At 68.2% G+C, this 43,921-nt stretch carries 35 protein-coding genes; 19 read left to right on the top strand and 16 right to left on the bottom strand.

All coding sequences use genetic code 11. The features are described 5' to 3' along the window. Positions 1 to 266: 266 nt before the first annotated feature. A complete protein-coding gene (locus N1F91_RS26540) occupies positions 267 to 1,160 on the bottom strand; it encodes an alpha/beta hydrolase (RefSeq protein WP_289996632.1) in 894 nt (297 codons plus the stop codon). Positions 1,161 to 1,314: 154 nt separating this feature from the next. On the opposite strand from N1F91_RS26540, the gene N1F91_RS26535 reads away from it, so the two are divergent. Next, entirely contained in the window at positions 1,315 to 2,253 is a 939-nt protein-coding gene (locus N1F91_RS26535; protein ID WP_289996631.1) for a helix-turn-helix domain-containing protein, read from the top strand. On the opposite strand, the gene N1F91_RS26530 is transcribed toward N1F91_RS26535, so the two are convergent. Further along, a complete protein-coding gene (locus tag N1F91_RS26530) occupies positions 2,250 to 3,167 on the bottom strand; it encodes a choline/ethanolamine kinase family protein (RefSeq protein ID WP_289996628.1) in 918 nt (305 codons plus the stop codon). The two genes, N1F91_RS26535 and N1F91_RS26530, sit on opposite strands and share 4 nt — an antisense overlap. A gap of 105 nt (positions 3,168 to 3,272) precedes the next feature. On the opposite strand from N1F91_RS26530, the gene N1F91_RS26525 reads away from it, so the two are divergent. After that, on the top strand, positions 3,273 to 3,902 hold the full coding sequence (locus N1F91_RS26525; RefSeq protein ID WP_289996626.1) for a class I SAM-dependent methyltransferase: 630 nt from the start codon (positions 3,273 to 3,275) through the stop codon (positions 3,900 to 3,902). Positions 3,903 to 3,996: 94 nt separating this feature from the next. On the opposite strand, the gene N1F91_RS26520 is transcribed toward N1F91_RS26525, so the two are convergent. The 5 genes from N1F91_RS26520 to N1F91_RS26500 all read right to left on the bottom strand — a co-directional run bounded on the left by N1F91_RS26520 (position 3,997) and on the right by N1F91_RS26500 (position 11,478). Further along, a complete protein-coding gene (locus N1F91_RS26520) occupies positions 3,997 to 6,438 on the bottom strand; it encodes an FAD-dependent oxidoreductase (protein WP_289996624.1) in 2,442 nt (813 codons plus the stop codon). Between the two features lies 1 nt (position 6,439). After that, on the bottom strand, positions 6,440 to 7,330 hold the full coding sequence (locus N1F91_RS26515; protein ID WP_289996641.1) for a phosphotransferase: 891 nt from the start codon (positions 7,328 to 7,330) through the stop codon (positions 6,440 to 6,442). Next, positions 7,327 to 9,357 carry an ABC transporter permease subunit gene (locus N1F91_RS26510; protein WP_289996622.1) on the bottom strand — a complete coding sequence of 677 codons (2,031 nt, stop codon included), beginning with the start codon at positions 9,355 to 9,357 and terminating at the stop codon, positions 7,327 to 7,329. Before N1F91_RS26510 ends, N1F91_RS26515 begins: the two co-directional genes overlap by 4 nt. Before the next feature lie 3 nt (positions 9,358 to 9,360). Next, positions 9,361 to 10,407 (bottom strand): betaine/proline/choline family ABC transporter ATP-binding protein, encoded by a 1,047-nt coding sequence (locus N1F91_RS26505; protein ID WP_289996619.1) that lies wholly within the window; start codon positions 10,405 to 10,407, stop codon positions 9,361 to 9,363. 102 nt (positions 10,408 to 10,509) lie between these two features. Next, on the bottom strand, positions 10,510 to 11,478 hold the full coding sequence (locus tag N1F91_RS26500) for an ABC transporter substrate-binding protein (RefSeq protein ID WP_289996617.1): 969 nt from the start codon (positions 11,476 to 11,478) through the stop codon (positions 10,510 to 10,512). A 200-nt stretch (positions 11,479 to 11,678) separates the two neighbouring features. On the opposite strand from N1F91_RS26500, the gene N1F91_RS26495 reads away from it, so the two are divergent. Both N1F91_RS26495 and N1F91_RS26490 read left to right on the top strand, forming a co-directional pair. Continuing rightward, positions 11,679 to 12,452, top strand: a complete 774-nt coding sequence (locus N1F91_RS26495) for a DeoR/GlpR family DNA-binding transcription regulator (protein ID WP_289996615.1) — start codon at positions 11,679 to 11,681, stop codon at positions 12,450 to 12,452. 158 nt (positions 12,453 to 12,610) lie between these two features. Next, positions 12,611 to 12,916: a DUF982 domain-containing protein gene (locus tag N1F91_RS26490; protein ID WP_289996613.1), complete on the top strand. Its 306-nt coding sequence runs from the start codon at positions 12,611 to 12,613 to the stop codon at positions 12,914 to 12,916. A 22-nt stretch (positions 12,917 to 12,938) separates the two neighbouring features. Here the strand turns inward: N1F91_RS26490 and N1F91_RS26485 are convergent, their stop codons facing one another. Genes N1F91_RS26485 through N1F91_RS26475 form a run of 3 tightly spaced genes read right to left on the bottom strand, consistent with a single transcriptional unit; the run spans position 12,939 to position 16,022 of the window. Next, positions 12,939 to 14,537 (bottom strand): 5-guanidino-2-oxopentanoate decarboxylase, encoded by a 1,599-nt coding sequence (locus N1F91_RS26485; RefSeq protein WP_289996612.1) that lies wholly within the window; start codon positions 14,535 to 14,537, stop codon positions 12,939 to 12,941. Then, positions 14,534 to 15,172 carry a TetR family transcriptional regulator C-terminal domain-containing protein gene (locus N1F91_RS26480; RefSeq protein WP_289996611.1) on the bottom strand — a complete coding sequence of 213 codons (639 nt, stop codon included), beginning with the start codon at positions 15,170 to 15,172 and terminating at the stop codon, positions 14,534 to 14,536. The genes N1F91_RS26485 and N1F91_RS26480 overlap by 4 nt, the downstream gene beginning before the upstream one ends. A gap of 1 nt (position 15,173) precedes the next feature. After that, positions 15,174 to 16,022, bottom strand: a complete 849-nt coding sequence (locus N1F91_RS26475; protein ID WP_289996640.1) for an arginine deiminase family protein — start codon at positions 16,020 to 16,022, stop codon at positions 15,174 to 15,176. A 240-nt stretch (positions 16,023 to 16,262) separates the two neighbouring features. Here N1F91_RS26475 and N1F91_RS26470 point away from each other — a divergent pair, with 240 nt between their 5' ends. From N1F91_RS26470 to N1F91_RS26420, 11 genes are all read left to right on the top strand, one after another. Continuing rightward, entirely contained in the window at positions 16,263 to 17,075 is an 813-nt protein-coding gene (locus tag N1F91_RS26470) for an ATP-binding cassette domain-containing protein (protein WP_289996609.1), read from the top strand. Between the two features lie 47 nt (positions 17,076 to 17,122). Next, positions 17,123 to 17,902, top strand: coding sequence for a transporter substrate-binding domain-containing protein (locus N1F91_RS26465; RefSeq protein ID WP_289996606.1), 780 nt, complete (start codon positions 17,123 to 17,125; stop codon positions 17,900 to 17,902). 113 nt (positions 17,903 to 18,015) lie between these two features. Next, a complete protein-coding gene (locus N1F91_RS26460) occupies positions 18,016 to 18,729 on the top strand; it encodes an ABC transporter permease (RefSeq protein ID WP_289996638.1) in 714 nt (237 codons plus the stop codon). Beyond that, complete coding sequence (locus N1F91_RS26455; RefSeq protein WP_289996605.1) at positions 18,729 to 19,541, top strand: ABC transporter permease; 813 nt, start codon at positions 18,729 to 18,731, stop codon at positions 19,539 to 19,541. Before N1F91_RS26460 ends, N1F91_RS26455 begins: the two co-directional genes overlap by 1 nt. 138 nt (positions 19,542 to 19,679) lie before the next feature. Then, positions 19,680 to 20,717, top strand: coding sequence for a BMP family protein (locus N1F91_RS26450; protein ID WP_289996604.1), 1,038 nt, complete (start codon positions 19,680 to 19,682; stop codon positions 20,715 to 20,717). A 191-nt stretch (positions 20,718 to 20,908) separates the two neighbouring features. Then, on the top strand, positions 20,909 to 22,426 hold the full coding sequence (locus tag N1F91_RS26445; RefSeq protein ID WP_289996603.1) for an ABC transporter ATP-binding protein: 1,518 nt from the start codon (positions 20,909 to 20,911) through the stop codon (positions 22,424 to 22,426). Next, complete coding sequence (locus N1F91_RS26440) at positions 22,426 to 23,475, top strand: ABC transporter permease (protein ID WP_289996601.1); 1,050 nt, start codon at positions 22,426 to 22,428, stop codon at positions 23,473 to 23,475. The genes N1F91_RS26445 and N1F91_RS26440 overlap by 1 nt, the downstream gene beginning before the upstream one ends. 2 nt (positions 23,476 to 23,477) lie before the next feature. Then, positions 23,478 to 24,419 (top strand): ABC transporter permease, encoded by a 942-nt coding sequence (locus tag N1F91_RS26435; protein ID WP_289996636.1) that lies wholly within the window; start codon positions 23,478 to 23,480, stop codon positions 24,417 to 24,419. A 169-nt stretch (positions 24,420 to 24,588) separates the two neighbouring features. Continuing rightward, a complete protein-coding gene (locus N1F91_RS26430; protein ID WP_289996598.1) occupies positions 24,589 to 25,872 on the top strand; it encodes an amidohydrolase family protein in 1,284 nt (427 codons plus the stop codon). Positions 25,873 to 26,101: 229 nt separating this feature from the next. Further along, a complete protein-coding gene (locus N1F91_RS26425) occupies positions 26,102 to 29,713 on the top strand; it encodes a peptidoglycan-binding protein (RefSeq protein ID WP_289996597.1) in 3,612 nt (1,203 codons plus the stop codon). An 82-nt stretch (positions 29,714 to 29,795) separates the two neighbouring features. Then, entirely contained in the window at positions 29,796 to 30,827 is a 1,032-nt protein-coding gene (locus N1F91_RS26420) for a hypothetical protein (protein ID WP_289996595.1), read from the top strand. A 13-nt stretch (positions 30,828 to 30,840) separates the two neighbouring features. Here N1F91_RS26420 and N1F91_RS26415 read toward each other — a convergent pair whose 3' ends face one another. Further along, positions 30,841 to 31,566: a hypothetical protein gene (locus N1F91_RS26415; RefSeq protein WP_289996594.1), complete on the bottom strand. Its 726-nt coding sequence runs from the start codon at positions 31,564 to 31,566 to the stop codon at positions 30,841 to 30,843. Between the two features lie 108 nt (positions 31,567 to 31,674). Further along, positions 31,675 to 32,784: an endonuclease/exonuclease/phosphatase family protein gene (locus N1F91_RS26410; RefSeq protein WP_289996592.1), complete on the bottom strand. Its 1,110-nt coding sequence runs from the start codon at positions 32,782 to 32,784 to the stop codon at positions 31,675 to 31,677. A gap of 165 nt (positions 32,785 to 32,949) precedes the next feature. Here N1F91_RS26410 and N1F91_RS26405 point away from each other — a divergent pair, with 165 nt between their 5' ends. Continuing rightward, positions 32,950 to 33,378, top strand: coding sequence for a BA14K family protein (locus N1F91_RS26405; protein ID WP_289996589.1), 429 nt, complete (start codon positions 32,950 to 32,952; stop codon positions 33,376 to 33,378). Between the two features lie 67 nt (positions 33,379 to 33,445). On the opposite strand, the gene N1F91_RS26400 is transcribed toward N1F91_RS26405, so the two are convergent. Continuing rightward, the gene (locus tag N1F91_RS26400) at positions 33,446 to 35,428 is read right to left on the bottom strand and encodes a bifunctional 2',3'-cyclic-nucleotide 2'-phosphodiesterase/3'-nucleotidase (protein ID WP_289996588.1); all 1,983 of its coding nucleotides are present in this window, start codon (positions 35,426 to 35,428) and stop codon (positions 33,446 to 33,448) included. A gap of 197 nt (positions 35,429 to 35,625) precedes the next feature. Here N1F91_RS26400 and N1F91_RS26395 point away from each other — a divergent pair, with 197 nt between their 5' ends. Both N1F91_RS26395 and amt read left to right on the top strand, forming a co-directional pair. Beyond that, on the top strand, positions 35,626 to 36,966 hold the full coding sequence (locus tag N1F91_RS26395) for a mechanosensitive ion channel domain-containing protein (protein ID WP_289996587.1): 1,341 nt from the start codon (positions 35,626 to 35,628) through the stop codon (positions 36,964 to 36,966). 168 nt (positions 36,967 to 37,134) lie between these two features. Beyond that, a complete protein-coding gene (amt, locus tag N1F91_RS26390; protein WP_289996585.1) occupies positions 37,135 to 40,404 on the top strand; it encodes an ammonium transporter in 3,270 nt (1,089 codons plus the stop codon). A gap of 36 nt (positions 40,405 to 40,440) precedes the next feature. On the opposite strand, the gene N1F91_RS26385 is transcribed toward amt, so the two are convergent. After that, entirely contained in the window at positions 40,441 to 40,914 is a 474-nt protein-coding gene (locus N1F91_RS26385) for an Lrp/AsnC family transcriptional regulator (protein ID WP_289996584.1), read from the bottom strand. Between the two features lie 153 nt (positions 40,915 to 41,067). On the opposite strand from N1F91_RS26385, the gene ald reads away from it, so the two are divergent. After that, positions 41,068 to 42,186: an alanine dehydrogenase gene (ald, locus tag N1F91_RS26380; RefSeq protein WP_289996583.1), complete on the top strand. Its 1,119-nt coding sequence runs from the start codon at positions 41,068 to 41,070 to the stop codon at positions 42,184 to 42,186. Between the two features lie 100 nt (positions 42,187 to 42,286). On the opposite strand, the gene N1F91_RS26375 is transcribed toward ald, so the two are convergent. Both N1F91_RS26375 and sseA read right to left on the bottom strand, forming a co-directional pair. Further along, positions 42,287 to 42,814 carry a GNAT family N-acetyltransferase gene (locus N1F91_RS26375; RefSeq protein ID WP_289996582.1) on the bottom strand — a complete coding sequence of 176 codons (528 nt, stop codon included), beginning with the start codon at positions 42,812 to 42,814 and terminating at the stop codon, positions 42,287 to 42,289. 2 nt (positions 42,815 to 42,816) lie between these two features. After that, the gene (gene sseA / locus N1F91_RS26370) at positions 42,817 to 43,659 is read right to left on the bottom strand and encodes a 3-mercaptopyruvate sulfurtransferase (RefSeq protein WP_289996580.1); all 843 of its coding nucleotides are present in this window, start codon (positions 43,657 to 43,659) and stop codon (positions 42,817 to 42,819) included. Positions 43,660 to 43,921 lie beyond the last annotated feature (262 nt).

The following is a 43,921-nucleotide window of genomic DNA, read 5'->3' as shown; positions in this document are numbered from 1 at the left end:
GGCGTGCCCGCTGCCCCGCCGCCGGCCCTGCCGCACCGCGTCCCCCGCCTGTCGCCGCTGCGCCGCGGCCGCCCGCCCGGCGGCCGCCGCAAGCCTCGGCACGCGGTCCACTCCATCCTCGCCGAGGCCAACGAACTCGCCCACATGGCGCTCAGGGCGCACGACACGTCGTGAGCGCCGGGCGGACTGCCTCATTCCCGTCCCGTTGTCCCGCGGAGGCCCGAAACGATCTCCGCCGGGGATGCTTCCGCGCGGCCGGCGCGCGCCTAGAGATGCGCCTTGAACCAGTCGCGCTGCGCTGCAGACGAGATCGCGAAGGGTTTTCCGGTATAGGCCTCGAAATGGCCGCCCGGCAGCACCACGAGCTTCTTCGGCTCCAGCGCCTGCTCGAACGCGCGCGCGGTCATGTCGAAGGGCGTCAGGTGGTCGCCAGCGGCCACGACGATCATCAAGGGCGTCGGCGCGATGCGGGAGACGTAGGTCGCCGGCTCGTATTCGGTGAACATCTCGATCGAATGCAGCGTCACCTCGTTTTTCCACGCCGTCTCGTGCTCGGCGGCGAAGCGGGTGAAGAAGTCGTAGGTGTCGGCCGTCGGCAGCGCGCAGGGCTGGCCCTCGGGCGCGGTCACCGGCATCAGCGCGCCGGGCTCGCCGCGGGCGCGAGCGGCGCGGTCGCCGTCGAAGGCGGCGCGCAGGCCGGCCCAGTGGTCGCCGCGGATCAGCCGGCGCGCCGATTCGAAGCCCCAGGTCAGCGGCACCTGCGAGACGACGCATTTCACCCGCCGATCGATCGCCGCGACCACCAGCACGTGACCGCCCGCATAGCTCGAGCCCCAGACGCCGATGCGCCCGGCATCGACCTCGGGCAGGGTCTGCGCATAGGTGATGGCGTCGCGGTAGCCGTTGATCTGCGCCCACGGATCGACATGCTGGCGCGGCGTGCCGTCGGAGGCGCCGAAATTCCGGTGATCGTAGACGATGACGTTCATGCCCGCCGCCGAAAACACCTCGGCGAAGTCGCCGAGGAAGATCTCGCGCGTGGCGGTGAATCCGTGCGCCATGATCACCGTCGGCGCGGGGCCTTCCGCGCCCCTGGCGCGGTAAAACCAGCCGCGCAGGATCACGCCGTCCTCGGTGTTGAACTCGATGTCGTGTCGCATGCCCTTTTCCTCCCGGATGCATTGTCCACACCCGCATCTTCCGCCGCCTGCGCGGCCGATGCTTGTCGTGCAGGGAAGCGGCTTGTTCGACAGGGAAGCGCGGCTGCGATAATGTCGGGCGCGGGCGGCGCGACGTGCCGCCGCGGGAGGAACGATGCAGGCTGGCAACCACTGGACATCCGGCGTCCTGCCGGCGTCGCTGCGCGCGGAAGCGACGCGGGCGATGCTGAGTTCGGTCCACCTGCCCTGGTCGCTCGACCTGCCCGACCAGGCCGCGCACGACTGCCAGCTCGCCTGGCACGACCTCGGCGGATGCTCGCTGGTGGAGTGCCGCAGCGCGCCGCTGTCCGGCCATCGCGGCCCGGCAGACATCCGCCGCACCGAGGGCGACCATGTCGGCATGCTGCTCGTCCTGTCCGGGGAGGAATATGTCCGCCAGGGCGAGACGGCGGCGCGGCTGGGAGCAGGCGACATGCTGCTGTGGGACGGCGCGCGGCCGATCCGCTTCGAGGTCGCGCGGCCGCTGCACAAGGTGACGCTCATCATCCCGCGCGACCGGCTCGGCCGCCGGGCGACTGGGCTGCGGGGCGCGCTGCCGCTGGAGAGCCGCAGCGGGCTCGGCGCGCTTGCCGCAGGCCATCTCGCCGCCCTGACGAGGATCGCTTCCGACATTCCGCCCGGACACGCGCCGCTGGCCGCCGACATCGTGGTGGACCTGCTCGGCCGGCTGGTCGAGCCCGGCCCGGCGACCGCGCAGTCCGGCGACCTCCTGCCGCGCATGCTTTCGCATGTCGAGGCCCATCTCGAGGATCACGGGCTGACGCCGTCGCACACCGCCGCGCGCTTCGGCGTGTCGGTGCGCTATCTGCACATGCTGTTTTCGGCCACGGGCACCACCTTTTCGGCGCATGTCCGCTCCCGGCGGCTCGCCGCGATGCGCCGCGATCTCGCCGATCCGCGGCTCGCCGGCCGGTCGGTCACCGAGATCGCCTTCGCCTGGGGCTTTGCCGACGCGGCCCATGCCAGCCGCGCCTTTTCGGCCGCCTACGGCGTATCGCCCAGCCGCTGGCGGGCGCTGCGGCTGCCCTCCTAGCCGCGTGCCACCGCCGCCACGTGGCGGGCGAAATCGGCCGTGCCCATCAGCGCCTTGCAGCGTTCGAAGCGGTTGACCGAATAGGCCCAGAAATCGTCGGCCGGATTGCCGTTGGCGTGCTGGATCAGGCCCCACAGCGTCCACAGCAGGTCGCACATCGCCTTGTAGATGACGATGCGGCCGCGCTCGGCCGCCGTCGGCTCAGCCCCGACATAGGCCGCGATCATCTCTTCCTCCTGCGCGGCGTCGAAGCCCGCCTCGACGGAGAGGTCGCCCAGGTCCCACATCGGGTCGTTCATGCCGGAATATTCCCAGTCGACGATCCACATGCGGTCGCCCGCGTCGAGAAAATTCTCGCACAGCGGGTCGCAGTGGCAGGGCGCGAGCGGCAGCGGGTGGGCGGCGAGCGCCGCGCGCACCGCCTCGGCCTCCCGCACCACGTCGTGGTAGCCCTCCGGGAGCGTCACGTCCCTGGTGGCCAGGATCGTCAGATAGCCGTCGATCATCGAAAACAGTTCGAAGCGGAACGGGAACGCGGCGCCCGAATCATGCAGCCGGCGGAAGGCCCCGCCCGCCCGCGCCGGCGCGCCCGCGCGGGCGCGGAAAGCCTCCGGCGACATGGTCGCCGCGCCGTCGAGGAAGCGCGTCACCATCACGCCCGTCGCGTCGTCGAAATGGAGCACGTCCGGGCTGACGCCGGCCTTCGCCGCCTCGCCGGCGGCCACCTTCTCGTTCTTCCGGTCGATGTATTCCTCGGTCCCCTTGCCGGGAATGCGCAGGCACAGATCGCCGGCGCGGTAGACCCGGTTGGTCAGCCCGCCGAGCCGCTGCAGGGGCGCGTCGAGGCCCGCGAAGGCGGGGATTGCCCGCAGGATGTTCCGCGCCTCGACAAGCTCCGCCGTCTGGTCCGCCACGCCCGTTCTCCCCTTTTCATGTCCGGTATCGTGCACCCACGGTTCCACAGAATGGCCCGTTCGGCTAGGGTATCCGGACGCGGAAAACGAAGCAGGGGACGAGGCATGGCAGGCAACGAACACGGCGGCGCGCTCGGCGCGGTCTATTCGGCGAAGCGGCCGGAGGAGGTCGCGGCCCTCTATGACGGCTGGGCCGATCGCTACGACCGGGAAATGGCGCAGGCGGGCTACCGCCACCCGGCGATCTGCCTGGCGCTGCTTGCGCGCCACCTGCCGCGCGGCGCCGCGCCCCTGCTCGACGCGGGTGCCGGCACCGGGCTCGTCGGCGAATGGCTGGGCATCGTCGGCTACGCGCATGTCGAGGCGCTCGACCTCTCGGAAGGCATGCTGAAGGTCGCCGCGTCCAAGAACGTCTACGCGGCGCTGCACCGGCTGGCGCTGGGCGGCCCCCTGCCCTTCGCCGACGGCCAGTTCGCCGGCATCGTCTCGGCGGGCGTCTTCACCACCGGCCATGTCGGCCCGGAAGGCGTCGACGAGCTCGTCCGCATCTGCCGCCCGGGCGGCGTCATCGTCCTGACGGTGAAGGACACGCTCTGGGACGGCTTCGCCACCCACGTCGCCGGCTTCGTGGCGGCGGGACGGATCGAGATCGCCGAAGAAACGGCATCCTACGTCTCGATGCCCGGCGAACAAGGCACGATCCCCAGCCGCGGGCTGGTGCTGAAGGTGAGATGAGGGAAATGCGGGGACAGTTTACTTAATTCGGGAAATTATCGCTTTCGTTTCAAACGGTAACTCTGTCCGAATTAAGTAAACTGTCCCCGCATTTCTACGCCTTCGCCCGCGCCGCCTGCGGATCATACAGCGGGCCCATGTGCAGCGATGCCGTCACGCGCTCCTTGGCCACCACCAGTTCGTAGCGCCCCGCGGCCAGCCAATCGTCGCTCACCCCCTGCGATCGGCGGACGTAGCCCATCCCGATCGGCTTGCCGATGGTGTAGCCGTAGCCGCCGCTCGAGAGGTAGCCGGCGAATTCGCCGTCGCGCAGGATGGTCTCGCGGCCGAGCAGCACCACCGAAGGATCGTCGACGGTGAAAATCATCAGCCGCTTCTTCAGCGGGGCGGCCGCCACCTTCGCCACCGCCTCGCGGCCGACGAAATCGGCATTGGACTTCAGCTTCACCGCCCAGCCCAGCCCCGCCTCGAAGGGCGTGTCGTTGGGCGTGATGTCGGAGCCCCAGGCGCGGTAGCCCTTCTCGAGCCTCAGCGATTCCAGCGCGCGGTAGCCGACGGGCGCGATGCCGAGGGGCGCGCCCGCGTCCATCAGCGCGTCGAAGACGGCGCCGAGGCCGTCGAGCGGCGCGTGCAGTTCCCAGCCGAGCTCGCCGACATAGGTGACGCGCAGCGCCCGCACCGGCTGGCCGGCGATGTCGATCACCCGCACGTGGCCGAAGGGGAAGGCGGCGTTGGAGACGTCGGCGTCGGTCACTCTCTCCAGCACGTCGCGGGCGCGCGGGCCCATCAGGGAGAGCGTGCCGAAGTCCTCCGTCACGTCCATCAGCGTCGCGTCGCCGCCTGCCGGCAGATGATCCCTGATCCAGCCGCCGTCATGGGTGCGGAAGCCCGTTCCGGTGACGATGTAGAACAGGTCGTCGGCAAGCCTCGCCACCGTCAGGTCGCACTCGATGCCGCCGCGCGAGTTGAGCATCTGCGTGTAGGTCAGCCGGCCCGGCTCGCGGGCGACGCGGTTGGAGCAGATCATCTCCAGCGCGGCGGCCGCGTCACGACCGGAGAGTTCGAACTTGGCGAAGGAGGACTGGTCGAAGACGCCGACCTTCTCGCGCACCAGCCGGTGCTCCTCGCCCACGGGGGCGAACCAGTTCTGCCGGCCCATGGAATAGACGTCCTTCGCCTCCGTTCCCCCCGGGGCGAACCAGTTCGGCCGCTCCCAGCCGAGCTTGGAGCCGAAGACGGCGCCGCGGGCCTTCAGCCGGTCGTAGAGCGGCGAGACGAGGCGGGGTCGGCCGCTGTCGTACTCCTCGTGGGGGAAGGCCACCGTATAATGCTTGCCATAGGCCTCCAGCGTGCGGTCGCAGACCCATTGCCGGTCGCGGTGCAGGTCGGAGAAGCGGTTGATGTCGACGACCCACAGGTCGAGCGGCGCCTCGTTGCGGGCCACCCAGGCCGCCAGCGCCCAGCCCGCCCCGCCGCCCGACGCGATGCCGAAGGCGTTGAAGCCGGCGCCGACATACATGTTGGAGCATCCGGGTGCGCGGCCGAGGATGAAGTTGCCGTCGGGGGTAAAACTCTCCGGCCCGTTGATCATCTGCTTGACGCCGGCCTCGGCCAGCGCCGGGATGCGGGCGACGGCCTGTTCCATGTGCTGCTCGAAATGGTCCCAGTCGTCGGGGAAGAGCTGGAACTGGAAGTCGTCCGGCACGTCGCCCATGGTCCAGGCCTGCGGGTTGGGCTCGTAGCCGCCCATGACGAGGCCGCCGACCTCCTCCTTGAAATAGGTCCGCCGGTCGGGATCGCGGATCGTCGGCGCGTCGGACGACAGGCCCTCGATCCTCTCGGTGATGACGTACTGGTGCTTGACCGGCTGCAGCGGCACCTCGATCCCCGCCATGGCGCCGATCTGGCGGGCCCACTGGCCGCCGCAGTTGACCACCTTGTCGCATTCGACGACGCCCTGCGTGGTGTGGACGGCGGTGATGCGGCCGTCGTCGATGTCGAAGCCGGTGACGCGCACGCCCTCGACGATCCTCGCCCCGTGCATGCGCGCGCCCTTGGCCAGCGACTGGGCGATGTCGGAGGGGCTCGCCTGGCCGTCGGTCGGCAGCCAGCTCGCGCCGACGAGGTCGGACACGTCCATCAGCGGCCACATGCGCTTGACCTCCTCCGGAGAGACGAGGTGCATCTCCATGCCGAAGCTCTGCGCGGTGGTGGCGAGCCGCCTGAATTCGGTCCAGCGGTCGGCACTGGTGGCAAGGCGCAGGCAGCCGGTCATCTTCCAGCCGGTCTCGAGCCCCGTCTCCGTGCTGAGCTGCTTGTAGAGGTCGACCGAGTACTTCAGGAGCTGCGTGATCGAGGCCGAGGAACGCAGCTGCCCGACGAGACCGGCCGCGTGCCATGTCGAGCCGGAGGTAAGCCTGCCCTGTTCGAGGAGCAGCACGTCGGCCTTGTGGTCGCGCGCGAGGTGATAGGCGGTCGAGCATCCGATGATGCCGCCACCGATGACGACGATTTCCGCGTGGCTGGGAAGCGCCATGTCAGGTCTCTTTTCCGTAGCGGGTTCTGTAGGCGTCGAGGGCTGCTGCCAGCCGCTCCAGGTTCATCCGGGCATAGGCGGCGTAGTCGATGCCGGGATTGTCGAGATGAAGGGCCGAGACCATGCCCCACATCGCCTCGCGCAGGAGGGAGGCGGACTGCATGGCCGCATGGGCGCGGCGGATGGAGGGCGACGGCCGGCGGTCGAAATAATGGCCGAGCAGCGCATCGGACTCGTCTGCGGAGAATTCGGCGTTGGAGGCGATGCCGGCAAGGTCGAACATGGCCGTGCCGAAACCCGCATATTCGAAGTCGATCATCCACAGCCGGTCGCCGTCGTCTATGATGTTGCCCGGGAGGAAGTCGTGATGACCGAAGACGATCGGCAAGGCCACCTGCGCCGCCTCCAGTTCCTCCGCCAGCGCCAGCCAGCCCGGCAGTTCTCCGGCAAAGGCGCTGCCGCCGGCCGAAAGCGTCAGCGCGTAGTCGCGGATGACGTGGAAGGGCCAGAAGATGAAGCCCGGCCCCGAGACGTGGCGCGGCATCTCGTCGTGGAAGCGCCGGACGATGGCCGCCACGTCCGGGATCTTCGCCCGCATGTCGGCCTCGGAAAAGGGCTTGCCCGCGATGAAGCGCGATACCGTCAGGCCCGGTTCCGCATGCACCACCTCCGGCGCGAAGCCGCCGGCATGGGCGGCGCGTGCCGTCATCAGCTCGCGCTCGCGGATGACGTGGTGGAAGACGTAGTCGCGCCCCAGCCGCACGACGTATTTCTGCCCCGCATCCTCGACCGTGTAGCTCTGGTTCGACAGCCCGCCATGCAGCGGCTGCGGTTCCGCCGGGGCGCTCCAGATCGGCAGCGCGCGGATGCGGGCGAGATCGTCGGCCATCAGGAACCTCCCTGCCCCGACAGTCCGAGCCTGGCGCGGGCGCGGGCGGCACCCGCCGCGATCAGCCGGTCGGCGATGATGGCGATGAAGGCGACCGCGAGGCCGGCGACGATGCCGCGGCCGGTGTCGGCCTTGGTCAGGGCGATGTACACTTCCTGGCCGAGGTCGCGCGTGCCGACCAGCGCGGTGATGACCAGCATCGACAGCGCCAGCATGATGGTCTGGTTGACCCCGAGCATGATCTCCGGCAGCGCGAGCTTGAGCCTGATCTTGACGAGCAGCTGGAACGGCGTGCAGCCCGCCGCGCGGCCGGCCTCGATCAGCTTCGGGTCGACCTGATGCAGCCCGTGCGCGGTGTAGCGGATGGCGGGCGCCAGCGCATAGGCGACGATGGCGATCATCGCGGTGAAATCGCCGACGCGAAACAGCATCACCACCGGCATCAGATAGACGAAGGACGGCAGCGTCTGCAGCGTGTCGATGACGGCCTGCACGACGCGCCAGACCCTCGGACGATCTGCCGACCAGACGCCGATCGGAACCCCGATCATCAGGGCGAAGACGACCGAGAGGCCGCAGAGATAGACCGTCGTCATCGCCTCCTCCCAGAGGCCGGAGACGGCGATCAGCGTCGAGAGCGCAACGGAGAGCGCCGCCAGCCGGAAGCCGGAGAGCGTCCATCCGGCCACACCGGCAAGCAGCGCGACGCCGAGCCAGGGCAGGCCGAGCAGGAAACGCTTGAACGGGATCAGCACGTTGAGCAGCAGCGCGTTCTTCACCGCTTCCAGTTCGTCGAAGAAGTTGACGTTGATCCAGCGCACCAGTTCCGACCAGAAGGTGCCGGTCGACAGTTCCCAGGCCTCAGGCCAGCGCGCGAGCGGCGGCAGGACGAGCCCGGCGAGGAAGCTTGCCACCACCACAGCAAGGGCCGCGAGGAGATACGGATGGCGCGTGGCAAAGCCCGCGCCGTCGGCATGGGCGCGCTGGACGGTCGTTTTCGCGAAGGCCTGCGAGGTGCGGTCGAGCAGGACGGCCAGCGCCACGATCGCCACGCCCGCCTCCAGCCCGGCGCCGAAATCGAGCCGGCGCAGCGCCGAGAGCACGTCGAAGCCGAGGCCGCCGGCGCCGATCATCGAGGCGATGATGACCATGTTGAGCGACAGCATGATCACCTGGTTGACGCCAACCATCAGCCCCGGCATCGCCGCCGGCACCATGACGCGCCAGGTCATCTGGCGCGGCGTGCAGCCGGTCATGCGGCCGAGGTCGCGGATCTCCGGGGCGACGCCGCGCAACGCGACGACGGCGATGCGGGTCATCGGCGGCATGGCGTAGATGATGGTGGCGAGGATCGCCGCCACCGGGCCGAACCCAAACAGGAACAGGATCGGCACCAGATAGGCGAAGATCGGAATGGTCTGCATCAGGTCGAGAACGGGAGAGATCGCCCGTTCGAAAGCGCGCCAGCGATAGGCGGCGAGCCCGAGCAGCAGCCCGCCGACGGCGCCGGCCGGCACCGCCACGACGATCGAGGCCAGCGTCACCATGGCGCTGTCCCACTGGCCGAAGACGAGGATGAAGCCGAGGCAGGCGATGGCGAGCAGCGCCAGCCGGCGCCCGTCCGCCGCATGGGCGGCGATGACGAAGACGCCGATGATTCCGGCCCAGGAGACCGGCGGGGCGATCTGAACGGCCTGCGAGCCCTGTCCCGACAACAGGCCTGTCGACAGGATCGCGAGCACGAAGCGGTACGGTGCCTCGACCAGCGCCGAGAGGAAGCGCGTGAACTCGGTGAAGGTGAAGAGGCCGGAAGTCGCCTCGTCGACCAGCCAGCGCATGAAGGCGCTGATCGAGAAGGCGATGCGCGGGGTCCAGGCGCGCGGCCATTCCTGCGCCCAGGGCGCCAGCGTGGCGGCATTGGCCCAGAGCAGCGCGAAGGCGCCAAGCGCGACGATCCACACCACGAGTCCGCGCGACGGCGCGGCCGGCCATCCCGCGCGAGCCGTCTCGGCTGGTCCGACCGCGGCCATGGCTCAGCCCCGCATCATCATGGCGGCGACCCGATCGCGCTCGAGCACGCCCGCGATCGCGCCGTCCCGGCCGCGCACGAGGAGGCGCACGCCGCTTTCGCCGAACAGCGGCGCGGCCTCGGCGATGGTGGCGCGGTCGGAAACCTCGCCGGCCACGTCCGCGGGGCTCACGTCGCCGGCGGGCGACAGGAGCGCGGACACCTTCACGACCTTGGCGCGGGTGACGTTGCGGGTGAATTCCGAGACGTAGCCGGTCGCCGGCGCCAGCACGATCTCGTCGGGGGTGCCCACCTGCACCACCGCCCCGTCCTTCATGACGGCGATGCGGTCGCCGAGCCGGATCGCCTCGTCGAAATCATGAGTGATGAAGACGATGGTCTTCTTCAGCACCGATTGCAGCCGCATGAATTCGTCCTGCATCTCGCGGCGGATCAGCGGGTCGAGGGCCGAAAACGGCTCGTCGAGGAACCAGAGGTCCGGCTCCACGGCGAGCGATCGCGCGATGCCGACGCGCTGCTGCTGGCCGCCGGAGAGTTCGCGCGGGAAGAAGTGCTCGCGGCCGGACAGACCGACCAGCGCGATCATCTCCATCGCCCGCGCCTCGCGTTTAGATCGGCCGACGCCCTGCACTTCCAGCGGAAAGGCGACGTTGCCGAGCACGGTGAGGTGCGGCAGCAGCGCGAAATTCTGGAACACCATGCCCATGTGGCGGCGGCGGATCTCGATCATCCGCTTCTCGCTCGCCGAAAGCAGGTTCTCGCCGTCGAACACGATCTCGCCGGCACTCGGCTCGACGAGGCGCGACATGCAACGCACGAGCGTCGACTTTCCGGAACCCGACAGGCCCATGATGACGAAGCACTCGCCCTCGCGGATCGACAGCGAGACGTCGCGCACGGCCGCGACCGCGGTGGCTCCGTCGAGTTCGTCCGGACGCAGGGTGCCTTCGTCGGCTGCCCTGCCCAGCCGGTCGGCATCCGGACCGAAGAACTTCCAGACCGACCGGCAGACCAGTTTGGCCGCGGCTTCGGGCGCGTCGGTGTCAGGCATGGTGTCCGCGATGAGGAATGGCGCGGGCGCAGGCGCCCGCTTCTCGTCCACGCAGCCGCCCCGAAGGCAGCGGCTGCCGTTGATGCGGCGGCTGAGGCGCCGCTACTTGATCCAGGCCGACCAGACGGCCTCGTTCCTGCCCATCCAGTCCGCCACGACCGCATCGACGGTCTTGCCGTCGAGATCGACCTCGGTGATCATCGCGCCCATCTGGTCGTTGTCGATGGTGAAGGCCTTGATCGCATCGTAGGCGCCCGGCCACTTGTCCTTCACGCCGGCCCAGCCGACCTTCCAGATCTCGCCGAACGGCTTGCCGCAGTCATAGGCCATGTCGGGGTTGGAGCCCCATTTCGGGTCGGTGTAGCACTCGGCCGTATATTCCGGGAACTCGACCCACTCGCCCTCGTACTTCGCCGGCGCCCAGTGCGGCGCGTAGACCCAGAGCAGGATCGGCGCCTGGCGCTGGTAGGCGCTTTCCAGTTCGGCGAAGAGCGCGGCATCCGTGCCGGCATGGATGACCTCGAAGGGCAGGTCGAGCGCTTCGACCCGCTCGTCGTCGAAGCCGCCCCAGGTGACGGGGCCGCCGAGATAGCGGCCCTTCGGCGCCGTCTCGGCCGTCGAGAAGGCTTCGGCGCAGGCGTCGGATTTCAGCGCTTCCCAGTCGGGCAGACCGGGGCACTTGTCCTTCATGTAGGACGGATACCACCACTCTTCCTTGGCCTTCATGCCGGTCGGGCCGATGTTCTCGACCTTGCCGGTGGCGGTCGCGGCATCCATCGCCTCGCGGCCGGTGGTCTCCCACATCTCCATGGCGACGTGCAGGTCGCCGGTCTCCAGCCCCGCGAACTGGGCGAGATAGTCGGCCTGCACCAGCTCGACATTGTAGCCGGCCTTCTTCAGCACTTCGGCCATCAGATTGGTGGTGATCAGCTGGCCCGTCCAGTCGTGCAGCGTCAGCTTGATCGGATCGTTGGATTCGGGCTCGGCCTGCGCCAGCCCGAGGCCGAGCGACAGCGCCGCTGCGGTCAGGGCGGTGAAACGTCCCAGTCTGGAAAATGTCCGGATGTGCATCGGTCGCGTCCCTCTGTTTTCGCCAGGCAGGTCCCGCTTCTGGTCGTCGGGAACACGCCACAGAGGGGAAGTGTGGATTGCCGCTGCGTCAGATGTCAACCGGGATTTGTGGCCTTTCCCGCCCCGCATGTGGCATTGCGTGGCTTTGGGATTGATTTGCCTGAAAATGCGGCACAGATTGCCTCACAGATGAGACATTCATGACCCAGATCACCCTCTCCCCCCGGCAATCCGAGATCCTTGCGGCGGCGCGGCGCGACGGCGCGGCCAGCATCTCGGCGCTGGCGGCGTCGCTCGGCGTCTCGCTGGAGACGGTGCGCCGCGACATCCGCCCGCTGGTCGAGGACGGCCACCTGGTCAAGACGCACGGGACGGTGCACCTGCCCGAGCACGGCCGCGAGGCGCCATTCGACCGGCGCATGCGCGAGAATGCAGCCGAGAAGCGCCGCATCGCCCGCCACGTCGCCGCGCGCATCGCCGACGGCGATTCGATCATGATGGACACCGGCACCACCACCAGCATCCTCGCTCGCGAATTGTCGGCGCGGCGCGAACTGACCATCGTCACCAACTCCTCCGACGTCGCGCGAACGCTGGCCACCGTCAATGGCAACAAGGTGTTCATGGCGGGCGGCGAACTGCACGGCGACAACGGCGCCGCCTTCGGCCGCACCGCGATCGATTTCGTCGCGCGGTTCCGGGTGCGCCACGCCATCATCTCGATCGGCGCGATCGACGCGCGGATGGGTCCGATGGACTATCTGCTCGAGGAGGCGGAATTCGCCCGCACGGTGCTGTCCTGCGGCGCGAGCCGGATCGTTGCGACCGACCACACGAAGTTCGAGCGGACGGCGCTGGTCAAGGTCTGCGACTTCGACGGATTCGACCTGCTCGTGACCGACCGGCCGCCGCCTGTCGAGATCGCCGAGGCGATCGCCGCGGCCGGTGCGCGCTGGGAGGTGGCGGAGGGCTGACGGCCAAGGGCAGCGGGCGCCGCGACGGGCGGAAACGGCCCGTGCGTCAGCCCGATCGGCGGCGAGGCGAACGGAACCTTCGGCGGGCCCGCGGCTTTCCCCGTGCGCCCTTCGTCGGGCGCCAGGAACAGCCCCCGCCTCGACCAAGGATCCGTCCCATGCTCGCCACCCGGTCCCACCGGCCCGTCACCGTCCTCGTCGGTCTCGGCTATCCCCTGCGCATCCGCGACGCGCGGGGCGCGCTGGAATGGCTGGAGAGCGAGCCGGCCGCCGTCCGCAACGAGGCCTACGCAGCGACCTGCGCCGCCTGCCGCGACGCGATCGGCGGAACGGACGGTGTGGAGATCGAGACCGGCGAGGCGCTCGACGTCGTCACCGCCTATGCGAGACGCCGCGGCATCCTGCTGGAGGACGACGCACCTGGCAGGCACAGCCCCGAGCACCTCGCGCGGCTCTGCGCCTGACGGGCGCCGCGACCGCGCGCCGTCACAGGGCCGGATCGCCGACGATCTCGACCAGCGCCGGGCCGCCGCACGCCAGCGCTTGCGACACTGCCGCACCGAGCGCGCCAAGGCTGGCGATGCGCTGCGCCTCCATGCCGTAGCTCTGGGCGACCTGGCAGAAGTCCGGCGCCGAGGGCCTGACGCCCACGGGGGCGATGCCCGCCTCCACCATGGAAGTCTCGATCTCCTGGAAGCCCCCGTTGTTCCAGACGACGAAGACGACGGCGGCCTTCTCGTCCATCGCGGTTCCGAGTTCCGCCAGCACGAACTGCATGCCGCCGTCACCCACAACGCAGACGACCGGCACGTCCGGCCGCCCGAGTTTCGCGCCGATGGCGGCCGGCGGGCCGAAGCCCAGCGCGCCGTAGCCGGTGGCGGCGTTGAACCAGCCGCCCGGCCGATCATGGTCGAAGAAGAGATTGCCGGCGTAGACCGCCTGGGTGGAATCGCCGACGATCATCGCGCCGGGTGCGGCTTTGCGGATCGCATCGAGCGCGTCGACGTGAGAGCGGTAGCGCTGGCCGATCTCGTCCCAGGCGGCGTCGCGCGCCTCCCGGGCGCGCGCGGTGCCTGCGCCCGGCGCGGCATCGGCCGGCCGGTCCTCCAGTGCCGACATCAGCACCTCGACCGCGTCGCGCGCGTCCGCGACGATGGCGATGTCGCAGGCGTGGCGGGCGATCTGCGCGGCGTCGACGTCGATGCGCACGAGCCCCTTCAGCGGCGGAAAGCCGCCGACGACATACATGTCGTAGTCGGTCGGGCCGAACTCGGTGCCGATCGCCAGCACGGCGTCGCTGTCGGCCAGCAGCGCGCGGACGGACTTCAGGCTCGGACTGGCCGGGACACCCAGCGGATGCGCGTGCAGGAGGCCGCGGCCATTGGCCGTCATCACCACCGGCGCGTCGAGCCGTTCGGCGATCCTGCAGACGAGGTCAGCCGCACCCTTCGCGCCGCCGCCGACCAGGATCGCCGGGCTTCTGGCCCGCGACAGCAGCGCTGCGGCGCCTGCGATGGCGGTGGCATCCGGCTGCGGCGGTCCGGCCGACGCGGCTTCATCGGTGGACGTGTCGTCGCAGGGCAGCGCCATCACGTCGGTCGGGATCTCGATATGCACCGGCCCCGGCCGACCCGAGGCGAACAGCGCGAAGGCGCGGTCGAGCGCGGGGCCGAGGTCGCGCGGGTCCTCGATCCTCTCGGACGACAGGCAGACGCTCGCCATCGTCGCGCACTGGTCGGGCAGTTCGTGCAGGCAGCCGAGGCCGCGGCCGAGCGTCGCGCGGGCATTGACGCCGGAGATCGCCAGCACCGGCACGGAATCGGCCCGTGCCTGCGCCAGCGCGGTAATGACGTTGGTGAGGCCGGGGCCGGTGATCAGGAAGGCGACGCCGGGCTTGCCGGTCGCGCGGGCATAGCCGTCGGCCAGGAAGCCCGCCGCCTGCTCGTGACGGGGCGTGACGTGGCGGATCGAAGAGCCCGCCAGCCCGCGATAGAGCTCGATGGTGTGGACGCCGGGGATGCCGAACACCATTTCGACGCCGCGTGCCTCAAGCATCTCGACCAGCCGTTCGCCCACCGTCGTCATGCGTTTTCTCCCCCCATGTCGATGCCGAGGACCCGCTCGACCGACGCGATGCCGATGGCGGCCAGTTCGCCCGTCTCGAACAGGTCGCCGGCCATGCAGCCCTCGATCCACAGCCCGTCGATGATGGCGTTGACGGCGATGGCGTGGCGGCGCAACCGTCCCGCATCGGCCGTTCGTCCCGCTGACGCGAAGGTCTCGGCGATCAGATGCTCCAGCCGGTCGCGGAAGCCGATGTAGCCGTCCCGATGCACCGCCGAGAGCGCCGGATCGGCATGCGCCCGGCCGATGAAGCCGGCCCAGAGCGAGAACACGCGGGCATCGACGATGGGCGCGGTGAGGTTGGCGGCGACGAAGGCTCCGAGGCGCGCGGCCGGGGTCTTGCCGGTCCCGTCCAGCGAAGCCAGCGCCTGCGCGGTCATGCGTTCGACGATCGTGGCGTAGGCGGCCTGCAGCAGGTCCTCCTTGGCCGGGAAATAGTGCCGGATCAGGCCCGCCGTCACGCCGGCCCTGAGCGCGATCGCCCGGACGGTCGCGCCCTCGATGCCGTTCTCCGCGACACAGTCGAGCGTCGCCTCGATCAGGTCCTGCCGCCGCCGCTCCTCGCCTTCACGGCGGAACTTTCGGCGCTCGGCCATCTCAGCGCCGCAGGATCGGCCGGGTCAGGCAGGTCGGTCCGCCCTCGCAGGCGATGCAGAGGGCATCCGCCTCGAAGGTCCGGACGGTGCAGCCGGCCGCCTCCATCGCGGCCTTCGTCTTCGGGAAGCCCGCCACCATGATGACGTCGCGCGGCGCCGTCGGCAGCACGTTGAGCGACAGGCCGTTGCTTGCCGCGAACTCGTCCCGGTCACCCTCCACGAGCGTGATCCCGCGCGCGCGCAGCATCTGCCAGAACGGCGCCGGAAGGAGTGGCGAATGGACCAGCGCCAGATCGTCGGCAAGCGGGCTGATCACCGACATCAGATGCAGGCAGGCCGCCTCGCCCTGCCAGAGCGGCAGGTCGAAGCCGTAGACGGTGACGCCGATCGGTCCGAGGATGTTGGCGAGTTGCTGGATGCCGTCCTGGTTGGTGCGCACGCCGCGGCCGACGACGAGCGTGTTGCGGTCGAGCCAGACGCAGTCGCCGCCCTCGACCTGCCCCTCGCCCTCGACACGGCCGAGGATCGGGATGCCGAGCCGCGCGTAGGCGGCTTCGTGCAACGCAGGTTCGGACCGGCGCAAGGCCTTGCCCATCGACAGGATCACCGCGCCCCGATCGGTCATCAGCGAAGGATCGTGGGTGAAGACGGAATCGGCCAGGCCGTCCTCCGCATCGGTCAGCCATTCGATCGCAGCGCCGGACCCTGCGACCAGTCGGGCGAAGGCCGCATGCTGGTCGGCCGCCTTCGCGGCGTCGAAGCTCGGGCCATAGTGCCACCGGGCCGGATCCGCGCCCTGCATGGCGCCGCGCGCCTGGCGCATCAGCACCCGCTTCAGCGGTGCCGCCATCGATTGCGATCCGAATGCTGCGTCCACGCGCGACCTCCCGGCAGGATTTCCGCCGTTCCGTCGGCGCGCCGTATTTATACGCTTGCATAACAAGCCCGCAAGTGCGGTACTGTGCGCATCGCGCATCGGTTGACGAACCTGACCGGGTCAGTTCACCATGGGCGCGACAAGGGGAACGACGAGCGTGAACACACGCCGGCCAATGATCGAGACCAGGGCTTCAGGCAGGGAGCCGTCGCGATGACGGCGGCGCCGGCCGTCGATCATTCGTCCGCCGCCGCGAGCGCGCCCGCCGAGGCCATCCACATCGAGAACCTGCACAAGCGGTTCGGCCAGCTGCACGTGCTGAAGGGCGTCTCGCTGTCGGCCCGCGACGGCGCGGTCGTGGCCATCATCGGCGGCAGCGGCTCCGGCAAGTCGACGCTCTTGCGCTGCATCAACTGTCTCGAGAACCCGACCAGCGGCACGATCCGGGTCAATGGCGAGGAGATCCGCCTCAAGGGCGACGGCAATGGCGGGATGATGCCCGCCGACCGGCGCCAGATCGAGCGCATTCGCTCGCGGCTCGGCATGGTGTTCCAGAGCTTCAACCTGTGGAGCCACAGGACGCTGATCGAGAACGTCATCGAGGTTCCGGTGCACGTTCTCGGCGTCGCGCGCGCCGAGGCGATCGCCACCGCCGAGCGCCTGCTCGAGCGCGTGGGGCTCGCCGAGAAGCGCGACGTCTATCCGGCCTTCCTGTCCGGCGGCCAGCAGCAACGCGCCGCCATCGCCCGCGCGCTCGCCATCCAGCCCCGCGTCATGCTGTTCGACGAGCCCACCTCGGCGCTCGACCCGGAACTCGTCGGCGAGGTGCTGAAGGTGATCGGCGACCTCGCGGCCGAGGGCCGGACCATGGTGCTGGTCACCCACGAGATGAAGTTCGCCCGCGAGGTGGCAAGCCACGTGATCTATCTGTGGAACGGCCTCGTGGAGGAGGAAGGGCCGCCCGAGCAGATTTTCGGCGCTCCACGATCGGAGCGCCTGCAGCAGTTCCTCCGCTCGGTTTCCTGACCGGCGGAGCGAGGGGAAAGTCCAACGACAAGAACGGGAGTACGACGATGAAGACGATCCTGAAGCTCGCCGCCGGAGCGCTCATGCTCTCGGCCGCATCCATGGCCGCGCAGGCGCAGACCGTGAAGGTCGGCATCGCCGCCGAGCCCTATCCGCCCTTCGCCTCGCCCTCCGCGTCGGGCGCATGGGAAGGCTGGGAAGTGGAGATCGCCAAGGCCATCTGCGCCGAAGCAAAGCTCGACTGCGAGATCACGCCGGTCTCCTGGGACGGCATCATTCCGGCGCTGACGACCAAGAAGATCGACTTCATCGCCGCCTCCATGTCGATCACCGAGGAACGCAAGCAAACGATCGACTTTTCCGACAAGTACTACAACACGCCGACCGTCGTCGTCGGCGCCAAGGGCATGGCGATGGACGCGACGCCTGAGGGCCTGAAGGGAAAGATCCTCGGCGTGCAGGTCTCCACCGTGCACGAGAACTACGCCAAGAAGCACTTCGGCGGCACGGCGGCGGAGATCAAGGAATACCAGACCCAGGACGAGGCCAACCAGGACCTCGCCGCCGGCCGCATCGATGCCACGCAGGCCGATTCCATCGCGCTCGACGCCTTCCTGGAAACCGACCAGGGCAAGGCATGCTGCGAGGTGAAGGGAACGGTCGCCGACGATCCGGACGTGCTCGGCCTCGGCGTCGGCTTCGGCGTGCGCAAGGAAGACACCGAGCTCAAGGAGAAGCTCAACGCCGCCATCAAAGCGATCCGTGCCAACGGCACGTACGAGGCAATCTCCAAGCCGTGGTTCGACTTCGACATCTACGGCGGCTGAGCCACAAGACCCGCTGAAATTGCCGGCGGCGCGTCCGCGCGCCACCGGCACGCCCGTCCTTGCCGGAGCCTGCGCCGATCGAAACGCTCCTCTCCGCCTTCGCCCAGGCGAGCCTGTTCGAACTGCTTGCCCCCTCCCCGCCGGGCTGGGGCGGCAATCTCCTGCGCGGGCTCGCCAATTCCGTCCAGATCGCGCTCGGAGCCTTCGGCATCGGGCTCGTGATCGGTACGGCCGGGGCCTATGGCAAGCTTTATGGCGGGCCGGTGATCCGCGACCTGATGGAGGTCTACACCACCGTGGTGCGAGCGGTGCCGGAGCTGGTGCTGATCCTGCTGCTCTATTACGCGGGCACCGACCTGATCAACCGCATGCTCGAGGCAATGGGCTACCCGCCGGTCGACATATCGGGGCTCGTCGCGGGCATCGCGGTGCTCGGCTTCGTCCAGGGCGCCTATGCGACGGAGGTGATCCGCGGCGCGATCCTGTCGATCCCGCAGGGGCAGATCGAGGCCGCGCGCGCCTACGGCATGAGCCCGCTCTTGCTGCTTCGCCGCATCACGCTTCCGGCCATGCTGCCCTTCGCCATTCCAGGCCTTGCCAATCTCTGGCTGATCGCCACCAAGGATACCGCACTTCTCGCCGTCGTCGGCTTCAACGAGCTGACGCTGGCGACGCGCCAGGCGGCCGGCACGACGAAGGCCTACTTCACCTTCTTCCTTGCCGCCGGCGCGCTCTACCTGCTGCTCACTCTGTTCTCGAACGTCATCATCGGCTGGATCGAGAAGCGGGCGCGACGCGGCATGCCCTCCGTGGGCGGAGCGAACTGATGGCCGAGGTTCTCGACATCAAGCCATCGACCGTCCCGCCGCTGCGCGCCTGGCTCAGACCGCACCGGGTCGTGATGATCGCGGTCGCCCTCGGCCTCGTCGCGCTGGCCGCCACGACGATGCGCTGGGACTGGATCGAGCGCTACTGGCCGCTGGCGCTGCAGGGCCTGTGGCGCACGATCTGGATCCTTGCGGTTACCTGCACGTTGGGTTTCCTGCTCGCCATTCCGCTCGGCCTCGCCCAGGCGGCCGGACCGCGCTGGCTTGCCGTCCCCGCGCGCGCCTTCTGCACGGTGATCCGCGGCACGCCGCTGCTCCTGCAATTGTGGCTGCTCTATTTCGGGCTTGGCTCGCTGTTCCCGCAATTTCCCTGGATCCGCGAATCGGAGCTGTGGCCCTATCTGCGCCAGGCATGGCCCTATGCCGTGCTCGGGCTGACGCTGTCCTTTGCCGGCTACGAGGGCGAGGTGATGCGCGGCGCCTTTGCCGGCGTGCCGCGCGGCCAGCTCGAAGCGGCCCGCGCCTTCGGCATGCGCCGGCGGACGGTGTTCCGCCGCATCTGGCTGCCGCAGGCGATCCAGCGCGCGCTGCCGACGCTGGCCGGAGAGACCGTGCTGCAGCTCAAGGCGACGCCGCTGGTCGCCACCATCACCGTGATCGACATCTACGCCGTCGCCGGGCGGGTGCGGCAGGACACGTTCATCGTCTACGAGCCGCTGTTGCTGCTCGCGCTCGTCTACCTGATGATCACCGGGATCATCGTCTTCGCCTTCCGGAGGCTCGAATCGCGCATCCCGTCGAGGCTCGGCTGAAACAAAGCTGCGGAGAACCCTGCAACACGCTTGTGCAGGACGATTGTCGTGCCCAAAAATATCGCCTACCGTTGACCAAATGATAAAAAATACCGATGCGACCGAAGCGGTCGCACGCATCTACAGAGAGGTGGAACCATGACTGTCGACTTCCGCAATCCGATGCTTGCCGGCGTGTCGCGCCGGACCCTCATCAAGGCGGCCGGTGCGGGCGCGGCACTCGCCGCGGCCGGCACGCTGCCCACGCGCCTGTTCGCGCAGGAGAAGCTCAAGGTCGCGGCGATCTACACCGTGCCCTTCGAGCAGCAGTGGGTGTCGCGCATCCATCAGGCGGCGCTGAAGGCGCAGGAGCGCGGCGACATCGAATACACCGCGACCGAAAATGTCTCCAACACCGACTACGAGCGCGTGATGCGCGAATATGCCGAGGCCGGCAACAAGCTGATCCTGGGCGAGGTGTTCGGCGTCGAGGAAGCCGCCCGCACGGTGGCGGCCGACTATCCCGACACCGCCTTCCTGATGGGCTCGAGCTTCAAGCCCGACGACGCGCTTCCGAACTTCTCGGTTTTCGACAACTACATCCAGGACGCCTCCTATCTCACGGGCATCATTGCCGGCGCGATGAGCAAGTCGAAGAACATCGGCATGGTCGGCGGCTTCCCGATCCCCGAGGTCAACCGGCTGATGCACGCCTTCATGGCGGGCGTGAAGGAGACCGCGCCCGACGCCAAGTTCCAGGTCGCCTTCATCGGCTCGTGGTTCGATCCGCCCAAGGCCAAGGAGACCGCCTTCGCCCAGATCGACGGCGGCGCCGACGTGCTCTACGCCGAGCGCTTCGGCGTCTCGGACGCGGCCAAGGAGAAAGGCATCCTGGCGATCGGCAACGTCATCGACACGCAGGCCGACTATCCGGACACCGTCGTCGCCTCCGCGCTGTGGCACTTCGAGCCGACGCTCGACAAGGCGATCGCCGAGGTCAAGGCCGGCACCTTCAAGGCAGCCGACTACGGCCTCTACTCCTTCATGAAGGAAGGCGGCTCGTCGATCGCGCCGCTCGGCACCTTCGAGGGCAAGGTTCCCGCCGAGGCGATGGCGCTGGTCGCCGAGAAGGAAAAGGCCATCAAGGACGGCTCCTTCACGGTGACGATCAACGACGAGGAGCCGAAGTCGAGCTGACGAACGGCCTGGCCAAAGCACCCCCTCACCGTCACGCTTCGCGTGCCACCTCTCCCCCCTGCCCGGGGGAGAGGAAACGCGGCTTCGGCGATTGGCGTTTCCTCTCCCCTCACGAAGTGGGGGAGAGGTGGCTCGGGCGAAGCCCGAGACGGTGAGGGGGTCCTTCCTGCTCCTCACACCAAACGCTCCCGATGACCTCCTCCGTCCTGCGCCTCTCCTCCATCACCAAGCGCTTCGGCCCGCTGACGGCGAACGATGCGATCTCGTTCGAGCTGGCGCCGGGCGAGGTGGTGGCGCTGCTGGGCGAGAACGGCGCCGGCAAGACGACGCTGATGAACATCCTGTTCGGCCACTATGTCGCCGACGAGGGCACGGTGGAGGTGTTCGGCGAGGCGCTGCCGCCCGGCGACCCGCGCGCGGCGCTCGAGGCGGGCGTCGGCATGGTGCACCAGCACTTCACGCTGGCCGACAACATGACCGTGCTGGAGAACATCGCGCTCGGCACGGAGAGCCCTTGGCGGCTGTCCCTCGACCGTCGCCGGGCCGCGGCACGCATCCGGGCGCTCGCCACCGATTTCGGGCTGGAGGTCGACCCCGCCGCCACCATTTCCGCATTGACGGTGGGCGAGCGGCAGCGCGTGGAAATCCTGAAGGCGCTCTACCGCGACGCGCGCATCCTGATCCTCGACGAGCCGACGGCGGTGCTGACGCCCATCGAGACCGAGGCGCTGTTTTCGACCTTGCGCAAGCTCGTCGCCAAGGGCCTGTCGATCATCTTCATCTCGCACAAGCTGAACGAGGTGCTGGCGATCTCCGACCGCGTGGTGGTGCTGCGGGCAGGCAAGCTGTCGGGCGAACGCCGCACGGCCGGCGCGACGCGCCAGGAACTGGCCGCGCTGATGGTGGGACAGGAGGTGGCGCCGCCCGCCGTGCCCGAGGTCGCGCGCGGTCCCGTGCTCCTCAAGCTCTACGGCGTCTCGACCACCGGGCGCGGGACCCGGCAGCGGCTCGACGACGTGTCGCTGGCCCTGATCGGCGGCGAGATCACCGGCCTCGCCGGCGTGTCCGGCAACGGACAGGCGGCGCTGGCCGATCTGATCGCGGGGCTCGAGAAGCCGGCATCGGGCCGCATCGAGATCGCCAGCGCGGCGATCGCCGACTGGTCGCCGCGGGCAGCGCTTGCCGCCGGCATCGCCCGCATCCCGGAAGACCGCCATGCCGTCGGCACGATCGGCGACATGAGCGTGACGGAAAACGTCATGGCCGAACAATACCGCGCGCCACGCTTCTCGAAACGCGGCTTTCTCGACTGGAAGGCGGCGCGGGCGTTCGCCGAGGAGATCATCCGCGACTACGACGTGAAATGCCCCTCGCCCGAGGCGCGCATCCGGCTGCTGTCGGGCGGCAACATGCAGAAGCTGATCCTCGGCCGGGCGCTCGATCCGGACCCGGCGGTGATCCTCGCCAACCAGCCGACGCGCGGGCTGGACGTCGGCGCGATCGCCTATGTCCATGGCCGGCTTCTCGCCGCGCGGGCCCGCGGCGCGGCGATCCTGCTCATCTCGGAGGATCTGGAAGAGATCATGGCGCTGTCCGACCGCATTCTCGTGATGTCCAATGGCCGGCTCTCGACGCCCTCGGCGCGCGGCGAGCGCTCCGTGCGCGATCTCGCCGAACTGATGGCCGGCCACGGGCTGGAGGCGGCTTGATGCGGCTCGAACCGCGCCCCGCGCCCGGCATGGCGACGCTCGTTCTGCTGCCGCTCGGTGCCATCCTCGTCACCGTTCTCGCGGCCTCGCTTCTGGTGCTCGCCGCCGGCGCCTCCCCGCTCTCGGTGTTCGGGCTGGTGCTGAAGGGTGCGGCGGGCACGCAGTTCGCTCTGCTGGAGACGCTGACGCGCGCCACGCCGCTGATCTTCACCGGACTGGCGATCGCTGTCGCCTTCCGCGCCAAGCTGTGGAACATCGGCGCGGAAGCGCAGCTCTATGCCGGCGCGGTGGCGACCGTGGTGCTCGGCACCGGCGCCCTGCCGCTGCCCGCGCCGATCCTCGTTCCGCTGCTGATGATCGCCGCGGTGAGCGCCGGCGCGCTGCTCCTGCTCGGTCCGGCGATCCTGAAGACGCGTTTCGGCGTCGACGAGGTGGTGACGACACTGCTGCTGAACTTCATCATGCTGCTCTTCGTCTCGATGCTGCTCGAAGGCGTGCTCAAGGACCCGATGGGGCTCGGCTGGCCGCAGTCGCAGAAGCTGATCGCCGAGGCGCGGCTGCCGCGCATCATCACCGGCAAGCGCCTGCATTACGGCTTCGTCGTCGCCGTCTTCTCGGCAATCGTGGTCTGGATCATCATGAAGAAGACGGCGCTCGGCTACGAGATGCGCGCCGTCGGCCACAACCCGACTGCTGCCCGCTTCGCCGGCATTCCGGTCAACGGCGTGCTGCTGAAGACCGCGATTCTGTCGGGTGGACTGGCCGCGCTCGCGGGCTTCTCGGAAGTGGCTGGACTGAAGGGCAACCTGACGCTCGACCTGTCGCCGGGCTTCGGCTACTCGGGCATCGTGGTGGCGATGCTGGCCATGCTGAACCCGCTCGGCGTGGTGGCGGCGGCGATCTTCGTGGCCGGCATCTTCGTCGGCGCCGACGCGATGAGCCGCACGGCTGGCGTGCCCTCCTACATCGCGAACGTGATGGTCGCGACCGCGCTGCTGACGATGGTCACCGCGATCATGCTGACGCGGTTCAAGGTGCGGTGGCGGTGATGATGGAAGCCTTCGAGATCCTCTTCACCGCCTCATTCTGGGTCGCAGCGATCCGCATCGCCTCGCCGCTGATCTTCGCCACCATGGGCGAGCTGATCTGCGAGCGGGCCGGCGTGCTGAACCTCGGGATCGAGGGCATCATGGCGGCGGGCGCCTTTGCCGGCTGGTTCACGGTCTATTCGGGCGGCGACCTGTGGACCGGGGTGGCGGTCGCGGCGGCGACGGGTGCGGCATTCGGCCTGCTGCACGCGACGCTGACCGTGCCGCTCGGCCTGTCGCAGCACGTGGTGGGCATAGGGGTGACGCTGCTCGCAACATCGATCACCTACTTCACCTACCGGCTGGCCCTGCCCACCGTCACCTCGCCGCCGAAGATCGAGCCGTTCCAGCCGCTGCCGATCCCTGTCCTGTCCGACATCCCGATCCTCGGCGAAGCTCTGTTTTCGCAGACGCCGCTGACTTACCTCGCCTTCGTCACCGTGGCCGTTGTCGGCTGGGGGCTCTACCGGACGCCGCTCGGGCTCGCCGTGCGCGCGGCGGGCGAGAACCCGGCGGCGGTGGAGGCGCAAGGCCTCTCGGTCACCGCCATCCGCATCGGCGCCGTCATGGCCGGCAGCGCGCTGATGGCGATCGGCGGCGCCTTCCTGACCATGTCGGCCTTCAACTCCTTCTTTTTCGAGATGATCAACGGCCGCGGCTGGATCTGCATCGCGCTCGTCGTCTTCGGCTCCTGGCGGCCGGGCAAGGCGCTGCTCGGCGCCATCCTGTTCGCCGCCTTCGACGCCTATCAGATCCGCCTGCAGCAGGTGACCGGCGGCGTCGTGCCCTACCAGCTGTTCCTGATGCTGCCCTACGTGCTGTCGATCCTGGCGCTGGTGCTGGTCGCCCGCCGCGCGACCTACCCCAAGGCGCTGATGGTGCCGTATCAGAAGGGGGAGCGGTAGTGTCACAGACTTTTCCGCCGTCGTTCTACCCTTCACCGCCGTCATCCTCGGGCTTGTCCCGAGGATCTACTGCTCTCGCCAGGTTCGCGGCGCCATCGGCGCACCATCAAACGCCGGCAGATCCTCGGGACAAGCCCGAGGATGACGGCCCGCGTATAGGGACCTCTCCATGACCTTCGACCTCCTCATCAAGGGCGGTACCCTGCCCGACGGAACCGTAGCTGACATCGGCATTGCCGGCGAGACCATTGCGGCGATTGCGCCGTCGCTCGGTTCCGACGCCGGGCGCGTCGTCGATGCGACGGGGAATCTCGTGGCGCCGCCCTTCGTCGACCCGCATTTCCACATGGATGCGACGCTGTCCTACGGCATTCCGCGGATCAACGCGTCGGGCACGCTGCTTGAGGGCATCGCGTTGTGGGGCGAACTGAAGCCGCTGCTGACGCACGAAGCGGTGAAGAGCCGGGCGCTCGCCTATTGCGACTGGGCGGTGTCGATGGGCCTGCTCGCCATCCGCACCCATGTCGACGTCTGCGACGACCGGCTGCTTGCGGTCGAGGCGCTGCTGGAGGTGAAGGCGGACATCGCGCCGTACATCGACCTGCAGCTCGTCGCCTTCCCGCAGGACGGGCTCTACCGCTCGCCTTCGGCGCGCCGCAACACCATCCGGGCACTCGACATGGGCGTCGACGTGGTGGGCGGCATCCCGCATTTCGAGCGGACGATGGCAGACGGCCGCCGCTCCGTGACGGAGCTCTGCGAGATCGCGGCGGAGCGGGGGCTGATGGTCGACATGCATTGCGACGAGACCGACGACCCGCAGTCGCGACACATCGAACAACTCGCCTACGAGACGCAGCGGCTCGGGCTGCAAGGCCGCGTCGCCGGCTCGCATCTCACCTCCATGCATTCCATGGACAATTACTACGTCTCGAAGCTGCTGCCGCTGATCGCGGAGGCAGAGGTGTCGGCGATCCCCAACCCGCTGATCAACATCATGCTGCAGGGGCGCCACGACACGTTTCCCAAGCGACGCGGCATGACGCGGGTGAAGGAAATGCTGGCGATGGGGATCCGCGTCGGCTTCGGACAGGACTGCGTGCTCGACCCCTGGTATTCGCTCGGCACCGCCGACATGCTGGACGTCGCCTTCATGGGCCTGCACGTGGCGCAGATGTCGCATCCGGCCGAGATGCGCAAATGCTTCGACATGGTCACGGTCGACAGCGCCGCGATCATGGGCCTCGACCACTACGGGCTGGCGGTGGGCAAGCGCGCGAGCCTGGTGGTGCTGGATGCCGGCAATCCGACGGAGGCCGTGCGCCTGCGCGCCGAGCGGCTGTGCGTGGTGGCGCGCGGCAAGGTGGTGGCCGAACGCACGCAGCAGAAGACGCGGCTCACGCTGGCCGGTCGGCCATCAGACGTCGACAGGCGCCATCGACCCGCGGGCTGACGCTCGCGCCTCTTCCCCGCCATCGATTTTTCACCGTTCAGCCACCGTTCAGGTGGCGCAGCCGATTGTGTGCCTGCAAACCGCTGCCGCGCGACCGTAACAATCCCCGGATAGTGTCGCGCCTCACGGAGATGTGAAAAGCTTCATGGAACCGGTTGACGGCGCGTGACACCAATCGCCGCCATCCAAGGTGGCGCCCGCGATGCGGCGTCCAGAGGAGGAAACAGGCATGGCCAGTACCGACACCACAGTCTCGTCACGGCGCTACCGCCGGCGGACCGCACTCATCTCGGCTCTACTTCTCGCATCCTCGGCGCTCGTGGCACCTGCCCTCGCCCAGGAGGCGCCGGCCGCGGGCGAGGCCTTCGCCACCCGCTTCTCCGGAACCACCGAGATCACGCTCGGCGACGGCTCGCGCCTGACGCTGATCGACGAGGACGGCGTCGTGGCCAGCGCCATCGACATCCGCAATCCCGGCTTCACGGCCGACGGCCGCCACTGGGCGAACGAGCCGCAGCATCTCGCGGTCACCGCGGCCGAAATCGGGCAGGTGTTCGGCATCGCCATCTCGGACGATGCCGAACCCTCCATCTACCTGACCGCCACGGCGGCATTCGGCCTCCACCGCTTCGAGGACGGCAGCGACTGGCTGCCGGGCCAGTTCGGCGAAGGCGGCTCCGGCGCGGTCTACGTCCTCAGCCCCGACAATGGCTACGCGCCCCAGCTGTTCACCATCGTCGACCTCGACGGCCGCGAGAACAGCGGCGCGGCGCTGGGCAACATCGCCTTCGACGGCGCCTTCGGCCAACTCTTCGTCTCCGATCTCGAGACCGGCATGATCCATCGGGTGGCGCTCGACGGCACGCACATCGATCGCTTCGACCACGGCACGCAGGGCCGGACCTCGTTCCTCGACGTGGCGAGCGGCGCCAACCAGGCGCTCGGCGCGGTCGCCTTCGACCCCGCAAGCACGGCCGCGCTGTTCGACTGTGCCGACGGCGCGGGCGCGCCGGCCGACTTCTCGCTGACGCCCTCGTGCTGGAACGTCGCCGATTTCCGCCGCCGGGTCTGGGGCCTTGCCGTGCACACCGACCCCGTGAACGGCGAAACCCGCCTGTTCTACGCCATCTCGGGCGGCGACGGGCTTGGCGCCGCCGCGTGGGCTGCAGCCGGCGACGATGCCAGGAATTCGGTCTGGTCCGTCGGTCTCGACGACAATGGCGGGTTCGATGCGTCGGACGTCCGGCGCGAGTTCATCCTGCCGGATTTCGGGACCGCTTCGGAAGGACCGCGCGTGGTGCCCGACCTTGCGATATCGCCGCAGGGCGAGATGCTGGTGGCCGAACGCGGCGGGCTGCGCAATCTCGGCCTCGACAAGCCGCAGCCCTTCGCCGAGCCGAATGCGGCCCTCGTGCTGCGCTATGTCCACGCCCAGAACGGCACCTGGGCGCCGCAGGGCCGCCATGACGTCGGCTTCGACGATCGGCGCAGTGTCGGCACGCCCTGGCTGCGGGCAGGTGCTGCGGGCGGCGTCGACTTCGGCCATGGCTATGATGCCACCGGTGCGATCGACCCGGACCGTCCCTACGACACCGCGTGGATGAGCGGCGACTTCCTCTGCTCGCCCTCGGGCGCCTGCGTCGACCCGGCGACGGGCCAGCGGACCAACAAGGACGAGGTGCACGGCCTGCAGGGTACGCGCCTTGCCGAGACGAGCGAGGTCCTGCCGGCGGGCGCGACCGGGCCCTATCCGGCGAGCGGCGACCCCTATCCCGCCAACGGGCCGCTGGCTTCGTATCTCATCGATCTCGACACCAACGTGACGCAGGCGGGCGCGCCGATCCGGCTGCAGGCGCTGAAGCACGATTCCACCAAGATCGGCGACGTCGAAGTGGTGCGCGGCGGCGGCGGCCAGGGGACGGGCGTGCCTCAGCCGCAGGGCTACGACCTCGACATCGACAAGTCCGGTCCGCTGCAGTGCCTCGGCGGCACGCGCTGCGACTTCACCATCACGCTCACCAATCGCGGTCCGGGCGCGTTCTCGGGTCCGGTCTATCTCTGGGACTTCATGCAGCCGAACCAGGCGCCTCTGTCCGGCGTCAGCGGCGGCGACTGGTCGTGCTACGATCTCGGCACCGGCATCCAGTGCCTCAACCCCGCGCTGTCGCTCGGGGTCGGCCAGTCGACCTCGTTTACGCTGAGCATCGACATCCCGTCGCGCTATCCCTCGGACGTGATGAGCAACTGCATCGCCGTCCAGTGGCTCTACGACGAGACCGGCGGGATCGACATGCTGGCGATCCAGTCGGCGCTGACGCTGCTCGGCTATGATCTCGGCACGGTGGACGGTGTCTTCGGACCGCGTTCGCGCGATGCGCTGGCGCAGTTCCAGGACGACAACGGCCTGCCGGCCACGGGCGAGATCGACGAGACGACGATCGCCCTGCTCTATCCGGGCCTCGTCGGCATCGCCGGCGATCTCGACGCGTCGAACGACGAGGATTGCCACGATGTGACGACCGACCGGCCGCAGCCGGTCCATTCCAAGTGGAATTCCCACCTGAAGATCGGTTCGCCGCACAACAAGGTGCAGTCGCACCTCAAGATCGGCTCGCCGCACAACAAGGTCCAGTCGCACCTCAAGGTGGGCTCGCCGCACAACAAGATGCAGTCGCACCTCAAGGTCGGCTCGCCGCACAACAAGGTGCAGTCGCACCTCAAGGTCGGTTCGCCGCACAACAAGGTGCAGTCGCACCTGAAGATAGGATCACCGCACAACAAGGTGCAGTCACATCAGAAATACGATTCGCCGCACAACAAGATCCAGTCGCACCAGAAATTCGGCTCGACCATCCACGAAAAGAACGTCTCGCATCTGAAGAACGGATCGCCCCACAACAAGATCCAGTCCCACCAGAAACTCGGCTCGACCATTCACGAAAAGAACGTCTCGCATCTGAAGAACGGGTCGCCGCACAACAAGATCCAGTCGCACCAGAAGGCCGGATCGATCATTCACGAGAAGAACGTCTCGCATCTGAAGAACGGGTCGCCGCACAACAAGATCCAGTCGCACCAGAAGGCCGGATCGATCATTCACGAGAAGAACGTCTCGCACCTCAAGACCGGGTCGCCGCACAACAAGATCCAGTCGCACCAGAAGCAGGGGTCGACCATTCACGAGAAGAACGTCTCGCATCTGAAGACCGGGTCGCCGCACAACAAGATCCAGTCGCATCAGAAGCAGGGATCGACCATCCACGAGAAGAACGTCTCGCATCTGAAGAACGGGTCGCCGCACAACAAGATCCAGTCGCATCAGAAGCAGGGATCGACCATCCACGAGAAAAACGTCTCGCATCTGAAGACCGGCTCGCCGCACAACAAGATCCAGTCGCACCAGAAGCAGGGGTCGACCATCCACACCAAGAACGAGTCCCACCTCAAGACGGGGTCGCCGCATAACAAGGTGCAGTCGCACCTGAAGCAGGGCTCGGACATCCACACCAAGAACGAGTCCCACCTCAAGACCGGATCGCCGCACAACAAGGTGCAGTCGCACCTGAAGCAGGGATCGGTCGTTCACGACAAGCGGGAGTCGCACAAGAAGGCCGGCTCCGGAAACGATCACAGCAAGTCGCAATCGCACAAGAAGCAGGGGTCGGACGGGCACAGCAAGCGTGAATCCCACCAGAAGGACGGCTCCGGAAACGCCCACAACAAGGAGCAGACGCACCAGAAGGAGGGTTCGCGCGGCCGTCACGGCAAGGAAGAATCGCACCAGAAGGAAGGATCGATCCAGATCCAGCCGGTCTTGCCGATCGTCCCGCAGATCCGCTGATTTCAACGGGATCGAAGGGCGGGGCCGCGCGTCCCGCCTGCCTTCCTCGACCGCCGACTTCACCCATTTCGGGAGACAGCCAATGGGCTTTCGCTGCCATCACCGCCTGTCGCTTGCGCCCCTGGCGCTCCTGGCAGGCAGTCTTCTCGCCGGGTCTGCCTCAGCCGTCGTGGCTGCGCAGAACACCATCAAGACCAACGAGGCCTATGTCGAGGAGGTGATGCGTGCACCCGAATACGACATCCGCTCGATCGACGACGTCTTCGACTACGTCTTCTCCAGCCTCGACGACGAGGTCACCGTCTATCCGACGGAGAACTACTATTACTTCAAGTTCGTGCATGGCGGCGTGCCCTATGCCGGCAATTTCCGGCTCGACATCGCCGACCGCGACCAGGGCATCGTGCACTTCGCCTATTTCTCGGAGAACAACCCCTTCGTCGAGCAGGAGATTTCCGAGCATCGCGCCTATTCCGAACAGTTCGGCGTCAAGGTGGAGAAGAAGGGCGAACTCGACTATGCGATCACCGCGAAGGACCGCACGGTGCTCTTCCGCCTCAACGACCTGCGCGATGTGAAGCCCTCCGAAGCCATGGTGGCGGACGGAGAGCAGTATATCGGTCCCGTCTTCGACGAATCGGGCGTGCAGATGTTCCTGATGTGGAACCCGACGACGGAGACCTTCCACTACGTCCTCGACGAGAGCGTCGTCACCGAGAGCTTCTTCCAGTCGAGCGCGTCCACCCAGGTCAAGATCGGACGGCGCAGCCATTTCGCCTGGTACAAGGACCGCTACCGCGAGCGCTGGATCCTGGTCGGCGTGCGCGCGGCCGAGACATCGCTCAATACTTTCTTCGACGGGCCCTTCGACCAGCTGCCGGACAATTTCATCGAGGGCGATCTGCTGCGCGATGCGCTCCTGACGCTCAGCCCGGAAGTGGAGGGGCAGATCGACCGGCTGGGCAACTCGCTCGACCTGAAGGGCCGGATGCTGGTGGACCCCTACATCCTCTACGACGACGAAGCCGAACTGGCCGCCTTCGACCAGTGCGCCGCCGCAGCCGTCGACGCGGCGAGCTACTATCCGTGCCTGGCGGTGGGACAGTCGAAATAGCAGGCGCGGCGGCTCAGCCGCCGGCCGGCGTCGCGAAATGCCAGTCGACGATCCGGCCGACCCAGGGAAGCAGACCCGGAACGCGCGGCTGCGTGCGCGTGAGGAGCACCGGCTCGACGATCTCCGGGCGCGCCTCGCCCGCCACGAAGGCGCGGATGCGCGCCTCGATCTCGCGCGCGGTCTGCTGCAGCGCGTAACGGCGGATCACCACCACGCCGCTGTCCGTGCGCAGGACGCGATAGCCGGCATCGCGCGGCGCGCCGTCGAGCGCGAGCCCCGTTTCCTCCAGCACTTCGCGCTGCATGTTGGCATCGATGTCGGCCACGCCGCCGACGAAGTCCGCCGGCTCCAGCGAGCCGCCGGCGAAATAGACCTGGCCGGCATTGGCCGTCCACGGCGCCATGCGAACCGTCAGCACCGCGCCGTCGGCCGTGACGGGCAGCGCCATCGCGAAGAGGTGGGCAGCCAGGTCGGTGTGGCGGGTCAGGCGCCAGTGCAGCAGGGACGCGTAGCGCACCTCGTGGCAGTCTCCGACGAGGCAGCCGCCGCGAAGCGCGAGCTGAGAGAACAGCACGGTCCTTCCGTCGAACAGGTCTGGGTTGCGCTCAACCTCCGCAAGCCAGTTCGCCTCGATCCCGGCGGCGTGCAGCAGCTCATATGGATGCGGCGCGCCGACGAGCCGGAGCGTGACCGCCGGGGTGGGCAGCATGCGGTCCGCGGCAAAGCCGATGACGCTCATCGGTCGCTCAGAGTGTATGAATCAATCGAGGATGCGAAAGAATGCCCGCTGAAATCCTTGAGATTTTTAACTTATGCTGCGTGGAAACAGACATCCTTTCACATCCTCTCAGGCCATGTCCAGCGTCACCGCGACGGGGCAGTGATCGGACGCCTTGGGCCGGTCCCACCCGGTGCGCGGGAAACGTTCCACCGCCTGGCCGGGCGGGAAGACGGTCCGGTGCGGCTGGCCATTGCGGATGATATCGGGGACGGCACCCGGGTTCTTTCGCGCAAGGGCCGGCGACAGCAGGATGTAGTCGAGCTGGCACAGATGCCGCTCCTGCGGTCCGCGCGTGTGGTAGAGCGTCCAGCGGTCCATCTCCGGCCGGCGCTCGACGACGTTTTCGCAGAAGCCGTCGCCGGTCAGCACGTCGATCGAGCTTCCTTCCTCCCGCGACACGCGAAAGCGCGGCTCGTCCTCGTCGCCCTCGATGACCACGCGCTCGGCATAGTCGTTGAGGTCGCCGCAGATCACCCAGCGCTTCTCGGCGGTGCGGTCCTTGCCGAAACGGTTCTCGATGATGCGGCGGACCGCCAGGGCTTCGGCGATGCGCACCGGCATCGTCGCCTCGCGGCCTGTCATGCCGTTGCGCGGGCTGCCCATCGACTTGAAGTGGGCCGTGTAGATGGTCAGCGGCCTGCCGCCCACCGTCACGTCGATCTCCAGGCAGTCACGGCGGAAGATGCGTTCATTCGGTTCGTTGCCGAGTTCGCCGAGCAGCGGCGTGTGGAGGCCGAGATCGTCGAAGGTGAGATGGGCGTGGCTGGTCATGCGGACGAACTCGATCGGCTGGCCGTGCCGCGTCTCCTCGCGCATCATGACGGCAAGGTCGATGCCGCGGCTGTCGTTGCCGGGCGTCATGTATTTGTGGCGATAGCCCTGCCCCACCATCTTGAACAGGTAGCCATATTCGAAGGCCTTCAGCGCCTCGATCGTGTCGACCTCCTGCAGGCACAGGATGTCGGCCTTCGCCCTTGCGATCGCCAGCGCCGAGAGCTGGCGGGCGTCGTCGGTGTGGGCGATGGCGCGGGCGCGTTCCAGTTCGCGGTACTCGGCTTCGTTCTTGACCTCGAACAAGGCGACCGCCCGATCCCGCCAGAGCTCGTTGCGGAAACCGGTGAAATCGAACCTGGCCATCAGGTTCTCGATGTTGAAGGTGGCGATGCGAAGCGACATGGCAGAGCTTTGCCTGCCCGGGCCGTGAATGACAAGCGCCGCCGCGCGCGCCGCTGGAACCGCCGCCCGCGCGGCACGTTCATGTCGGGTTCAGGTTCCGGCCGCTATTCCACGCCCCATCGATGGTTTCTGGTCGACCGGACCAGAGGAACGAGGAGAAAGCACATGTTCAAGACGCCCAAGGCGATCGGCTGGATCTGCGCCGCGGTCGGCGTGGTCATGCTGGCGGGGACAGCAGGCGCTTCCGCCCAGGATGGCGCAGGTATCCCCCGGTACCAGAACGAGAATATCTTCGGTAGCCCCGGCTATCGCGGCCAGGGCGGTCACAGCTACCGTCACCACGACTACCGCCGCGACGACCACCGCCGTGGCCACAAGCGCTACAAGTACCGCCGCAGCGGCCCCAATGTGGGCATCTATCTCGGCGTGCCGAGCTATCGCTACGTCGAGCCGCGGCGCCATGCTCCGCGTGTCAGCCTGACGCGCGCGCACGTCAACTGGTGCGAGAACCGCTACAGGTCCTACCGCGCCTGGGACAACACGTTCCAGCCCTACAACGGCCCGCGCCGGCAGTGCTGGTCGCCCTACAGCTGATCCGCGATCCGGATGAAACGACGAACGGCGCCCACGGGCGCCGTTCGCGTTTCAAAAGTGCGGCGTATCAGAGCGTGATGCGGAACCGCGCGAAGCCGTCGGCGCCCTCGCCGGCCGCCTCGATCTTCACGCCCTTGACGTCGGCGATCAGATCCCTCGCCTTGGGACCGGTATCGAAGACCACCGTCGCGCCCTCGACCGGGGCGAAGGACCAGTTGCCGTCGGCCGACGGGTTGATGGTGCCCTGCTCGACGATGTAGCGCACGATGACGTCGCGGTTGGTGTCCGGCGCTTCGAAGACGACCTTCGAGGCGTTGATCTCCGGGAAGTTGCCGCCGCCGCCGGCGCGGTAGTTGTTCGACGCGACGACGAACTTCTGCGCAGGGTCGATCGGCTTGCCGTCGAAGGACAGGTCGACGATGCGGCTGGCCGACGCGTCGAGCACAGCGCCCTTGGCGTCGTACTTGGCGGGCTGGGACAGGTCGATGCGGTAGGTCACGCCGTCGATGACGTCGAAATTGTAGGAGGGGAAGTCCGGGTTGATCAGCGGCTGGTCGGCCTTGCCCGGCTCGACCCGGTTGAACATGCCCGCCGACATCTCCAGCCATTCCTTGACCTGCGCGCCGGTGATCACCAGCGCCCGGACCGTGTTGGGATAGAGATAGAGGTCGGCGACGTTCTTGATCGCCACGGCGCCGGCCGGAACGTCGGTGTAGTATTCCGGACCGCCGCGCCCGCCGGCCTTGAAGGGAGCCGCCGCCGAGAGCACCGGCAGATCCTTGTGCTCGGAGTTCTTCAGCATGTCCTTGATGTACCAGGTCTGCGCCTGGCTGACGATCTGCACCGACGGATCGTCGGCGACGAGCGCGAAGTAGGAATAGAGCGGCGCCGCGGTCTCGCCCACCGGCGTGCGGACATAGGCGAGCGTCGCTTCGTGCTCGGCCTTGGTGGCGGCCAGCACCTCGGCCTTGCTCTCGACCGTGGGGACGATCTTGCGATCCTCGGTGCGGTTGTAGATCGGCCGCGCCTCGACGGTGAAGTCGACGATCTTCCAGCTCGACCCGTCCTTTTCGATCAGGAGATCGACGAGGCCCATGTGCGAGCCCCAGAAGCCGCCCATCACGGTGGGCTTGCCATGGATCGTGCCCTTCACCGGATCGACGCCTTCGAGACCGTCCCAGGTCTTCGGACCCGGGAAGACGAGGTGCTGGTGGCCGGTCATGATGGCGTCGATGCCCTCGACCATGGCGAGGTGGTAGGATGCGTTCTCCATGCGCTCGCTGGCGGGGTTGGCGTCGATACCGGAATGCGACAGCGCCACGATGATGTCGGCGCCCTCCTCCTTCATCACCGGAACCCAGGCCTTCGCCGCCTCGACGATGTCGCGGGTCTGGACCTTGCCTTCCAGGTGGCGCACGTCCCAGACCATGATCTGCGGCGGCACGAAGCCGATGAAGCCGACCTTGACCGGGCTCTCGTTGCCCGCGCCATCCTTCACCATCTTCTCGAGGATCACGTAGGGCTTGGCGAACAGCTCGTCATCCTTCGGATCGGTCGCGAGCTGGCCCTTGGTCAGGTTGGCGCAGACGAAGGGAAAAGACGCGCCGGCCAGCACGTTGACCATGAAGTCTAGGCCGTAGTTGAACTCGTGATTGCCGAGCGTGCCGACATCGTAGCCGAGCACGTTCATCGCCTGCACGACCGGATGCTTGTCGCCGGCCTTCATGCCGCGCTCGTAGGCGATGTAGTCGCCCATCGGGTTGCCCTGCAGGAAGTCGCCATTGTCGACCAGCATCGAATTGCCGGCCTCGGCGCGGATGGCGTCGACCAGCGAGGCGGTGCGGGCGAGGCCCATCGTGTCGTTGGGCTTGTCGGCATAGTAGTCGTAGGGGTGGACGTGGACGTGGATGTCCGTCGTTTCCATGATGCGCAGATGCGCCTGGTTGGCCTGCGCGCGTGCCGCGAAGGGGTGCAGGACGACGAGGCCGCCGAACGCTGCCGCGCCCGACAGGAACGAACGCCGCGATAGGCGGTTGACGAGAATGGACATGGTGCCTCCTGAAGGGTCTCGCTTGTCGTTAGCCGGCTGAAAGCGAGCGAGTGTCGCGCCGGTCTCGGACGGAGTCCAGCAGATTCAGGAGACGGATTGATGACAGGGTGCGGCTGGCGGCACTGACGCTGCGGCGCCCTGGCTCCGGCCTGTGAAGAAACGCGTCGGCCGGTTCCGGCCCGCATGAGGAGGGCGCGATGGAGATGCAGTTGCGGGAGGCAGGCGATCTTGTCGCGGACTGGATCGAACGGTCCATGGTCTTCGTGACCGATCCCTGGTTCTTCTTCCAGATCGTTGCGGCGGTGCTGCTCCTCGTGGCGTCCAAGCTGGTCGGCCGGCGTCTGGAGGGCGGGCTGGAGGACCAGGCGCGGGCGATCCGGGGCCATCCGGGACTGTTGCGCGTCATCGTCGCCACGCTCCGGCGGGTCGACTGGATCGTCTTCGTGGTCCTGATGTTCCTGCTCGTCACGGTGCTGCGGGCAACGACATGGCCGAGCCGCAGCTGGCTCCTGTCGCTGGTCCTGTGGCTGGCGCTCGCCTGGGTCGTCGTGTCGATCGCCTCGCGGGTCATCCGCAATCGTCTTGCCGCGCGCCTGGTCGGCTGGGCGGTGTGGATCTATGCGGCGCTGGTGATCCTGGGCTTCGACACCCGAGCCGCCGCCCTGCTCGACAGGCTCGCGCTTCCCATCGGCGAGGCGCGGCTGTCGGCGCTGACCCTGCTCAAGGCGGCCGTCCTGCTGACGCTCGCGCTCTGGATCGCAGGCGCCATCGGCAGCTATCTCGACGAGCGCGTCCAGCAGTCGAAGGACCTCACGCCCTCCATCCGCGTCCTGGTCGGCAAGGTGCTGAAATTCGGCCTCGTCGTGACCGGCGGCGCCATCGCGCTGACATCGGTGGGCGTCGACCTCACCGCCTTCACGGTCTTCTCCGGAGCGGTCGGCGTCGGCCTCGGCTTCGGCCTGCAGAAGGTGGTCTCCAACTTCGTCTCGGGCATCATCATGCTGACCGACAAGTCGATCAAGCCGGGAGACACGATCTCGGTGGGCGAGACCTTCGGCTGGATCCGCGAGCTGCGGGCGCGCTTCGTCTCCGTCGTCACCCGCGACGGCCGCGAATACCTGATCCCGAACGAGGACTTCGTCACCCAGAGGGTGATCAACTGGTCTTTCAGCGACGAGCTGGTGCGCCTCGACGTCACGTTCGGCGTCTCCTACGACTGCGACCCGCACCAGGTCAGCGCGCTCGCGATCGAGGCCGCGATGGGAGTCGGGCGGGTCGACGTCGACCGCCGTCCGGTCTGCTGGCTGACCGGCTTCGGCGAATCCTCGCTCGACTTCGTGCTGCGCTTCTGGATCCACGATCCGCAGCAGGGGCTGACCAACGTGCGCGGCAAGGTGTTCCTGGCGCTGTGGGACGCGTTCAAGGAGAACGGCATCAAGATCCCCTACCCGCATCGCGAGGTGCTGATCCGGCGCGGCACACGGGAGGCCGCGCCATCGGCCCGCAGCAGCCGGGCGGACGACCCGACCTTGGACTGACGCATGTTCACGAAGCCTGCAACCTGAAATGTTTGTCCAAGACTTGGGCAGATGCTATTTTGATGATCATTATCTCATGTTTTCAGCTGCTTAGGCTCTTCTTTCCTACACCCTTGCTTAACTGCCGATTGCTACCCTGACGACCGGGAGGCATCGGAGGGTTGGGGTATGACGCATGGGGTGCGCAGCTGCGCGACGGCTTTCGGCGCGGCTTGCGGAGTGATTGCTGCAACGGCGCTGCCGGCCCTGGCCCAGGGAGCGGCGGAGCCGACGCTCGCTGGCCTGCAGAAGAGCCTCGACATGGCCTGGATGCTCCTGGCCGCCGCCCTCGTCCTGATGATGCAGTTCGGCTTCCTGCTGCTCGAGGCCGGCATGGTACGTTCAAAGAACACCATCAACGTGGCGCAGAAGAACGTGCTCGACCTCGCGGTCTCGATCACCGCCTTCCTCGGCCTGGGCTTCATGCTCGCCTTTGCGCCCGGCAACGGCCTGCCCTGGGGCAGCGATGCGTCCTTCCTGTTCCTGTCGGGCCTGGATTCCTGGCAGGTCGCCTTCTTCGCCTTTCACGTCATGTTCTGTGGAACGGCCGCCACCATCGTCTCGGGTGCGGTCGCCGAGCGCATGCGGCTGTCGTCCTACCTGATCAGCTCGGCCGTGCTGGCGGGCCTCGTCTATCCCGTGTTCGTCCACTGGGCCTGGGGCGCAGCGCTGGCGCCGAGTTCTTCCGCCTTCCTGGCCAATGCCGGGTTCGTCGACTTCGCCGGTTCGACGGTCGTGCATGCCACCGGCGGCTGGGTGGCGCTCGCCGCCTGCCTCGTGCTCGGCGCCCGTATCGGCCGCTTCGACGCGGAAGGACGGCCCGTGCGGATTGCCGGCCACAACCCCGTCATGGCTGCGTCGGGCACGCTCGTCCTGTTCGTCGGCTGGATCGGCTTCAACGGCGGCTCGACGCTTTCGGCAACACCCGCGATCGCCGGCGTCATCGCCAACACGATCGTGGCGGGCGGGGCCGGCGGGGTCGCCGGCTACCTGCTCGGCTGGCGCCAGGACGGCGTCGTCCTGCCGGAAAAGACCATGTCAGGGACGCTCGGCGGTCTCGTCGCCGTCACCGCCGGCTGCATGGTGCTGGAGCCGCTCGGCGCGCTGGCCGTCGGCCTGACCGGCGGCATCGCTGCCATCCTCGGCAACCAGTTCCTCGAGCGGCGCTGCGGCGTGGACGACGCGGTCGGCGCCATCGGCGTCCACGCCTTCGCCGGTGTCGCTGGGACCCTGGCGCTGGCGCTGCTGGCGCCGGAGGCGAACCTGCCTCTCGGCAACCGTTTCGCCCAGTTCCAGGTGCAGGCGATCGGTGTCGCCGTCAACTTCGCCTGGACCTTCGGCACTGCTCTCGCCTTCTTCTGGATGCTCGACCGTCTCCAGGGCATCCGCGTCTCGCGCCATGCCGAGATCGTCGGGCTCAACGAGGCCGAACACGCCACGCGCATGGGCATCGGTCATGTCGAGAAGGCGCTGGGGCGGCTGGTCAGCGGGAATGCCGACCTCAACATGCGGCTGGCGCCCAATCCCGGCGACGACGCCGAGACCCTGACGCGGCTCTTCAACGAATTGATGGACCGGATCCAGGCGGAGGAGGAGAACCGTGCGACCGCCAAATGGGCCGCGCGTGACCTCGAGGAGGCCGAGCGTCTCTCCGCGCTCGCGGAAGCCACCTTCGAGGCGATCTGGATCGTCCGGGACGGGCTGATCGTCGACGGCAACGTCCGGCTGCGCGACCTGTTCGGCGAGCCGGTGGAGACGCTGCGCGGGCGGCCGGCACTGAAGCTCTTCCCCGTCGAGCAGCGCGAGGCGGCGCGCGTGGCGCTGGCCGGCGAAAGCGGCGAGCCTTTCGAGACCGAGATCGTCGGCGCTGGCGGCGTGCGCGTACCGGTCGAGATTCGCGGCCGCACCATCACCTATCGCGGCGCGGCATCGCAGATCGTCTGCCTGGTCGACCTGCGCGAACGCAAGGACGCGGAGGAACGCATCCGCCACCTCGCGCTGCACGACCCGCTGACCGGCCTGCCCAACCGCGCGCTGTTCAACGAGCGGCTGGCAGCCATGGTGGCGGCCGCCGACGCGATCCGCAGCCAGAGCGCCCTCCTCCTCGTCGACCTCGACCGCTTCAAAGACATCAACGACGTGTACGGCCACCCCGCCGGGGACCTCGTCATCCGCACTGCAGCCGAACGCATCCGGGCGCTGGGTGAGCCCGGCGTCACGGTGGCACGCCTGGGCGGCGACGAATTTGCCGTGCTGCTGCCGGCGATCGACTTCGCCAACCAGGCGGCGGACTTCGCCTACCGCCTGGTGGCGCAGCTGATCCGCCCGATCGCACTGCAGGACGGGCGCGTCGTGCGGGTCGGGGCCAGCGTCGGGGTGGTGATCTGCCCGCGAGACGGCCACGAGCCCGCGCTGCTCATCTCGCGCGCCGACATCGCGCTGTACCAGGCCAAGAAGTCCGGCCGGAACACCTATTGCGTCTTCGAGCCGGGCATGGACGACTTCCTGACCCGCCGTCGCCTGCTCGAGGCAGACCTCGCGCTCGCCATCAGTCGCGCCGAATTCGAGCTGCATTTCCAGCCGCGCGTCAACATCACGGAGGACCGCATCGTCTCCTACGAGGCGCTGCTGCGCTGGCGCCATCCGCGGCGCGGGTCGGTGGAGCCCTCGGACTTCATCCCCATAGCCGAGCAGTCGGGCAAGATCGTCGAGATCGGGGAATGGGTGCTGCGCGCGGCGTGCGTCGCCGCCCGCGACGATCTCGCAGGCGCGCGCGTCAGCGTCAACGTCAGCCCGGTGCAGTTCCGCCAGAAGACCTTCGTGGAGATGGTCGAGACGGTGCTGCGCGAGACCCGCGTCGACCCGGCGCTGATCGAGATCGAGATCACCGAGGGCGTGCTGATCGACGACGACCGGCGCGCCCACGCAATCCTCAAGGCGCTGAAGGCGCTCGGTCTCGCCATCGCGATGGACGATTTCGGCACCGGCTATTCCTCGCTCTCCTATCTCGGCCGCTTCCCCTTCGATACGATCAAAATCGACCGCTCCTTCGTGCGCGAACTGGGCACCTCCGAGAACGCGCGCGCCATCGTCCAATCCATCATCGGGCTCGGCCACGGGCTGAAGATGAATCTCATCGCGGAGGGCGTCGAGACTCTGGAAGAGGCCGGCATGCTGGCCGCCATGGGTTGCCAGGAGCTGCAAGGCTTCCTGCTCGGCCGGCCTGCGCCGCTGGGCGACGCCGGCCATCCCTCGCAAAGCGAGATCGCCGACATCCTTCGCCGGGCCCGCGCGCTCAACCCGCAGACCACGGGACCGGACGCCGCCGGTCAGCTCCACCTGGCCGCCCGCACGCTGCGGGAAGCGGCGGTGGCGGCGGGGCAGCGGCGCGCCGGCTGAGGCGCGCGCCCGCTCGCGGGCGGGGCGCGGACAGCGTCACGCCATTTCCGGCCTGATCCCCATCCAGGTGCGATCGACGACCTCGCGCAGCGCGAAGGAGGAGTTGATCTTGATGACGTGCGGCATGGCGGTCAGCCATTCCTTGTGGATGCGCTCGTAGTCTTCAAGATCGCGGGCGGCGATCCTGAGCACGTAATCGTACTCGCCCGACATCAGGTGACAGGACAGGACGTTGGGGCAGCGCCTGATGGCGGCCTCGAACTCGGCCAGCGACTTTTCGAACTGGCCCGACAGCGAGATGTGGACGATGGCCGTCATCTTGTGGCCGAGCGCGCCGTTCGACAGCCGCGCGTGATAGCCCTCGATGACGCCGCTCTTCTCCAGATGGTCGAGCCGGCGCGAGCAGGCCGACTGCGACAGGCCGACCTTTTCGGCGAGCGACGCGTTGGGGATTCGACCGTCCTTCTGGAGCGTGTCGAGGATGGCGAAATCGATCCTGTCCAGCGCCATGCGCGGCGATTCCTTCGAAGATGATGCGGACTGACGCAAGCAATAGCGGCGCAGACCCAATCCCGCAACCGACTTCGCAAACACATTCGGCGCCGGATGTGGTTGAATCGGAGGATCAAGGAACAGGCACCCCAATCGAACGAGGAGGCTCAAATGCGCGTCGGCTGCCCCAAGGAAATCAAGAACCACGAGTACCGCGTCGGCCTGACGCCGGGCGCGGTCCGCGAATACGCCGCCCATGGGCACGAGGTGCTGGTGGAGACCGGCGCGGGTGCCGGCATCGGTGCCGACGACAACGCCTATCGCGCGGCCGGCGCCTCGATCGCCAAGACCGCCGCCGAGGTGTTCGAGCGCTCCGACATGATCGTCAAGGTCAAGGAGCCGCAGCCGGGCGAGTGGGTGCAGCTGCGCGAGGGCCAGATCCTCTATACCTACCTGCATCTCGCGCCGGATCCGGAGCAGACCAAGGGCCTCCTCGCCTCGGGCGTCACCGCGGTGGCCTACGAGACCGTCACCGACGAGCGCGGCGGGTTGCCGTTGCTGGCGCCGATGTCGGAAGTGGCCGGCCGCCTGTCGATCCAGGCCGGCGCGACAGCGCTGCAGAAGGCCAATGGCGGCCGCGGCGTGCTGCTCGGCGGCGTGCCGGGCGTGCTGCCGGGCAAGGTCGCCGTGATCGGCGGCGGCGTGGTCGGCCTGCATGCGGCCAAGATGGCCGTCGGCCTCGGCGCCGACGTCACCATCATCGACCGGTCGATCCCGCGCCTGCGCCAGCTCGACGACATCTTCAACGGCCGCATCCACACCCGCTACTCGACCGTCGAGGCGCTGGAGGAGGAGTGCTTCTCGGCCGACATCGTGGTCGGCGCCGTTCTGATCCCGGGGGCCGCCGCGCCGAAGCTCGTCAGCCGCGAGATGCTGTCGGGGATGAAGGCGGGCGCCGTGCTCGTCGACGTCGCCATCGACCAGGGCGGCTGCTTCGAGACCTCGCACGCCACCACCCATGCCGAGCCGACCTACGAGGTCGACGGCATCATCCATTACTGCGTGGCCAACATGCCGGGCGCGGTGCCGGTGACCTCCGCGCATGCGCTGAACAACGCCACGCTGTTCTACGGGCTTCAGCTTGCCGACAAGGGCATCAAGGCGCTGGTCGACGACCACCATCTGCGCAACGGCCTCAACGTCCACAAGGGCCGGATCACCAACCGCGCCGTCGCCGAGGCGCTGGGCTACGAGATGGCCGAGCCGCAGGCGGCGCTGAAGGCCGCCTGACACCTTCGACACCTTCGCGCACCCTCCAGCGCGAAGCGTGCGGCCCGCCGGTCTGCACCACCGGCGGGCCTTTTCGTGCGCCGGTCGAGGGACGCGATGTTCAATACCAGGCCTCCACCTCCGCCTGCGAGGTCCCGACGGGGACGAAGCCCATCGTCTGGTAGAGCTGCAGCGCGCGCGGGCTGTCGAGCGAGTTGGTCTGGATGATCAGCTTCCTCGGATCGTGCTGCCAGGCGGCGTGGATGGCGCAGGACAGGAAGAACTTCGACAGGCCCCTGCCCTGGAATTCCGCCATCAGGCCGAAATATTCGACCTCGGCGTGCTCCGGGGCGCGCGACAGGTCGATCTCGACGAAACCGGCCGGCGCGCCGTCGACATAGAGCACGTCGATCAGCGTGGTCGTGGCGTGGATGATCGCCGACAGTGCGTCGTCGTCCATGCGGCGGCGCAGCTCCCAGTGATGCGGCCGGCCGACCTGCTCGTAGAGATAGCGGTAGAAGTGCAGCGGCATCTTCGGCGCGCGCATCACGGCGAGCTGCGCCCCCAGCGGCGCCGGCACCCGGTGCAGCGGCCGCGCGGTCATTTCGAGATGGGTGATGCGGGCGGTGAGCGTGCGGGGGGCTGTCATGATCATGCCTTGCCCGTGACGACGGGCGTGTCGGTCCGGCCGCCCCATTCGGTCCAGGACCCGTCGTAGAGCTTCGTGTCGGCGTGGCCGAGCGTCTCCAGCGCCAGCGTCAGGACGGCGGCGGTGACGCCGGAGCCGCAGGAGGTGACGACCGGCTTCGTCAGGTCGATGCCGGCGCCCTCGAAGGCGGCGCGGAGTTCGTCGGGCGGCAGGAGAGCGCCGTCACGGCCGAGCGACAGCGCCGGCACGTTCTTCGCACCCGGCATGTGGCCGCCGCGCACGCCCTGGCGCGGCTCGGGGTCGATGCCCTCGAAACGCCCGGCCGGGCGCGCGTCGGCCACCTGGGCGCTGCCGGTTTCGACCACCGCGCGCATCTCGTCGAGGGAGGCGACGCGGGCGGCATGGAATTCGGTCTCGAACAGGCAGGGCGCGACCTTCGTCGGCTTGCCCGTCACGAAGCGGCCTTCCCGCTTCCAGCCGTCGATCCCGCCTTCGAGGATGCGCACGTCCCTGGCGCCCATGAGCCGGAACATCCACCAGACGCGCGGCGCCGAAAACAGGCCCGGTCCGTCATAGACGATGATGGTGTCGTCGCGGCCGATGCCCATCGAGCCGGCGAAGGTGGCGAAGGTTTCCGGCGAGGGCAGCGTGTGGGGCAGCTTCGACCCCGGTTCGACAACCACGTCCTGATCGAAGAAGACGGCGCGCGGGATGTGCCCCGCCTCGTATTCCGCCTTCGCATCGCGCCCCTGCGCGGGCAGGTACCAGGACCCGTCGACCACCGACAGGCCGGGATCGTCGAGATGCTTTGCCAGCCATTCGGTCGAGACGAAGAATTCGGTCATGATCATCGGCCTCCGGGTTCGCCGCGGACTTTCATCCGCCCGAGAAGGTCTCGCATTTTCGCCGCCGGTTCGAAAGCCGGAAAGCGGTGGCGCGGTTCCGCGCGGCGGGGAATGGCGGGTGGGAAACGCGACCGCGCGTGAGGAAATGCGGGGACAGTTTTACCCCGTCTACCCGATAACCCGAAATTCGTCGGGTCGGACGATGTGAAAGTTGTCGTTGACGGTGTCCCGGAAGGATTTCCACTTCTCGGGGAGCGTCGAC

The sequence above is a fragment of the Aquibium sp. ELW1220 genome, from assembly GCF_030398385.1.
In the GTDB taxonomy this organism is placed as follows: Bacteria; Pseudomonadota; Alphaproteobacteria; order Rhizobiales; family Rhizobiaceae; genus Aquibium.
The sequence above is the reverse complement of the archived record's forward strand: the minus strand, read 5'-3'. Positions and strand labels throughout refer to the sequence as shown.

Excerpts from the sequence above, each read along its gene's own strand:
- N1F91_RS26540 (WP_289996632.1), bottom strand. The coding sequence starts at position 1,160 with ATGCGACACGACATCGAGTTCAACACCGAGGACGGCGTGATCCTGCGC.
- N1F91_RS26535 (WP_289996631.1), top strand. The coding sequence starts at position 1,315 with ATGCAGGCTGGCAACCACTGGACATCCGGCGTCCTGCCGGCGTCGCTG.
- N1F91_RS26525 (WP_289996626.1), top strand. The coding sequence starts at position 3,273 with ATGGCAGGCAACGAACACGGCGGCGCGCTCGGCGCGGTCTATTCGGCG.
- N1F91_RS26520 (WP_289996624.1), bottom strand. The coding sequence starts at position 6,438 with ATGGCGCTTCCCAGCCACGCGGAAATCGTCGTCATCGGTGGCGGCATC.
- N1F91_RS26510 (WP_289996622.1), bottom strand. The coding sequence starts at position 9,357 with ATGGCCGCGGTCGGACCAGCCGAGACGGCTCGCGCGGGATGGCCGGCC.
- N1F91_RS26505 (WP_289996619.1), bottom strand. The coding sequence starts at position 10,407 with ATGCCTGACACCGACGCGCCCGAAGCCGCGGCCAAACTGGTCTGCCGG.
- N1F91_RS26500 (WP_289996617.1), bottom strand. The coding sequence starts at position 11,478 with ATGCACATCCGGACATTTTCCAGACTGGGACGTTTCACCGCCCTGACC.
- N1F91_RS26495 (WP_289996615.1), top strand. The coding sequence starts at position 11,679 with ATGACCCAGATCACCCTCTCCCCCCGGCAATCCGAGATCCTTGCGGCG.
- N1F91_RS26490 (WP_289996613.1), top strand. The coding sequence starts at position 12,611 with ATGCTCGCCACCCGGTCCCACCGGCCCGTCACCGTCCTCGTCGGTCTC.
- N1F91_RS26485 (WP_289996612.1), bottom strand. The coding sequence starts at position 14,537 with ATGACGACGGTGGGCGAACGGCTGGTCGAGATGCTTGAGGCACGCGGC.
- N1F91_RS26480 (WP_289996611.1), bottom strand. The coding sequence starts at position 15,172 with ATGGCCGAGCGCCGAAAGTTCCGCCGTGAAGGCGAGGAGCGGCGGCGG.
- N1F91_RS26475 (WP_289996640.1), bottom strand. The coding sequence starts at position 16,022 with ATGGCGGCACCGCTGAAGCGGGTGCTGATGCGCCAGGCGCGCGGCGCC.
- N1F91_RS26470 (WP_289996609.1), top strand. The coding sequence starts at position 16,263 with ATGACGGCGGCGCCGGCCGTCGATCATTCGTCCGCCGCCGCGAGCGCG.
- N1F91_RS26465 (WP_289996606.1), top strand. The coding sequence starts at position 17,123 with ATGAAGACGATCCTGAAGCTCGCCGCCGGAGCGCTCATGCTCTCGGCC.
- N1F91_RS26455 (WP_289996605.1), top strand. The coding sequence starts at position 18,729 with ATGGCCGAGGTTCTCGACATCAAGCCATCGACCGTCCCGCCGCTGCGC.
- N1F91_RS26450 (WP_289996604.1), top strand. The coding sequence starts at position 19,680 with ATGACTGTCGACTTCCGCAATCCGATGCTTGCCGGCGTGTCGCGCCGG.
- N1F91_RS26445 (WP_289996603.1), top strand. The coding sequence starts at position 20,909 with ATGACCTCCTCCGTCCTGCGCCTCTCCTCCATCACCAAGCGCTTCGGC.
- N1F91_RS26440 (WP_289996601.1), top strand. The coding sequence starts at position 22,426 with ATGCGGCTCGAACCGCGCCCCGCGCCCGGCATGGCGACGCTCGTTCTG.
- N1F91_RS26435 (WP_289996636.1), top strand. The coding sequence starts at position 23,478 with ATGGAAGCCTTCGAGATCCTCTTCACCGCCTCATTCTGGGTCGCAGCG.
- N1F91_RS26430 (WP_289996598.1), top strand. The coding sequence starts at position 24,589 with ATGACCTTCGACCTCCTCATCAAGGGCGGTACCCTGCCCGACGGAACC.
- N1F91_RS26425 (WP_289996597.1), top strand. The coding sequence starts at position 26,102 with ATGGCCAGTACCGACACCACAGTCTCGTCACGGCGCTACCGCCGGCGG.
- N1F91_RS26420 (WP_289996595.1), top strand. The coding sequence starts at position 29,796 with ATGGGCTTTCGCTGCCATCACCGCCTGTCGCTTGCGCCCCTGGCGCTC.
- N1F91_RS26415 (WP_289996594.1), bottom strand. The coding sequence starts at position 31,566 with ATGAGCGTCATCGGCTTTGCCGCGGACCGCATGCTGCCCACCCCGGCG.
- N1F91_RS26410 (WP_289996592.1), bottom strand. The coding sequence starts at position 32,784 with ATGTCGCTTCGCATCGCCACCTTCAACATCGAGAACCTGATGGCCAGG.
- N1F91_RS26405 (WP_289996589.1), top strand. The coding sequence starts at position 32,950 with ATGTTCAAGACGCCCAAGGCGATCGGCTGGATCTGCGCCGCGGTCGGC.
- N1F91_RS26400 (WP_289996588.1), bottom strand. The coding sequence starts at position 35,428 with ATGTCCATTCTCGTCAACCGCCTATCGCGGCGTTCGTTCCTGTCGGGC.
- N1F91_RS26395 (WP_289996587.1), top strand. The coding sequence starts at position 35,626 with ATGGAGATGCAGTTGCGGGAGGCAGGCGATCTTGTCGCGGACTGGATC.
- amt (WP_289996585.1), top strand. The coding sequence starts at position 37,135 with ATGACGCATGGGGTGCGCAGCTGCGCGACGGCTTTCGGCGCGGCTTGC.
- N1F91_RS26385 (WP_289996584.1), bottom strand. The coding sequence starts at position 40,914 with ATGGCGCTGGACAGGATCGATTTCGCCATCCTCGACACGCTCCAGAAG.
- ald (WP_289996583.1), top strand. The coding sequence starts at position 41,068 with ATGCGCGTCGGCTGCCCCAAGGAAATCAAGAACCACGAGTACCGCGTC.
- N1F91_RS26375 (WP_289996582.1), bottom strand. The coding sequence starts at position 42,814 with ATGACAGCCCCCCGCACGCTCACCGCCCGCATCACCCATCTCGAAATG.
- sseA (WP_289996580.1), bottom strand. The coding sequence starts at position 43,659 with ATGACCGAATTCTTCGTCTCGACCGAATGGCTGGCAAAGCATCTCGAC.